This is a genomic window from Seonamhaeicola sp. (assembly GCF_028281565.1).
Classification (GTDB): domain Bacteria; phylum Bacteroidota; class Bacteroidia; order Flavobacteriales; family Flavobacteriaceae; genus Seonamhaeicola.
Map to the genome: position 1 here is coordinate 1 of NZ_JANQJQ010000003.1, position 57,671 is coordinate 57,671.

The window sequence follows — 57,671 nt, forward strand, 5'->3', positions numbered from 1 at the left end:
AGAACGTCATATGAATGAGAAAAGGTCACGTACGGTCAATTCAAGTTACATAAACAGGCTCAACAAAATAAGCGTTTTGCGCCTTATCAGGGATGAGGGCCGTATTAGCCGTGCGGAAATCGCGAAACGGACGGGGTTGAGCGCACCGACGGTCACACGGATTTCGGATGACCTGATGGTCAAGGAGAAACTGGTCACTATGGAAGGGAAAGGGACATCAAGTGGTGGCAGGAGGCCAAAAATGTTAAGGTTCAACTCAAGGGAGAATTTTGTTATAGGAATAGAATTAGGTGATGGGTACATACGCGGTGCACTGTCAGACCTGGACGGAAAGTTCATTGTAGAGCTTCAGGTCCCTATAGCATCCAAAGGCGGTAGGGGAGTGATGGCACAGATCGGGGACATTGTGGATACCCTGATATCGCGCGGGGTAGATAAGGGAGCAAAGGTGCTCGGGATCGGGCTGGCAGTAGCAGGTTCCGTAAATAGACGAACTGGTATCATAGAACGGGCCCCGGTTTTTAATTGGAAAAACGTAGATGTCGTAAGCGGGCTGAAGGCATATACACCATTACCGGTTTTTTATGATAATGTGCCCCGTCTGATAGCTTTGGGCGAATTGTGGTACGGGCTAGGGAGCAGGTACCGGGACTTTATATGCGTAGATATAAATAATGGCATGGAAGCAGGAATCATCATAGAAGGAAAGCCTTTTTTCGGAGCCAACGGATATGCAGGAAATCTGGGACGGCCCATTGTGGAAGATGAAAGCAATTCTATCGGAACGATGAAAGCCTGCTTGGGGGATGGTGACATCAGGCGTCTGGCGATAAGCTTGGATACCTTGATCAAGCTGTTCAGCCCGGAATGTATCGTGCTATCGGGAAGGCCCTTGAGTGCAAAAGGATTCCTCAGGGATAGACTGGAAAACGAGGTGAGAAAGTACTCTGTGGCAAACCTTTCGGCTAGGGTCAGGTTTATGGAACCATCCTCCGGGGAAAATGCCGTGTTGATGGGGGCATTTTCATTGATTCTCGATAGGGTCCTTGACCTAGAGATTGGAGTTGCTTAGAACATCCTAAATCAGGCAAAAGAGTAAGGTGAGATGTAAAAGCATGCGTTGCCAAAGATATAGAAATGTCTAAGTCCGAAATAGAAACCTTGGCTAAGCAATTTGTGGTAGATTATAAAGGAATCCCCAGAATGGCCATAGACATTGAAATAATAGAGCTGGTATGGGATTCATACTAAGTTAATTTAAAAACGAAAAAGAGGATAAAATAAAACAGTCTTATGAGAATTAAATTTTTAGGTATCCTGCTTTTAACATTCTTGTTGAATATTAGTTGCAGAGATGAACGTGTTAAACGAGTTGGAATGGTCATTAAAATTAAACCGGAAATGATAAATGAGTATAAAAAACTTCATGCCGATACCAATCCAGGGGTAAGAGATTTACTTACTAAATATAACATTGAGAATTTTTCCATCTTTCTACAGCAAATTGATTCTGTGGAGTTTTATGAATTTGGATACTACGAATACACTGGTTCAGATTTTAAAAGAGACATGGAGCAAATGGCCAAAGAAGAAAGAACCATTGAATGGTTAAAGATCTGTGATCCCATGCAGATACCTTTGAAGGGATCCAATGGTTGGACAGAAATGGAAAGAATATACTTTAATGAGTAAAAGAATGACGTTTTCGAGACTTTTTGTAAATAATAAAATCGGTTTTTGAATATGGATATTGACAAAAATTCAAGTTTAGTATTATAGTGATTGTTGTTTTTCATTAATAAAAAAATAAGATTAAAAGCATAGTTGTTTAGTTTTAGTTGGATTGGGCTATTTGGCAAGGAATTATTTTTTGAGAGTTAGCGATTTCTAGCCGGTAGCCCTTTTTTATTTCCAAATAACAAAGAATATACTCAATTGGATTTCATAAGCATAGAGATGGTATTATTAATTTTAATCAAAGAAAATGGTTAAGAAATTTTTGCCAATATTATTTTGTTGCTTATTTATAAAGATGAATTCACAAGAGGCTTATCAATTTGGTCTATTACCGAATGTGAATTTAAGCAATGAATTGGGCAAGCACTGGCCATTTAAGTTCTAAAATAGAATCTAGGCAGGTTTTAAAAGGGACAGTTTCGAACGAACCTGATAATTCTGGTTATGATTATATTCTTACCGATTTTTCTGCTTTGGTATCCATGAAAAATAATGGAAAGAATTCCTTTGGGTTTGGATACCTCTTGCGCTTAGAAGAAAATAAAGCTATTCATAGGCTTATTCAACAAATAAAATTTAAGGTTTTAATGGTTATGCAAATAGGTATTCAATATATGTTCAACTTAGGGAGACAATGGATCTAGAAGAGCACAGGTTTAGCCTTGATTGGATAAGTTACCAAGGTTATGCCTCTTCAAAAGCGGAAACCATAAATTGTATGGAGCAAAGAACAAGTAAACTATTAAGTTTTGAACCTCAAGCACATTCAATTCCCGTAGGATATGTTAGGCCTTTTGATAAAAACACCATAGGAAACCAACAATACTTTGATTTCCCTAACGGAAGGAAAAAATTGTTTATGCCGATTGGGCGGCCAGCGGTAGACTCTACAAAGCCATAGAGGAAAAACAGCTAAACGACATAGCTCCCTTTGTGGTGAATACCTATACCGAAATTTTAAGTCTTTAGATAAATTTGAACTTTTTGGGTTAATATTATAATCTTTTTTCTCTCTTAAAAATCGACCTATAAAAGTTCACTTTTTACTGATGTCAAACAGTATAAAGTTTAGAGAGCTTATCCGATTCCTTTAAAAATACTAAAAAATTAAACATGTAATATTTTTTTTACTATATTTATAACAATTCTCTCATTACAAGACAGTTTTGATTATAAATCCAATGTCTTCTTAAGTATTTATTTAATAGCAAAAGTGAATGGATAGGTTAATCTATTTGATTTGCATTGATTAACATTTTTCTAGTTGTTTATATTATTTTATATGGTCAGTACCCGAACTATAAAATGATAAGGAACATGGTGTCAGGTTGACAATCCAAATAGTTAAAGTTAAGACAGGAAACAGGGCGAAAATATGATGTCTTCCTAGAATTTTATTATTAAGAAAACACTAAACAATTATATTATGGCAAGTTTTACGAGAAAAAATGTTTGGAGTAACAATAATGGCGGACAATTCCAAGATACATCAGGAAATTATACCGATCTTTTTTGGTATGCTAAAGCTATTCAGGTTATGCAATCACGCCCAATTAGTAATCCTGTAAGCTGGTGGTTTTATGGTGCAATTCATGGCGAATTTTTAATAAACCGAATTAATAACCCTAATTATCTATATCTGAATTGGCCCAATATTTCTTATATTACCTCGGATGCTAAATTAGGCACATTACCATCTAGAACCCTAACGAATTTGTTTTGGAATCAATGTCAGCATGGAACCTGGTTTTTTCCTCCTTGGCATAGAGGGTATTTAGTGGCGATTGAAATTATTCTACGTAACATCATTACAAACCAGTTAGACGGTCCTAAAGATTGGGCGCTGCCTTATTGGAATTATCTAAATCAATCAAGTCAGTACTCCCAAAATAATATTCCTCCAGCCTTTACAGTAACTAATTTGCCTGATGGTTCAGCCAACCCTTTATTAGTGCCACAAAGATACGGAACACAAGTTGAAGTGGGACCAAGTATGGATGGTACAGATGCCAATGATGAGTGCCAATGGGATAAAATTTATGAGTCAAGTTCCAAAGGCGGGTTATATGACTTTTACTATGGTGGTGGAGAAACAGGTTTTAGTCATGGAGGTTCAGAAACTGGAGATTTAGAAATGAACCCGCATAATTTTGTACATGGTATGGTGGGTAGCCAAAATACTGCAGGTCAGATGGGACTAATGGGGGTTCCGGGAACCGCGGCACTAGATCCTATATTTTTCCTGCATCATGCCAATATTGATCGTATGTGGGACGCTTGGATTATAACAGGTGGAAATAGTAATCCAATAGATCCTAATTGGCTTAAGGGACCTTCTGCAGGTGGTAACTCACGTTTTGCTATGCCTGTAGATGCAAATGCTAAAACATGGTATTTTACGCCAGATGATGTTCAAAGTACCACTAATTTGCAATATTTGGGGAATCCATATACTTACACATATGATGATCTTGCCTTGACCTCCTATGATATGACCCCACCAAAGAACCTATTTGCTTTAAGAATGCGTAAATTTGGTGTAGATGATATAGAAATTGAAAAAATTGATAAAATGTCTTTTAAGAAGAATGCAGAATTGGTAGGAGCAAGTGAGGGAGCCTTAAGCTTGAAAGGTGGAGGAACAGAAGTAGTGGCTCATCTTGATAGAACGTCATGGAAAAATGTTGAAAGAAGCCTTTTTAAAGTTTCTTCATCCAACATTCCTGATGAAATTTATCTACAGTTAGAAGGAGTAAGAGGGGGAAATGATACGAACTTTATTTCTGTTTATATAAATGAAGTATTAATAAAATCAGTTTCTTTATTTGGTCTGTTGCAAGCATCAACAAAGGACAGCCTACATGGCGGTGCAGGACTTTCATTTAAGTTCAATATAACGGACATTATTGATGATCTACATTTTGAAGGTAATGAGGATGTGGACGCTCTTAACATTCTTATTAAAACAAAATTTCCATTACTTAATGACGATGACTTAACTATTGATCGCGTAGGTATTTATCGCTTAGGACAATAATGTTCAATTTGGTGTATGAAGCTTTCAAGAAATAAACGGTTTTCGATCGATCTTGTAATCATAAGTACTAGCCTTGTTGTTTGGATGTTACTTTTAGTCAACCCTGGAAATATAATGACCATGGAGCATTGTCATATCTCAACCTCAGGGCTTTCCTCGGTATCCCTGCAAATGCTACTTGAAATGAATCCTCTATCATCGCAGTTAATGGGTTGGGGACTTATGGTTATCGCAATGATGTTGCCAAAATTAATCTTTCCGATTCAGTTTATTTACCTGCAAAGTTTGAAACGTTACCGTTTCGCTAATGCCCTGTTATTTGTTTTTGGCTATATTATAATTTGGATGCTGGCAGGGGTGTTGATGATTGCAATAATTATTTGGGTAAATTTATGGATGCCAATGTCTTATCTGCCCGCTATGATATTAGGTTTTATGGCCATACTATGGCAGTATTCCCCAATGAAACAACGTTTTTTAAATCTTGGGCATAACCATCAAACCCTATCTGCTTTTGGATGGAACACAATGATAGATGCCTTGTTCTTTGGTGTAAATCATGGCCTGGCATGTATTGGCTCAGGTTGGGCGTTAATGTTATTTCCAATGTTGCTTCCACAAGGGCATAATGCCGCCATGATAATTGTGACTTATATCATGATTGCTGAACACTTTGAGCACCCACGAGTGCCAAGATGGGAATTCAACCTTCGATTAAGGTTTACAAGAATGATTATTGCCCAAACAAAAATAAAACTTACTGCTTATATCAATTTTAAAAGAAATTAATTAAACCTTTCTTAAACTGAATTTTGGAGTTTCGTTTTGGAAGATTAATATTTTAATTCGTCAGATCATTGTCACTTTGAATATGTCTTTCAAAGAAATCTTGTAAAATATTATGGTAAAATTATGGGATTTTACACTCTGTTATAAGTTTAATAAGTTCATACAGATTTAAAAAAACAATTTCATTGATTATTCATTTAAAAAAACAAGATGTCACGGTTTAGTTTTTTGAATGGGTTTCTTATATTTTGAATTACGCTATCAGACCATCTTGAAAATCCGGTGTTCCCAAAGACCATATAAAACTATCGAAGCACTTGCATGGGCACCTTGGTCATGTTATCTGACACATAATAACTAAGGTTTTGATGGTTTATGAAAAAAGGTATATGAATGTACATCCAACTTAGAGGGACCATGGTTTTAGTAGAGCATAGTCATTAAAACCCCCTAAACAATTTTGAGTATTTTGAATCAGTTTTTTAGCAATAGGTTAACAGATGTTAAAAGCCTCTGCAATACAGATTAAGTTCCTTACTTTAGTATAGTTTTAGCCTTGGTTGGATCGATTGTCAAGGTAGCGCCTCTTCAAAAACAGAAACCATAAATAGTATGGAACAAAGTACAAGAAAACTATTGCGTTCTAAACCTCAAGAACATTCAAGTCTTGAGGAATATTTCAGGCCTTTTAGGGAAAACACCATAGGAAATCAACAATATTTTGATTCCCCTTACGGAAGGAAAAAGATCGTTTATGCCGATTGGACGGCCAGCGGAAGACTCTACAGACCCATAGAGGAAAAACTGCTAAAAGACATAGGTCCCTTTGTAGCCAATACACATACCGAAACGTCCATTACAGGTTCTGCCATGACCTTGGCCTACCACAATGCCAGGAATATCATTAAAAAGCACGTCAATGCCTCTGAAGACGATGTGCTGATTACCGTTGGCACCGGTATGACCGGGGCCATCAATAAATTTCAGCGTATTCTGGGTATCAAGCTCAATGAAAATCTTAAGGAGCATACCCAAGTTCCAGAGGAAAAACGTCCCATTATTTTTGTCTCCCATATGGAACACCACTCCAACCAAACCTCTTGGTTGGAAACCATTGCTAGGGTAGAGGTCATCCCTTCCAATGAAGCTGGCCTGCCTTGTACGGAAAACCTAAAGCGGCTTATTGAGAAATATAAGGACTGCCCAATTAAGATTGCAGCCATTACGGGCTGTTCCAACGTCACCGGTATTCGAACTAATTATCATGAAGTGGCAGGCATTATGCACCAGCACAATGGGCTGTGCTTTGTAGATTTTGCCTGTTCGGCGCCTTATGTAAATATCAATATGCATCCGGTTAATGAAGATGAATACCTGGATGCCATCACCTTTTCACCACACAAATTCCTTGGTGGACCGGGGGCCTCGGGCGTTTTGATTTTCAATAAAAAACTGTACAACAATTTGGTGCCGGATAACCCCGGTGGTGGTACCGTATCTTATACCAATCCTTGGGGTGACCATGATTATATAGATGATATTGAAACCCGTGAAGATGGTGGTACCCCAGGCTTTTTACAGGCCATTAGGATTGCTCTTGCCATTAAACTAAAAGAGCAAATGGGCGTTCAAAACATACTGGATCGGGAACATGAATTAAACACCATTATTTTTGATAGGCTTTCCCAAATTGAAAACCTGCAAATTCTGGCACCGCGGCATCGAGATAGGTTAGGGGTGTTTTCGTTTTATATCGATGATGTACATTATAATTTGGTGGTAAAACTGTTAAACGACCGTTTTGGTATACAGACCCGGGGTGGTTGCTCTTGCGCCGGTACTTATGGTCATTACTTGTTGAATGTTGATGAGCCTACCTCCAAGGTCATTGAACAAAACATTTTAGAGGGCTGCCTGATCGATAGGCCGGGCTGGATCCGTATGTCCATTCATCCTACCATGACCAATGATGAGATTCAATTTATTTGTGAAGCCATTGAACAAGTGGCCATGAACTTTAAGGCGTGGGGACTGGATTATAGCTATGAAACCGTTAAGAATGAATATAGGCACCTTAGTGGTGTTCAGGCTGAAGGAATAATTACAGGGGATTGGTTTGAAATTTAGTTGTTAGTTCCATGCTAGGCTTCCTAAGTATTAAGAAAGTTGTGGAAAAGTACATTGAATTAGTTATAACCCCGCAATGAACTATAACCTTAGTTATTTTTGCTTTCAATTAATTTTGCTTCAGGTTCTCCTTTTAAACTTGATTTAACTAATTCTGAAATGAATATTGTAAATGGTTCTATATTATCATTTACACTAGCTTCTTCCAAAGCCGTCATATAATCTTTCCGCCTTTCTACAGGGATTACAGTCCAAGGATAATTTCCCGAAGCTAACATGGTGTTCATTAGGAACCTTGCCATTCTTCCATTTCCATCAGAATAGGGATGAATAAAGACAAAAAAGAAGTGACCCAGTACAACCCTTGTTCCTGGATGATTTTCATTTATGAGCAATTCGAATAATGCTGGCATGGCATCTCTAACGGCTTCTTTGCTCATTGGTACATGCCTTGAATTAGAGATAAAAATAGGTCTATTTCTATACCCTGCTAAATCCGATGGTTTACATAATCCAGCTGCAACACTTGGGGAAAACAATTTTTGGTACCAAGTAGAATGATCTTTATCAACAACTTGACCTGAGTTGGTACCATTTAGTATTGTTTCAATAGAGGATTTTACTTCTCTTGAAGCGTCAAAATATCCTTTTGCCGCCATTGCGCTTTCAAGTTCTTTATGGTCGTCATTTTCTAAAACATTCCATGCGCCACTGCTTACAAGATCGATTAATTCTTCCGAGACCTTATATCTTTCAATGGATAAAGAATGGTACGCATCAGTTTTATAAATTTCATCAACAGAATTTAAATAGTCAATAACGTCTATAGGTTGGTCCGGTCCATCAGGAAAATGTTTAACTACCACTTTCTTATATTCTTCCCATTTTAGTTTGATTCTGTTGACATGTGGTGATTGCATTAAAGTTGAAAGATTTAATTTTAATTGTTCTTCAAAAGGGTCAACTTCCCTAACATCATGTTCTACAGCTCTCATGGTGCTAATTATCTCATCGGCAATTTTATCTTTACCCATATTTCGGAATGCGCCAGCTATTCTTCCGGCGGGTCTAGTATGTCCACCATCTAGCAGTGGGCCAAGTATTTGTGATGAGTCTTTAATCATTAGTAATGCTGCTCTCACATCATTTGGATTAGTTTTGAACATTACAGGTTGTATATTTATAAGTGACGACTCTAGGTTGTATACTCTGATATTATTTTTGATTTCGAGATTTTCTTCTGGGGGGAGTTTTCCCTTTAGTTCAAGTAGCACTGTTTCATAGAGAAGAGGGATTACTTTATTTGGTCCTTTTGGGGATTTTGTTATTAGTTGTTGTGGAATAGTCGTTTTTCCCACATGTAACAACAATGATTGCTCAGCGGAAACACAATAGTTTCCACTGTATTTATCTGCTAAATATCTAGAACAAAAATTCCAGTACGATGTATACCAAGACGTTGATTCACCTGGTTTATCGCTTGGATTTGTGAAAATGTACCATCCTTTGGAAACTTCCTTTAAAAAGCCATTTTTAGTTAATCTTTCCCGATGGGTCCTGTTGATTTCAGAAGATTTTATAGCAACAACATTTTCATTCTGCTGCAGTTTTTTTAATTCTTTTAAGGAAGCTGCTAGTTTTTCTCCTGGTGTTGCCATTTTTTTGCGTATTACTTTTTTACATTAACGGTCTTCATATGGTTTATCCCCTGTCATTTATTATCGAACAATTGTTAGTCTACGGTGATGGACATTTGTTAGCTTATAGAGATGTGCATTTGTTAGCTTGGTATGTTGTACATTTGTTAGCCTAAGATGTAAATATACTGAAAATAATAGTTTTAAACAAAGATTAATTCACGTTGTTTCAACCTATCTCACCTCAATAATTGTATGTTTTTTCAATTTGTTTTTCAGATTTTTATGTTTTCGTACGCTACATATATTTTTGCGTTATTTCCAAGGTCAACTACTTTATCGCAATTGGCTCTGAGCTTCTTTGTATAACCAGCTTGCATAAATTGAGATGTTATCTAATTAAAATAATAAATATTAACTTTGAAGAACTGGGCTATTGCTTTTCATAGGATAAGTGGTTGTGGATAGTTTATTAACCTTTTGAACAATCTTTAATTAATTTTATGTTTCGATACAAAAACTGTCCTAAAGGAATTCAAGGCGATATACAATTAGAAACTATTCTAACTCCGTTATTATTTCCCCGGACAAAACCTGGTAAAGGAGAACTTTGGGTGGGTTCTCCAATTGATACACAACCGAAGTTGAAGATTCTTGATGTTGGTTGCGGTTGGGGAAGACTATTAGCAGGCTTAATGTCCTTTCCACCTCACTTGACGAAAAATATAGAGTACTTTGGCGTTGAATCTTCTGTTTCTGAAAAGGAATTTTCTTTGAAAAGAATTGCGGACCTCGAAAGGGTTTTTCCTGGAAACAAAAAATTTTCAGATGTCATATCGAAAATAGATTTTGGTATATGGGATGATTTCAAGGACCTAAAGAGTGAGTTTGATTATGTTTATTTAGTTAATGTGCTTCACCATCTACCGCCGACAATGATTCCAACGATATTTAAGAATATTAATAGATTGGTCAAAGGTGGTGGATACTTGATTATACATGATTTTTATTTTCATAATCCTAGTGATAAATACGATTTGTCAAAGTATTGTCCAAATTCTATTTTTTTTGGACCTAATCACCTCTCATCTTTTTTTACAATGGCTTCTTCACAAACAGGGATATATAGGACGATGCGGAGAAAAACCGAAAAAGGAATCTACGACTTGTTTACTTTTATTTTGCATTTTGAAAACGAATTGGCAGAGCCATTGTCTGTAAATGATGATTTTTTTAGTCATGAATATATGCCTGTAGGTATAGATGCGAGTTTGGATGATATAATTAGTCGATGCAGTTCTTTATTAAAAAATGAATGGTTTTTGAATTATGTAGGTTATCTAAAAGAAAGTAAGGTTCAATTGAACAAAAATTGGCATTTATTGTATAAAACGGAGCAATCAAGGTCAGTTTCAAAATGGATTAATTCAATTTATTAAATGAGGTTCGTTAATCATAAAATTAAGCACAACTGTTATTTAAACACCTTTGTATTTATACCTACGATATTTAGTATACTAAAAATATAGAACATTCCAAATATGCCAACAGGGTTTTTAAAAGAATTAGGGTGTCGGAATTAACTTAGGTTTTAGGCTATTATTCAAAAAGACAAAACCTTAAATGTTCAGGTAAAATTGGTTAATCGAATCCATTGTTTACTTTATAATAAAACCTATAAATAGGTTTTATGAATATATAATTCTTAGTGTTCAGGGTATAGAATACACTGTTCTCTGCAAATTTACTTGTAACCAGATAGTGTATGGGGATTTTGGATATGCTGTTTGAATTACATAGTTTCGAATCTTCACCATTCTGGTGAGAAGTAATTGTTTGAATGAATTTTGTTACATCTTAATTGTTATATTTACAAGGTATACGAAAAAACACAATAGAATAATCCTGTATATCTCAAGGCTAAAATGGAGGATGCCGAATCTACTAACATATCGTTCAATACGCCAGAAAGCACATTAAGCCCAATTAAAGTTATTGGAGTGGGAGGAGGTGGAGGTAAAGCCGTTGCCCTAATGTATCAATATGGTATTGCAAAGGGGGTTGGTTATTATGTGGTCAATACAGATGTTGAGGCCTTGCAAAATAGTCCTGTGCCCAATAAACTTCAAATTGGCAAAGATAAAACACAGGGATTGGGAGCCGGAGCCGACCCAAATGTTGGAGAGCAGGCCGCAAGGGAAAGTAAGCAGGCCCTAAACAATATTTTAGGTACCCAAACAAAGGTGGTCATTATAATTGCTGCTATGGGTGGGGGAACAGGTACCGGAGCAGCTCCATATGTAGCACACTTGGCTAGGGAAAAGAAAATTTTAACCATTGGTATTATTACTATCCCTTTTCAATTTGAGGGAAGGAGACGGTTGGAACAATTCGAAAAGGGAAAAATGAAACTTTATCAAATTCTTGATTCTCTTTTGATAATTAATAATAACAGACTTCGAGAGGTTTTTGGAAACTTAGGGTTTGCAGCCGGTTTTTCAAGGTCAAATGAAATATTGTCCATTGCTTTTCACGATATAATTGGTGCACTTTGCCAATATGATGCAGCAAATCTGGAGCTGAGTAGGGCAAAGAAGTTTTTTGGAAACAAAGGAAGGGCCATCATGGGAATGGCATCGGCCTCGGGGGAGAATAGTGGCAAGAAGGCGATATCTGATGCGCTCAAATCTCCTTTTTTGGATGAGAATTCCATTTACGGGGCGAAAAATGTATTCTTACATATTATTTATGGCACGCAAGAACCAGGTTTAGATGAAATTGTTGAGATAAACAATGCAGTTACTAAAGCCTCCAGTGAGCAAACAGAAATCGTTATGTCCCTTACTCAGGATGAGCAGCTGGAGGATGGTATAGCGATCACCCTAATAGCTAACGGATTTTTTGATGATGATTTGGAATTGAAAACTGAGACTGCAAAAAAACATTTGGAATCACGTGCGGATATTGGGCAAAATCTTGTTAGGGAGCTTGTAAATAATAAAAAACAGAACCAATTCTTCAAAAAGGAGGTGCTGTTAATTACACTTATGATTTTTTTTATTTTGGGTTATTTGTTTGTCCTGAATGGATATAACAATATCATTGCTTTTAGTAGTTTTATGGTTACCATGGGGCTGCTATCCCTAAAATTGTATTATGTTTTTTTACAAAGACAAAAGGAGTATGATAAGCTGATAAAGGAGGTAGGTGCGGGCTTTAAAAAGATTCAGCACGGTTCTGAAAAACGTGAAAATAATGAGAGCCTGGAAAGTGCGATTCAATTATCATTTGATCTACCACAAACCAGAAAATTTGAAGAAAGTGATTCCAGTGAGTTCGATTACGATATTTTTCGGAACATTGAAGGTATTTCTGTAAATGATTACACTGAATTGGTCACGTTTACGGAATTTAGTGGGGACATTGATGCAAAATATGTATTTGATTATTCAATTAAGGCTGGAACCGCAAAAGTGGCTGAGGAAGAAATGGGGCCAGTAAATTTACCAATTTCAGAGCTTCTCAAAGAACGCGCCGAAGAGCGTAGGCTAAAGATGAAGTATTTTAATTATATGTTCAGCAAGTCAACGTCGGACGATGTAGAAAAAATATCGCCATTTGAAAGGCAGCCTAGAAAAATTGAAGAGACCCACGATGAACAGGAAGAGGATGATATACTGTTAAAGGGCGATAAAAGTAAAAAGGAAAAAAAATAATCCCTATATCATAATTAAACCATTAAAAGAAAGAATTGAATATTGTAGGTAGATTTATAGCTTGGTTAAAAAGAGTTTCGTTTTATAGAACCAAAGTAGTTTTGTTTACAGCATTAATGACAGGAATAATGCTGGATACCTATATCGAGGTAGATTTAGAAAGTTGGTCTTTTAAATATGGAAATAATGCCACCTCTGTTATTGTTCTTTTAGCGCTTATATTAACCTGTATCATCTTTGTTAGCTTCGATTTTTGGCTAGAAAGGGTCAAAGTTAAGGAGCGTAATAAAAAAGAGATGTGGGAAGCCCTTAAAAGTGCAGAAATCCCCAAATCTGCCAAAAAAGAAATTGTAAGAACATTGCTTTCTGAAAAATAGTTGTTTTGTCTATTAGGTCTTTCAAAATACTCACTCCAAAATAGGCCGCCGCATAGAAGTTTTTCCATCAGATTCCTTCTCGGTTTTATGACTATACTTTTCTGGAAAATTTATTAAGGCAAAGTTAGAGGATATTGTGATAAGAATGGACTATAAACCTTCTGGTTGGTTGAGGGCCTTTTCTTCAAATGTGTATTTCCCAAGCCTTAAGATGCAAAAGAATACTAATGAAATAGATTCGAATTTATAATCAGAAAATTGTAAAAATGAATGGGCAATATTATTCCGTAGATTTTTTCCTTTTGATGTAAAAGTGTATTTAAAAAGTTCAATGTCTTTTTGAGTAAAATATTTCTTCGTGGTGGGATTATCCAATAATTCTTCTAGCAGCTGTTCTTGAATTTCACCCCTTTTCGATGTAGATGTATTCCCTCCAGATAAAAGAATAAAATCCCTTAAGGCTCCCTCAAATTTTATAGTCAAAGAATCCATTGCTAATATGAAATTATTGATTTTATTCGTGTTCATTAATACTGAAAGCTCAAACTGTGCGAATAGATTATGGATTCCCGGAGCAAGCATTGTTAACCAAGTTGAGTTTTGATCAATTTCATTATCAGTCATCCCGCGTTTGAATTTGGTTCCGTACCACGTGTAAGTTTCTAAATATTCAAATATTTTGTAATAATTCAATTTACCGGTTAAAATTCCATCTACGAGTACTTTTAGGAAAAGGCTTGAACATTTAACTCCATGTGATATTGCATAATTTTGAATTATTTCTTTATCAATTTTGTCCGAATCTTTTAGGTTTTTAAAATTACTATTTATATCAAAAACACTAGTGTTAAATAAATGAGCAACAGATTCCTTTATTGATTTTTTGGCATTTTCTTTATTTTCAGTTGGGTCAACAAGTATATCTTCATTCACTGAAAAAAAAGCAAGGATTCCCTCAGAGGGCATATTTAATATGACTTCAGATTTCATATTTAAATATTCGTTTAGCATTTCGGTTTCCTTATCACCTAGTTGCCATCTAAAATGTCCCAACTTTACAGTTTGTTTTAGCCTATTGTATTCTTTTAAATTCTCCTCAGCCTCATCTGTTTTTCCTGCAAGTCTTAGGTATTTGGCTTTAGTTCCTATGGTTGTGAATTTAACAAAGTCAGTATCTTCCGGATGTTCCTCTAAAATTAGATCTTCATTTTTTGCGAGTAATGCGTATAGATTGTTTAATGGAAGTTCCAGAGAATTATAAAGTCTTATTCCGGTTTCTAGTTTGTTTTTGTTAAAAAAATAAGAGGTTACATTCTTGTTTTCAGTCCAACTTGGTAAGTCCGCTGCAATTTGATTTAGATCATCCTTTGATAATATGTTATTGTCTAATATTGCATTGAGTATATTGGACTTAATCCAAATAGGTAAATCATTGATAAGCGTCAGAGCTGTTTCTTTAGCATTGTCTATTCTTTTTTTCGATTTTTTTGAAATGTATAGAATAGCTGATAGAATAATTGGGAGCTGATCAGCTTCTTCACCTTTAATATTATTTATGTTTATGATATAATTATCAATGGCTGTTTCCGCATATTTATTGTGTTTGGTTTCTTGCCATAATAAGTGTGCATATCTTGCTTTTAGCCAAATATTTTTGGTTTCCGCCAGACGAATTTTTAAATAATCTAAATCTTTATCTTCAAGGTTAATATTTGCAACTTCGCCTTTTGAATCAATCACTTGGGAATTCGTTACCAAAAGTCCCTTGTTTATATTATAGTTTAACGCCTTTCGTTCCGTTATTAACTTGTCTTCCCAATCACCTTCAATTCTTTGAGATGGTTTAATCTCTCTCATAATTCTCCAAGTACTTAAAGAACTAAGATTTTCAATTGAGTCATAAAATGTTTTTAATTCGATTGGGAATTCAGTCATAAAAGTTGCTCAAATTTGAAGATGTTTTTTAATTTGGATTGATGTACTTTTTATATACTAGTTAAGGATTCAAATTCTACATGATTAATTAGGGTTTATCCAAGAGTTTAAGGAGAACGAAGGTTGGATAAGTTGAGTGTTCTTTCCTTCTTTGTACGCTATAATAACATCTGAAATACTTGCATTGTCTAACCAAACTAATTGTGGATATGATTCTTTTTTTAATTTGGTTTCAAGTATTAATTTCATTCCGTAACTTATGACATCAAGACCGATAGTGTAACAACCATTAGCCTCGGGTTGGTGTTTAAAATTAAAACCTTTTTCCATCATTGCCTGATGTAAATTCTCCGCTTTTTGTTTGTCCTTTCCGTATAAAATTATTGCTTTCCGACCTTGTTGCTCTATAAATGCAATGTCATTAAATTCTATGTCTTTTATGTTCTTAGCAGTCATTATCGCTTAGTTTGAATTAGCTTTATAGTATAAATAAAACAATTGTATTTGTTTCTGTTATATGTAAATATAAAAGTAGATAATATGGAGGAATTATTTGCAGAACCTGATTAGATGTTTAATCCTTTTTCCTAAACCTCAATCTAGGTAAAACAATTTTGTATTCCCTATCCTCATCTTTGTTATACCAGTAGACAATATATTGTACTTTGGCCTCTTCGATGGCATATCCTTTGTTTAGCATTGGGTTATACTGTTCCTCAACAAATTTCCTAGAAAATAGCAGTAGATTACCTTGGTTGTTTTTACACAATCCAGGTGCTTCATTATCCGCAAATTTCATAATATCCTTTTCTAACATATCACCAGTTCTTATAGTCCTTAAAATCGATTTTGATCCAGGATATTTTAGGGAACTTAAATTAATGTCTTTGTGGCTTAATATCATCTCGTACACCAAAGGTTCTTTTAATTCCCTGTGGAATAAACTTCTATGAATATATTCTGTATTAATTTGATCATAAAAATTCACATTGGAATGAATGTGCAAGGTCTTTTTTGCTCTTGAACTTGCCACATATAGCAATCGCCTTGATTCATCAGAAGAATAGTCATAATCTTCCACCAGCATATACACATGGTCAAATTCCTTGCCTTTAGCCTTGTGCATGGTGGAAACAACAACGACTTCCGAGTCAGGTTTAATGACATCTTCCATATTGATTTCACGGCAATATTCCCTCCAGTCAACCAAAAGTTTTTTATCCAGGAATACATGATCAAATTTATTAATCAACCCAATACATGTTTCGTAATGCTCATTGCCTCGATATGTTTCCCTAAACCAATCAACCGTTAATTCCCAAGTTGTCTCTAATATGATTCCGGTATTTCCTGCTTCTTTTTTTAGCCGTTGATCAAAGGTTCTTATTTCATATAAATCAGAAACTCGAAACCCTTCAAACCCCGCCATTAATCTAACCTTGAACCCCAAGTCTTTAAGTAAAAAACTAACAAGAAGCGCTTGCATATTTGTTCTTGTCAAAACAGCTTTACTGCCAGACAAACCAATTGTATGCAAATAATCAACTATAGGTTGTTCCAGGTGCTTTCCATTATATTTTATTATGGAGACACTTCCTTGACCTCTTGTATTGCTAGCAACCAATCGTTGCCTTTTTAATCTATTTCTAAGGTAAATTAAGGTGTGATTATTAAAATCTACTATTTCAGAATAGCTTCTATAATTCTTTGGTAGCGTGTACAAGGTGGCAGCATAGTCATTCTTGAACTTGCTCATAAATGCATTAGAAGAGCCTCTAAAACTGTAAATGTTCTGATCATCATCTCCAACAGCTATGACTCTAGGACTTTCAGCTTTTTTAATAATTAATTCTATTAACTCCCATTCTTCTTTATTGATATCCTGAAATTCATCAAACATCAATATACTCTTGTTTTCAATGGAAGTAATATCTATTTCTTCCTCTGTAATGGCCTTTATACAAGCCCTGATTACGTTCTGCGACTTCTGTAGGTCACCTAATTGTCCAAGTAGCTGAAAACAAAAACCATGAAACGTCGTTATCTTTATAAGACCCGAATATTCAGGAACCAAGTTCCTTATACGCTGCTTGAATTCTAAGGCGGCAGCTTTAGAAAAGGTAAGCATCATAAATTGTTCAGGTTTTATATCCTCAATAAGTAGCAAGCTAGCTATTTTGTGAACCAATACCTTTGTTTTTCCACTACCAGGGCCTGCATAAACTAAAATTCTATTAGAATCATTATCTTCCATGACCTTCATTTGGTCTTGGTCTAAATTCCCAATGATTTCCTTGAACCGATTAGGTGTAATCGCCCTTTGGATATCTCTTTTTTTACGTGGAAAGTAACGGGCCAAAAACTCTTGATATTCTAAGGTGAAATAATCGTTCACGTAGGATAAAGCAGATTCATAATTTTGCACACATTTCTTGGCATATTCGCCTACTATATGAATCTGTTCTGTTCGATGAAGATAAAAATCATTCATCTTGCGATAGTGGTCGGTGGTGAAAACACGTTTGGTTTTGTCGACATCCGAAATATTCAATTTATTATAAGACACCATGAAGCCTCCTTCTAATTTAATGGCTTTTATGTCGTTTAGGTATAACAAACATCGTTCATACTTCTTAGTGTTTTCCTCCACTAAGTTCCCCATAAACTGGTTGGATGCTTTCAGCTCAAGTAATGAAAATGAAACCGGAACTTCATCCTTTCTCCCTTTATGATCTTTGTTGTTAGATGCGAGTTGTTCAAGATATCTAAAAGTTGACAATGTTAAATCATGGCGCCATTTTATATCGTCATTAAGAGTATCACGGTTTATAATTTCAATATCATATATATCTCGTTCTTTATCTTTTCTACTTTTCTTTATAAACCTTCTTTTATCCCAATAAGTTAAAAGGAGTCTGATGTGCTCAACACCTGATTCAACTACGCCATTATCCAGTAATCTCTGATTGAGCTCTCTTAATGGGATGGTGGTTTTTCTTGATTTTAGTAATTCCAACAGTCCTTTTTCAACCTTCAAAAAGGCCTCCATAATTTTTTTCGACCCATTTTTGGACTGTACTAAACTTAAAAATGCTGTAAGATCCTTTGCATCACCCAAAATGGACAGGTCTCTTAGCATTCTAATGACATCTTGAATTCTTTTAGCACTAAGTTGTGTAATGTCCGCTAAGTAATCAACCCTTGTTTCATCATCCGTAATTATTCGCTTCAATACAATGGCACAATCCTTTTTGTCCTCATCGCTTATCTTGTTGCTTTTTCGAAGTATTTCCTGTCCGCTGCCAAAATTCTTAACCAATAAACTATCAGCAAAAACCCTTGGCGTATTCAAAGACCTCACTAAAAAGCCCTGGTCTTCAAGTGCAGAAATAGCTGTTTTGACTTTAGTTTCCAAATCCAACATCTCGGCATCCCATCCTGATTTTTTGGCAATCTCCAGTGCTGACTGGCTAATCCTATCCCTATATTTGGATTGACTCTTTATCGCCCTCCAAACATCTTTTATTTCCTTATGATTTAGTTTTGTCTGCTGGAGTAAGCTGAAATGCTTATTTAAATCTTGTTCGGTAAATAGTATGTAGCACTTGGCATTAATTATTTCATTCCTACCAGCTCTTCCTGCTTCTTGGATATAATTTTCCAACGAATCTGAAATATTATAATGAATAACGGTCTTTACATTGTCCTTATCAACCCCCATTCCAAAAGCGGATGTTGCAACTATGATTTCCTTCTGCTCATTCATAAAGGCATCCATATGGACCTTCTTATTGTCTTTATCCAACTTCCCATGAAAAAATGTCGAATCAAATCCAGCCTCATTAATCAAGGTACTTACCTTTTCAACCTCTTTGGTCCTTGAAGCATATATGATAACCGGCTTTTCACAGTTTTGAAGGATTGGGAACAGATGATTCATTTTTCTTGTTGGATCCTCTACATTAATGACCTCATAAGAAAGGTTGGTTCTTCCTTTGTTGGTTACAAACTCCTCTAGCTCTAAACCCAAATGGTTCCCAAAGTATTGCTTTATATCCTTTATTACTTGGAGTTTTGCAGTAGCCGTAAAGCAGGACACAGGTATTGGATTGGTGCCTTTCTCATTTTCTACCTTTTTAATAAAATCTGCTATAAACAGATAATCTACCCTAAAGTCTTGTCCCCAACTCGAAAAACAGTGGGCTTCGTCAATAACAACGCGCCCAATGGAACGCGTTAGTATTAACCGGAATATGGAAGGGGATCTTAATGATTCGGGTGATACATACAAAATGTCAGCCCTGCCATCACTAACCATTTCAAATGCTTCCTGCCGTTCTAGAGGAGATAATAATCCATTGATGGCTACGGCTTTCGTTATTCCAAAGCGCTCCCTTAAATTGTCAACTTGATCCTTCATCAAAGAAATCAAGGGAGATATCACAATGGTTAGGTGTCTTGTTGATTGCCCTTTCATAAGAGCAGGCAATTGAAAAGTTAGTGACTTTCCACCACCAGTAGGGAAAACCGCAACAAAAGATGTTCTTTTTAATCCAGCCCTTACGGCTTCTTCTTGCAAGCTAATGGTTCTAAGGTTTTCAAATTTTCTAAAATCTGTATAACCGAAATATTCATGAAGTGCTTTTTTAGGGTTTAATTTGGTTGAACAATAGTGGCAATTGGTGTTAGCACAGGATTCAAAACGAATTTCATTTAAAATTTTTTCAGCCTCAGGATATTCATGTCGTACCCAAGGAGGTAATAAGGCATCTTCATCTCCAAGTTTTAATAAAGTAAATACATATGCTAATCCTACTGGATTATGGGTCTTATAATAAGCTAAATCAACATCCGAGCAGATAGCGCCATTCAATAATTCTCCAACACCTATGTTAATGGCTTTTGAAGAATCAAATGCTGCCAATTCAAAAAATACATTAAAGCTTGATTCATGTTTAAGTAATCCATAGTAAACGCTCTTTTCCTCAAGACTTAAGCTGCTGAACCTGTTTAGCTCTTGAACCAGGTAAGCTTCAGTTAATTTACAATCTGATAAAGGGTTGTTTACTTCGGAGGCATTTACAATGCGGTATCCTTTAGTAAGCTTATGGTTTGGTCTTTTAACAAAAAGCAACGGAGACCACAACAAAGTATCTATGAATTTTTTATCGGCAAAAATGTAATCTCCTAGTTTCTCCCTTAATATGGGTATATCATGATTTAAGATATTGTGCCCACAGATATATTCAGCTTCCTTGATCCATTGTTCTAATTTGTGGGTGCTTTTTTCATGCAGTTCCTGCCCCTTGAAAGTTGCGCCGTAATCAACTTTCTTTTTCTTTGGATGGGATTCTATATCTAAGAATAGGATGTTTTGCATGTGTACTCTTAATTCAGAGAATTAAAATTTCTTCATTTTTATGCTTTTCTACTTGAAAGACTTATCCGAAAACCTTCATAAAACTAATTCTATCAGCGTCAGAATTGAATTCAAACATTTTCATATGACGATGAGTCCTTTCCGTATTTTCAGTAAATATTCTTCGAGTATTTTCAGATGTGTCAAGCTCTATGGTTAACGCCTTAATATCTAGGTCATAGCATTCAGAATAGGATTTGTGTTTGGCAGAAGGGAAACTGTTTTTGAATTCTTTATTATATTTTGGCTGAAAGTATTTAATTAGGGCAGCCTCTGTAAAGTTAATCCTTTGCTTCTCGGTTAATGAAATACCATTGTTGTTAAAAAAATGTTTTTCTTTTTCGATTTCAATTTGAGAGTCTTCTTTTTTAGTTTTGATTAAATCATTCGGAGCTGAAAACAGCATACTTTGTTGACTGAAATTTGTAAGTAGTATCCAAATATCTGAGTCCGGATATTGAGTTAGTGAATGGGTATATATTTTTTGAACAGTTTCATGAGTGGATAACCTGTCCAATGCAGTTCTTTTACCATTTATTCCATAAGCCTGTCCAATGTATAATACCTCGTAATCTAAAAAAGGGACATCGATATTATCTTTAAGTTGGATACTGTCAATCAATGTGCTGGGCCGGGCGCCTAGTAGTACACCATTTTTATCTGAAAGGGTAAATAAATTATAAGGATATTCTGTCCGGAACTCCAATTCGGATTGAGCTTGCTGAAATTCAAATCCTACGTTGACCATGCCAACTTCATCCTTGTTATGAATTATAAAATTTAGGTTCGCTTTATTTCCATCAATTTTGATTGGATTAGGGTCGACAGTAACTTTGGGCCTTCTTAAAACAAAATAAATGTTACAGGGATTGTCTTCAGTAAACACCTCGTTGGCTTGTGCGTAGCTATCTAAATCAGACCCGAGAACAAATTGATATTGATTTAGATACATTAACAAAAACGTCTCAACACCAAAACGGTAGTTATTACCTCCTAAAATATCTTTCATCTTTAAATATTTTTTTTAGTATTTCAAATCAATAAAATAATGCTACTTACTTTTCCAAATAGTTTTTGTTTTTCAAATACTCCATCATTTCTTTAAGTATTTCAAAGGCCTTTTGGCTTAATTCATCAACTTTTGGATATGTTTTTTTGTTTTTCATATTTTAGGGAATTAAACTACTTTAATTATATAAGTCCTTGCCCTTTTCTTTTATCCCAGTCTCTAAGAATGAACTCACTAAAATCGTCGTCATTAGCATGCTCCAAAACAATAATCTGCGGTCTAAATCCAGAATTTTTTTCAATCAAGTCGATTTCTTCATTCATTACTCTAAATAAGTTCTTAACTTGTTCGATGTTTTCATCATATTCTTCTGCCTCTTCATCTTCCAGTTCTTGCTTATTCGCTGTCTTCGGGAAATATACTTGACTAGGTTGATCGAGGATTAGAAAAGTTGGAATTACCGATTTTTCGTTTGCACAATTTAAATGTAAAAATGAAAGAAAAATGGATAAATGGCAGGCCAACCAATTGGCACCACTGCCCATTTCGTCTAATCTAATTTTTCCCTTATTTTCATGATAAAAGGAAAAATCAGATAAATTAAAATTAAAATCTATTGGTTTTAATTCTTTTTCAAAATCTAGTTTATTTGCAATACGATCCATATTACCTTTTAAATGTACCTCGGAGTTTCGATAAAAAGTTTCAATGTCATATTTAGCCAGTGATTCCTTGTTGATTTTTAATTCGGATAACAATTCATTTAAGTCTGAATTTTCAACTTTTAGACTATTGTTTTTAAGGAAATTTTCGATTGTATTTTGAATTACTCCTCTATGGAAAATAAGTTTCTCCCTGTTATTTAAGCCTTCTTTAATCGCTTTGTTTTGAGCAGTTAATCGACTTATATATTTTGATAATTTATTTATTTCTTTATTTATTTCTTTCTTTTTTTTCCTAAACCTCGATACGATTTCAGTGTTGTCTTTGGAATAGGTTCCTAATTTTTTTAGTTCCTCTAAAAGCTTTTGTCTTGAGGAATGGAGGGTGCTTATATTATTGTTTATTTCAGCAACATTATTATTACACAAAGGACAATTAATGTCTTTATGATTTTCAATTTCATCATTTTGTTTGGAATGAATTTTTACTAACTCTTTAACGTAATCTAGACTTTCACCATCATTATCATATATGCTGTTAATTGCTTTTTCTATTTCTGCTCTTTCAGAATACTTTTCATTTAATTGCTTTTGAAATTCATTCAGATCTTTAAAAAGTTTCGATTGATTATCAATTATAATAGGTGGGAGAGGAAGGTTAATTGATATTTTTTTTAATTCTGGTAGGCTTAAATCGTCTTCTAATGTTTTGCCTAACATTGAATAATATAGTTGAATTAGATCTCTTAAATTCTTTATTTCATCCTCTTTTCTGCCTCTTAAAGTTTGAATGATTTTTTTTTCCGCTTTTATTTTGGTTTCAAGTTCTTTGACTTTTCTTGTCAACTCATAATAATTTTCATCCACAGAGCCGAATAAGACTGGAAAAGCTTCTATGATTCTTTTTCGCTTATTAAAGTCGTCGAATCGGTAAAATAGAGCATGTTTGTTTGCAATTAAATTTTGATGCTGAAACAAAAAGGAAACAGCATCTCTTATGGATAGTTTACCTAATTTCTTCTCATTCTCCGTATCTAATTTTTCTATAGATAATCCAATATGTCTCTCAAAGTCAGTCTGTACATCCCCTTTAATTGGTTTTGCGCTAATTTCATTAAAATATTCATATTGAAGATCTTTCAAATTATCATCATATTCAAACTCTAAACTAAAATAGGCTTCATTTATATTGCCTCCTTCCGGTGATGGTCTACCTACAATGAGATAATGATCTTCTAATTGATATATTACTACAAATAGGGAGGCGTAATTGGTAATCTTTCCTTTGGGAATACTAGATCTTGAAGAAAATAAGCAATAATCGACTATTTCAATCAATGCACTTTTACCAGTTTTCGAATCACCGGTAATGATATTTAAACCATCATTAAATTCAATATGTCTTTTTTCACCGGACTCTTTGAAAATAGCAATTTGCTTAATTATAAGTTTCATAATTCAGTTATTCTTAATTTTAAAAAAACATCTAAATATCTTTCTTTGGAGATTACCATTCCAAGGTTGTATGATGCCTTACTGATTTCCATTAAATCAGGATTCTCTTGTTTTGTATAATGAATTGGAGACGATACGGATATAAAGTTATTTATAGATATATTCTGTTTGTTTCCAAGATATATCAAAGCCTTATTTGTAATTCCTTTGTAATCGCTTAGCTTTTCGTTTAATAGGCTTAGAAATAATTGGTAGTCATTAATTTTTATTAATGAGTTTAATTTTGATTTTTTGTTTAATCTTGACAGCTTTCCACATAACATCTCATTATATATAAACGGAAGAGCAATATAAATTAGTTCGGTTTTAATTCCTTTTGGGTTTATTGATTGCGCACCAGAAATAAAGAATAATAATATTCTACTGGTATATAAAGGATTGAAAATTAAGTTTTCTAGTTCTTTAGCTTTCATCGTTTTCTTTTAGCATCCATTTAAAATTGTGATCTTCCTCGGCATTAAAATGCAATCTTCCTTTAGGGTAATATTCTCGCACACCCTTAACCCCTTCTATGTCTGTTTTAGCGGATACGTGTAATAAACATTCATCATAATACTTTTTAGACATTTCTTTGATTATTTCTTTATTTGGATTTTCTAACTTGTCAATGTGTTTAGCCTTAAACCAGAGCATGCTTTCTGAAATTTCCTCATCATAAAGATCTAATTCACCAGACAAATTGGATCTACCGATAATCATTTTTATCCTACTTTTTTGTGCTCTTAAGTAATCGTTGACAGCAAAACTTACCATATTCATGTAATCAATTTCTTTTAACTTTTCAGTAAAGCTAAACTCGTTCTCGTCACCTATAACCTCTGTTTTAGATATGATTGGAAAAATAAAATCTTCTATTTGATATTTTTTTAACTCGCTTTGTAATGTGCTTCTAAAATCATCAACATTAATTTTCCATATATAATTATTGCTGCCGGATTTTATTAGCGTGGTATCAATGTATCCCATTAACCTTTGAACCAATGGTTCTCTATTTTTTTCTTCAAGTGAATTAATAATAACTACATGGTTCAATAGTTTTTCGTTGTATAAATCATGTATACTAAGTTGTTTGTCTTCTATTACAAATCTTTCAAGAAGCCTGCTTAATTCGGAGGAATTACACTTTTTGACTTTGTCAAAATGCTTTTTAATAGTATTGTTTGGAGCTATTTTTAGGATACTGTCAGCCTTTTGTTTGGAACTTAAATTTTCCCAATTACTAAAAATGGAGCCTTCTTTGATTTTTGCAGTTGTATGCAGTATTAGTTTTGAATAGGAGCTAAAGGCTTCGTAGTCTTCCGCGATATTGCCTAAAGTTTTCCAAAAATCAATATGTGTCTCATGCAATGTTTTGTTTGGATCTATGGAGTGTTTAATTTCCGACGAAGTTGTTTCGTCTGATACATCTCCATTACACTCTAAATATATAATTGTATGGTCTTTTGCCTCAAGGCATTTTAGTAGAGCAATCAAATTCTGATACTCAAAACCCATAATATTAGGTGTAGCTCCTATATTAGACATTTATGCAATTTAAAAACCAAACACTATTTCAATTTCTTAGTTATGTAGTTTTAATTAATCATACAGATTAGCTATAGTCTACAGTTAATAGTGAGATAAATTCTAAAAGTAATAAATTTTGATAAGAAAATATGCACGAAAATCATTTGGATTAAATAATTCATAGTAATTCCAAATAATTATGGAGCTAATGTCAGAAAGGTAATAGAAGGCTTGATACAAGGTTTAAACATTATTGTTTATAAACTGAATATTAAAGCAACTTAAGTAATTGTCTGACAGGCTATGTTTTATATATAACATTCTAGTTTAGGATGTTCTTGGTCAGATTTGAATATTAATGTCTAAATAATTAAAAAACACAGCAAAATACAACCTTATAGGAAAGAGAAGAGGTGATTACATATCTTCAATCTCAAAATCAAATAGCTCTTTTAGAGAAACGCCTAATACATTCGCAAGAGCTATAAGAGTTTCAAACTTAGGATTAGTTTCGCCTCTTTCTATTGCACCCAGGGTCTTTTTTGTAATACAATCGCTTTTGTCGCTTAATTCTTGCTGAGATATTCCTCTTTCTGGATAATCTGCACTTCTAACCCTTTCTCTTAATTTGACTATATGTTTGCCAAACTTCTTTTTTGCTTCGTCATTATCTATTTTATCCATGACAATAAATGTCTCGGTTTACAAATAATATTTTGGTAACCTGTAGGTTACTATTTTAATTATTTTTATATCTTTGTTTCAGTTTACATACTTTTGCGATTCTTCATAATAAAATATTGAAGCTTTCGCTTTGAATCTCGCCATTGAAAACTGGTAATTTTTGCAACGAGATGATAAGTAGATAGGCTCACGACCTAGGCGTGGGCTCACTTATTGTTGCAAGGTATACCAGTACCCCAATGGCAGTAAGCTGAGTTTCACGCTTTTTTGTATACTGCATTTTAGGGGTGAACTTGACTATTTCTTAGCGGTACTTTTTAGAAGTCTTGCAAGTATTGATAAGGCCATTTACAAACCAAAGGTTCTATTAATTGGAGACTAAACGTCCATACTTAAAAGTAACACCTACCAATTACCCTAATCATGGGGTTGGTATCAGCTACCAATCTGGTAAAACCAATTACGAGCTCCTATTTGTAAAAAAGCCCAAATGCCCCATATAGGCAATTTGTTATGGGATAGACGATACACTTTTTTTTCTCGGATCACGACAACCCTTGTATCCCATAACCTCACGATTCACTTTTTTAATGGTATCCGAGCCAAAGTATAATTAATAGCTCAAGTAGCGGTGCTTTTTACAGCCTGAGGTATGCCTTGTTATGAAGGAAACTGTCATACAAGAAGGTATATAAGGTAAAAGCGCCCATGTTTAACCTTTAAACCAAACCGCCTATGGATAGACACTAAAAAATAAAGCCTCCTAGTAAACTTTTGCAGGGTTCTTAGGAGGTCTTTATGGATTAAACAATAAATGTTCAACTTCTAATTCAAAATTATGAAAAATAATTATACAACTAAGGGTAGGAGCCTGTTATTCTGTATGGTTTTTTCCTGCCTGTTGCCCCTGTTTACTAATGCTATTCAACAGCTTCAAATCCATGGGGTTATAACCGATACCTCGGGCAACCCCTTAGCCGGGGTGCACGTGATGGTAGAAACTACCAACAAGGGCGTGGTCTCCAACTTTGATGGTTCCTATAGTATTAAGGCCTCCACGGGTGATACTTTGGTGTTTTCGGCCCTGGGCTTTGTAAGGCAGACCGTAACCATCAAAAATGGTACAGCGGTCAATGTCCAGCTTGAAGAGGATATCACCCAACTGGATACCGTAACCCTTAATGCCGGGTATTATACCGTTAAGGACAAGGAACGCACGGGCAGTATTGCCAAGATAGCGGCCAAGACCATTGAACAACAGCCGGTAAATAACCCCATGGCGGCAATGCAGGGGCATTTGACGGGTGTCAACATTGTACAGACCACTGGGGTGCCCGGTGGTGGCTATCAAATAGACATCAGGGGCAAGAACTTTATAAACGGTGGTACCGATCCCCTGTTTATTGTAGATGGCGTGCCTTATGGGGGCCAGTCCCTAGAGTCCACTTTGGTGTCCTCTGGTATCAATAGGGGGAACGTAAGCCCATTAAATGCCATTGATCCCTTAGATATAGCACGTATCGAGGTACTCAAGGACGCCGATGCCACCGCCATCTATGGTTCCCGTGGGGCCAATGGGGTGGTACTAATTACTACCAAAAAAGGTAGGGCAGGTAAAACAAAAGTGTCGGCTAGCCTAAGTACTACACTGGGACAGGTGCCTCGATTTATGGAACTCATGAATACTGAACAATATCTGGAAGTAGCCCGTGAAGGTGTGGTTAATGATGGCTTTGGCCCCTTTCTGGACAATCCGGCATTCGATTTTATTTGGCCCAGTTTAAAGACATGGGACCAAAACCGTTATACCGATTGGCAAAAGGAACTCATTGGAGGTACGGCCTACCGGAATAAAGTACAGGTATCCATTTCCGGAGGGACTGCCCAAACTCAGTTTTTGGTAAGCGGTAATTACCAAAAAGAAACTACGGTTTTTCCCGGGGACGGGAATTACCAAAGGGTTTCTGGGAGAAGCCATCTCACGCATCATTCTAAGGACGAACGTTTTTCGATTAGTTTGTCCACAAACTACAGTATAGAGGATAATAAACTGCCCCGTCAGGATTTTACCGTTTTGGCATACCGATTGCAGCCCAATGCCCCAGCATTATATGATGACAATGGCGACCTGAATTGGGAGGACAGTACTTGGGACAATCCTTTGGCATCCTTGCAACAAAAATACAGGGCACAAAGTAATACCCTAATAGCTCAAATGAACCTCTCCTATAGGTTGGCTAATAATTTGGAATTACGGTCCAATTTCGGCTATACAAATAACCAAATGGAATCCTATAGGGTGTTTCCCAGTATGGCAAGACGGCCCAATCTTAACTTGGATGCCAGTAGTTCCTCCTTTGATATCAATAGGAGCAGTAGGGATTCCTGGATTATAGAGCCTCAATTGAATTGGAATCAGCAGTACGGCCAATTGACCATTAATGTGCTGTTGGGCAGCACTTTTCAAAAGCAAAGAGAACAAAACCTGGTACAAACCGCTAGGGGCTTTTCTAGTAATAGTCTGTTGTTAAACCTTTCAGCTGCCAATACTATAGAAGTTTTTAGAGACAATAATAGCGATTATAATTATCAAGCCGTATTTGGACGCATTAATCTAAACCTCAGGGATAAGTATATCCTGAATCTTACTGGAAGACGAGATGGCTCCTCCCGTTTCGGTCCCGGAAAGCAATTTGGGAACTTTGGCGCTGTTGGATTGGCTTGGTTATTTTCTGAGGAAGGGTTGTTCCAAAACAGTACCTTTTTGAGTTTTGGGAAGTTAAGGGGCAGCTACGGGATCACCGGCAGCGATAACATTGGTGATTACCGATTTTTGAGTACCTATAGTATCACGGGCTTTGATTATAATGGTATTTCGGCATTGGAGCCCACAGGGGTTTTTAATCCCAATTTTGGATGGGAATCTAATAAAAAACTGGAGGTAGCTTTGGAGCTTGGATTCTTTAATGATGCCATAAGGCTAAATACGGCTTGGTATCAAAACCGATCTTCCAATCAGCTTATTGGTATGCCTTTGGCGGGAACAACAGGTTTTAACAGTCTGGTGGCCAATTTTGATGCCACTGTAGAGAACACGGGTCTGGAAATCGATTTCCGCACCACCAATATACAGAGCAAACATTTTAATTGGAGCAGCACCTTTAATCTTACGGTACCCAAAAATAGGTTGGTACGTTTTCCCGATCTGGAAAATTCGGCCTTTGCCAATAGGTATCGGATAGGGGAGGCCCTTACCAGTATACCGCTTTACCAAGCTTTGGGAGTAGATCCTGATAATGGGCTTTACCAATTTGAGGATTATAATAATGATGGCAACATCAGCGCCCTGGACGATAAGCAATGGTTCGAAGACTTGGCCCCTGAGTTTTATGGTGGTTTGGGTAATACCCTAAGTTATAAAAATCTGTCCTTGGATTTCTTCTTTCAGTTTAAAAAGCAAAAGGCCTTTAATTATTTAAACTCGGGGGCTATGGTCGGTTTTAGACAAAATGCGCCCATACAGCTTTTGGACCGCTGGCAAAATCCAGGGGATGGAAATCCAATCCAACGGGCTAGTGGTTTGGCACGCTATCCCGGTGTATCGGAAGCCGAAGGGTTTCAGCGTGAGAGCAATGCGGCGGTTTCGGATGCTTCCTTTATCCGCTTACGGAATGTTTCCTTGACCTATAAAGTGCCCCAAAGCCTGAGCAAAGGGTTTGATATGAGCTTATATCTGCAAGGTCAGAACCTGTTTGTTATAACGGATTATGAAGGCCCAGATCCAGAGCAGGCCTCATTTGAGATTCTTCCTCCATTAAGGCAGGTAACCTTGGGGCTTCAATTGAATTTTTAACATAAAAAAGATGATTATGAAATTACATATAAATAAAACTAGTGTATGGATGTATACCATATGCGCCATGTTGATCTTAACAACCGTAAGTTGTGATTCCTTTGTGGAAGTGGATTCGCCAAAAAACAGTTTGGTTACTAAAACGGTCTTTGAAGATGCAGCCACGGTTGAAGCTGCCATGGCGAATATCTTTGTTAAGATGCGCCAACAGGGGCTGGTATCAGGAAATTTTTCGATAAGCGCCTCTTTGGGAATCTATGCAGATGAACTGGACTATTTTGGAAATTCCCCGGATATATTAAAGTTATATAGCCATAATGTATTGGCATCGGACGGTCAGGTGTCCCTTTGGTGGAACCATGCCTTTAATTTGATATACGCTGCCAACGATATTATTGAAGGTGTGGCCGCTTCGCAGACATTGAGCGAAGAAGATAAGAACAGATTTACAGGGCAGGCGCTGTTTATTCGTACATATTTGAATAGCCTGTTGCTAACCCTTTTTGGAGAAGTACCTTATATCATAACCACGGATTATGTTGCGAACAATAGGGCCTTTAGGACTCCTGAAGCGGAGGTGTATGAAAAGCTGATTGGAGATCTTAATGAAGCTGCAAATCTGTTGGAAAATAGTAATCAGGGAAATGAAAATATCTTACCAAACTTACAGGTGGTCCATGCTTTATTGGCGAGGATTTATCTATATTCTGGAGATTGGGCCATGGCTGAGACCATGGCCTCCAATCTGATTGGTGATTATGCACTGGAGGATATCGATAAGGTGTTTTTAAAAGGTTCAAGAGAAACCATTTGGCAGTTGATGTTGGGTGACAACCCGGTGAATACTTACGATGCCCTACAACTCATAATTACGGGCATACCCACACAAGGGATGGCGTTAACAGATGATTTACTGGCTGCGTTTGAGGCTGGCGATATGCGGTATGTCCATTGGATAGCCAATATAACCAGTGGCGACGGACAGACAACCTTATACTATGCCCATAAATACAAAGCGACCCATAATACCACTAACCAATCCGAAGAATACCCTATTCTTTTTAGATTGGCCGAACAATACTTGATACGCGCTGAGGCCCGTGTGCAATTGGGTGATATTTCGGGAGCGCAAGCAGATATCAACGCCATTAGAAACCGGGCTGGACTAAGCAATACTGCAGCTAATGATAAAGCTTCAATATTGGATACCATACTTGATGAACGCCGTTTGGAATTGTTTACCGAACAGGGACACCGTTGGTTTGATTTAAAACGGATGGGAAAAGCAGATGCTGTATTGTCCCCGATTAAAGCTGGGTGGCGCAGTACGGATATTATATTACCAATCCCTGAATCGGAATTGGAGCTGAACCCCAATTTAAAACCCCAAAATGACGGCTACTGATTTTAAAATTATAGATTATGAGACGTATTATTATTTTGATTATTAGTTTAAATGTTTTGGGCTGTTCACAATCCCAAAACATAAACCCCCAAGAACAAAAGGATTGGGCCTATTTTCAGGCCAATAAGTCCAGACTATGCGAAACCACCGAACAGTGCAATGCCCTAGATAACTCAAACCTTTTGGAATATTCCAAACTTATTGATGCCGTATATACCAAGCGTTCCAAAATGGCCGAGGATTTTATGGATAAATATCCCAAGAGTGAGCATTATAATGAAATGCTCAACCATTTTTTGAGTGTTTATTTTGAGCCGAAGTTCCTTACGAAGGATATGGATGATAAACAGATAGAGTTTTTGTCCCAATTCATTGGTCCGGTCCGCTATGGTCCTAAAGTATCCAGTTTTTATAGGGCATTGCAAATTGACGGCGAAGCGGTGCAACAATGGGTTAAGAAGGGCAACCGATTGGTGAATCAAGTATTGGAATCTAATGCTACTATGGAGCGTAAGGCTGAGGTGGAGGTTCGCTTACTAAACCGGGATTTCCATATTGCCAAAAGGTGGTATGATGCCCTGCCCAAAATAGATAGAGAGAATGACTACTGGTCTCATTTTGATAGGCAGTATTGGAACTTTATCAAGCAACGGCTAGTAGGTCTATTGGAGAAGTACCCAGACTATGAGCCATTGGGAGGATATATCTTTTCCTTAGTTGATGATACCTTGAGAATTAGGTCAGCAAAATTGTCAGAAGAGTATATAAGATTTTTTCTTGAATACTCTGGTGAGCAAAATCCATTATCCAATCGAAAAGGCGTAAGAGCCGTATACGACAGGCTAAATGATTATTTGGAAGCTGTTAAGGATTTGGAGCAGGAGGATGCATCGGAGCATTTTGATGCAGAACTTATTGGCCTTGATGGAACAAAGCTTAACCTTTCACAATTAAGGGGTAAAGTGGTGTTGGTGGACTTTTGGTCCACCTGGTGTGCGCCCTGTATTAAGGAAATGCCCCATGTGGCCGCCCTGTATAAAAAATATAGGGAGCATGGCTTTGAGGTGGTAGGCATCGTGTCAGGGGGGAACAAGGTTAAGGAGTCTGTTAGGAAAATTACCCAAAGGCAAGGCGCTACCTGGCTCCAACATATGGATATGGGAAATAATTCAAAGGTAAGTTATCATGCCCTATATAAAGTACATTCCTTGCCAACAGTTTGGCTTTTGGATAAGGATGGAAAGGTTGTAGATAAAAAGGCCAGGGGAGAACGTTTGGAACCTTTAATTAAGAAATATTTGGGATTGTAATATCCCAAGTAGTTTGAGTTGGTCAAAGAAAAGGTGCCCGTTTAGGGCACCTTTTTTAATGAATTTAAGGCTGTCTTAACTCGTCGCCAGCATTTAAGGCAGGCGTGTCGTAAAGTTGGTAAACACCTTCTTTACAGAGATTGCCCGATCCATTTTTGATACAATTTGTACTGACTTCTTCAATGCCAGGCTCAAAAGGATCGTCATAATAACCAATTTGGCTAGAATTAATGGATTCGGTGGCAAAAGATATACCTATGGCCAATAAAATAGCGAATGCAGGTATAACCATTTTTAAAAATTTAGATTTCATAATATTCTGTTTTAAATTATGGCCTACTCTTTTTTACAGGTTTTCGGCCTTACCCCTGACACTACGTAGTATGTTTTGTTTTTCTCATTGATAAAATCCCGATTAGGGCAAGCACTATAAATGCCCCATTGAATATGATATGCTCTTTCCATCCCAGTGTAGCTAGGATACCTCCACATGAACAGGGTATAGAATCGCTAAAGTTTAAAACCACAATTAAGTAGGTGGTGAATATGGTCATTAGCGATAGATCTGAATACAAGGCCAGTAGCCTGTATTTTGGAAAAAGAAATAATCCGGTAATTAGCAGTTCAACGGAAGGGACGGCCCAAACTATCCAATTGGCATAAGGGGAGATATAAGGAGAACGGCCCAGTTGAGATTTAAAATGGTTAAAATCCATGAGCTTACTTGTGGCAGCATAAACAAACAGTATTATGAATAATAAACATATACTATTTGCTGTAATTTGATATCCCTTGTTAGAACGTTTCATACCTTTTGATTTGATATGATAAAGTTCCCCAGTATTATTTGTTTGTCAGGGATATGTTTTTGACCCTTAAGGATTTATGGTGTAATCGCTTAAAATTTCAGTTAGATTTCCTCATTGAGGGCCTTTTTCCGAAGTTCGCTTGGCGTATATTCAAAGTGCTTTTTAAAGGCTCTTGAAAAATGAGGGAAACTTTTAAAGCCTACCATATGGGCAATGGATTTTAGTTGAAGATCGGTGTACTGGATCATCATCTTTGATTTTTTTAGACGTTCCAATAACAGGAAGCGATACACGGTGGTGCCGTATAGTTCCTTGAAGCCATATTTCAATTTGAATTCATTGGTTCCCAATTGCAGGGCAAAATCCCTTAGTGAGGGCAATTCCTTATCTAGGTTATTTACAATGATATCGTGCCCTTTGCGTATTTTTCTAATATCATCATGGCTCAACCTGATTTTTGGAGTTTTAGATGTGTTTTTTTTTGTTTCTAACGAAGGTTCTTTTCTAGTGGATTTAGTGATCCTGTTTTTTAGCTTTTTTTCAATTTCGGCCTGATTTGTCGATTGATGGATTATCGTCACTATGACCTGGCCTTGTTCCTCCTTTTTATTTTTGCAAGTGGTTATATGGCATACTTTGGGAATAATCAAGCTACTTTTGGTTTTGAAAATCAGTTCCAATGAAGTGTCATGTAAGTTTTTTAGAACCAGGGATTCCCAACATTGCTTCCATTTTGTTTGGGATTTCTTGATGAGTAAGGTCTCAAAAGGTTTGTTAATGATGTCTGTACAGAGCATAGACAGTATGTTACAGGCCTCTTTATTGGTCATTATAACATGGCCATGCTCATCCAGAAGGAAGGTCATTTGGACTATCTGACTGAAAGTTTCATTAGTATTAGCGTAGCCTTGGTGTATTAGGATCTCTTGTATTTCCTCAGCTAACATATTCAGCATTATAATCAGCGCTTCAACATTATTATTTTGTGAAGACCGTTCTAGACGATAAAAAAAGTTACCAGATGCCATTTCCAAAAGCATTTGGTTTATTTGACGCATTCTCTTGTTTTTAGCCATGGTGTCTTATTAAGCTTAGAATTGGGTTCGGGGTATTAATGACCTCCAATAGTTAAGGGGTCATTTAAAGGAGTTTAAAAATGCCAAAGCTTCTTCCATATCAATAAAGGCCTTAGTTGGAACTGGGGGGTTACTGGTCTGGATATAGAACTCCGAAAGCATTTCTGAAACGGGTGGTTCCACAATAAAAGCTACTGCCTTTATCAAGGTGGAGCCTTCAATAGCCAGATATGCCCTAGCGGATTTGTTAACTTCTTTTACGTCGCGTATATCACATAGCACAGGTAAAAATTGGCTCTCGTGCAATGAAAGTCTGTCTTTTACAATTTGGATAGCGGCATTTAGGTCTATACTAACATCCTTAAGATATGTTATATACAGGATGCCTTCGTCCAGACTATATTCAGCATAATCATTTCTGAAGTAGGTCAACATAAAATTAGAAAACTGGTTTTCAATATAAACTTACAAAAATATCTATAGATTTGGTGTAACTATCTATTTATCAGTTGGTAAAATTGATTTTTTCTTGTCTTCAAAGGAGTAACAATTACCTGTAAGGGATTAAACGGAAGGTTGGTTTCTTTATTTCCTACAAATGATATTAAATTTTATGTCATCAAACCTACAATAAGATGGCAAAGATCAAACACAACAATTTTTTGGACACCGTTAATGAGGTGTTTACAGATGCAAAACAAGAAGGCGTTTTACATTTATACGCCGAAGGCAACCAGTTCTCGGGAAGAAAGATAGGGATTAAGGACAGGACACTGTTTCATTTTGGAACAACGGGTTATCTGGGACTGGAACAGGATTACAGATTGAAAGCTGCGGCCATTGAGGCCATTCAAAATTATGGTACCCAATTTCCATTGTCCAAATCTTATATATCGAATCCGCTTTATAGTCAATTAGAAGAGAAAGTGACCCTAATGTTCGAAACTCCAATTATAATAACCAAGAACAGTACCTTGGGACACCTTGGGGTTATACCCAGTGCGGTTAAGGATCAAGATGCTATTATTCTAGATCATCAGGTGCATTGGAGTGTACAAAGTGCAGCTAAGGTTTTAAAGAATAGGAGTGTGCCTATAGATATGATCCGACATAACAATCTCAATATGTTGGAAGATAAAATCAAATCACATTCCGATAAACGCAAAAAGATTTGGTATATGGCCGACGGAATCTATTCCATGTATGGTGATTATGCGCCTATTCAAGATTTAAAATCACTTTGCTTAAAATACCCCCAATTACATCTTTACATTGATGATGTCCACGGTATGAGCTGGATAGGCAAAAATGGTACCGGGTATGCATTGAGCGAACTAGGGGAACTTCCTGAAAATGTTTTAGTGTTCGGAACCCTAAGCAAGACCTTTGGGGCCAGTGGGGCCGTGTTGGCCTGTTCCAATAAAAAGATGTACCATGAAATAAAGACATTTGGAGGCCCCTTGACATTTTCGGCCCAATTGGAACCGGCATCCGTTGCAGCTGCGACAGCATCAGCTGAGATCCACTTATCTCCTGAGATTTATGAATTGCAAAATGATCTTAAAGAAAGAACCAAATACTTCAATGGACTGTTGGAGCAAACGGATCTTCCCTTGATCGATAAGAACAATTCTCCCGTGTTCTACATAGGAACGGGAATGCCCAAAACAGGATATAATTTTGTGAACCGTTTGATGAAAGAAGGCTATTATGTAAACTTGGGTATCTTTCCGGCCGTACCTGTAAAGAACACGGGTGTACGTATTACCATATCACGACATAATGAAAAACAGGAAATCAAAGGGTTGGTAGAGGCCATGACCTATCATCTGCCAAAGGCATTGGAGGAAACACATACAAATTTGGGACGTGTTTATCAAGCTTTTAAATTGAATACAAAATCAGTGGAAAAGGATAAAACTGAAGACAATTTAAAACTGCAATTAGAAGATTCTATTTTGAAAATCAATAAAACGCTATGGAACCAATATGTTGGAAAACATGGGGCCTTTGATTGGGAGGGGCTTAAATTTCTGGAGGAAACATTTAGTGACAATCCTTCGGAAGAACATAATTGGAAGTTTTATTACGTGGTCATTTATGATCAGGCTAACCGTCCTATTTTGGCAACTTACCTGACACTAGGTTTATGGAAGGATGATATGCTGGCCAGCGTGAATGCCTCAAAATCTATTGAAGAGGAAAGACAAAAGCATTCCTATTATTTAACGTCAAAAGTGTTAAGTATAGGGTCTCTTTTTACCGAAGGAGAGCACCTTTATATTGATGAGACCCATTCGTTAAAAAAACAAGCATTGAACACGTTAATGAAAACCTTGGAGAACATGGAAGATAGCTTAAAGGCAAAAATGGTAGTTCTTCGTGATTTTCCTGAAAAGGAACCTTTGCATCCCTATTTTCAGGGACAAGGATTTATTAGGGTAAAAATGCCCGCATCATGTACTATCGACCTTAAGGAGACAACATCTATTGAAGACCATGTTTCAAAGCTGTCATCTCGAAATAGGAGACACTTAAGAAAAGAGATTTTGGACAAGGAACCGTTTTTGAAGATTCAAGTTTTAAATAGTTGTGACTATCAGGAAATAAAGCAGGTACAAGAGTTGTACAACCAAGTTCACAAAAACAACCTGGGGTTAAATACATTTACCTTTCCCGAAAGGTTATTTAAAAATATGTCCAAACATCCCAATTGGGAGTTTATTGTGGTCAGTATAAAGGATAACCCCGAAAAGATGATAGGAGTGATGCTGTGTTACAATAATTGTAATTATAGTTATGTACCAGCTTTTATAGGAATGGATTATATGTACCTAAAAGAATTCCATACTTATAGACAACTTTTGTATCAAACTATAAAACGGGCCATTAACATGAAATACAAACATGTTGATTTAGGTATGACCGCTTCTTTTGAGAAAAGGAAATTAGGGGCAGTTGTAGAGGAAAAATGTGCCTACATTCAGACTTCAGATAATTATACCTTGGAATTAATTGGAGTGATGGAATAGGGAAGTGAAACATTTAATGGGGAAATAACGGGTGTGTGGAGACGGTATACCAAGAATTAGTATCTGAATTTGAGACCAAGTTGGAGACTTTGGAATCCTCTAACAATGATATACTGTATAAGGCGGAAACAGGAATTGCCCACACCGAGAGGTGCATGAAACAACTGCGAAAAAATGTTGTAAAAAAAGGATTTAAAACCATACAGGATGAGGTATGGTTTTTCAAGCATATAAAGCCACAAATCTTTAGTAAGTTAATCTATTATGTTAAGTTGTATAATATTGAAAGTAAAAGACCTCGGAGCAGCTCGAAGTTCCAGGTAAAATACTTAAATAACCAAATCAATAAGCTTCAACTTTATTTTAATGACAATTTAGAGTTTTATCACTACTATCGCAGGGGAGCGACCACTTTGGATGAACAATATTTTGTTAGAGGTCAATCGGATTTACGTTCACCGACCGAGTCTTTTCATTTCTTTATTGATGAAGAGTTTTCAACTTGCCAGGATTGTGCGGTGGCCGTTATAATGGCTTACGATATGCTCATAGTTTACCTGCAACAGGAAATTGAGAAATTAGAAAGCAATACAGAGAATTTTAAATCAAATCCGATGAAGCAATCATCAAAGCTTTTCTGGACCGGAAGCAAAACAGAATTAATAGAACTGATATATGCCCTGCATAGCAGTGGGGCCATAAATAGTGGTACAGCTGATATTAAGGAAATGGCAACCTTGTTCGAACAGGTCTTTAACATTGAACTGGGGAATTATTATCACACCTTTATCGAAATAAGGGCAAGAAAATGCAGCAAAACAAAATTTTTGGATAAGCTGACCGAAGTGCTAAACAGACGGTTTGAAGAATTGGATGAATAATCCATAGGTGCCCCCAAGTTGGGGAAACTATTCAAAAGATTAAATGTTACATTTCTATTTGAATTGTGTACTACTATTAAAAAAAGCTTCCTTCAGAAATTAGTAAAGAATATCAAAAAATATGATGGTAAAAATCTCCCACCTTGGGAGTAGATATTGATGATAATTGAAAATACGCTCGCAGATTTGTAATGCGAAAGTCAAATCAGGGTAAAGTCGTCCAAAAACTATTATTGGTTTGCCGACGGCTTTACTTTTTAAAACCAAAATGAATGGGAGCAACAATTATTACCACAGAGGATCTTTATGATTTTAAAATTGAACTACTAGAAGAAATCAAGCAGTTATTAAACAATCAGCACGGTCAACCTGCAAAGAAATGGCTGAAGTCGCCGGAGGTCAGGGAACTTTTAGGGGTTTCACTAGGGACCCTACAGAACCTACGGATAAACGGGACATTGCCATATACAAAAATAGGCGGTATACTGTATTATGACTATCAGGAGATCATGGAGGTTTTAGAGAAGAACAGGATCCATAATAAATTCTAAGTATTGTTTTGCAGGAAATCAATTATATCAAGCACTTAAATGCCGTGTTTGAACAGTTCTCCAAGGATTCAAGACTGAACCCTACCCATATTAGTCTTTACGTGGCCCTGTTTCAACTATGGAATTATAATTTTTTTAGGGAGGAATTCTATATCAGCCGGGAAGATGTCATGGAGTTTTCGAAAATAGGCTCTAAATCAACCTATCACCGATGTATCAAAGAACTTGGCCATTGGAGTTATCTTCTTTACATGCCCTCTCATAACCCATTTAAAGGAAGTCGGATCAAGATGTTCGATTTTGGGACAAGTACTGGACAAGCTCTGTACCTGGGCCGTACCAAAACCGAAACAAGTGATGGACAAGCAGTGGTACCTATATTAAAACATATACAAACTATAGAAAACAATAAAAACAATAACAAACAGCAAAATTTTAAAATTTTAAATATTTCCAATTCTGAAAACGGAAGCAAACAGGAAACAACCGTCCCAATAGGGGACAACCTTAAGACAACTTCGGATAAAAATTATAATGAGCCCTTATGAAATTGATAACCCCGCATATAATTACCGAAGGAGGCAAAAAATATAAGTTGGGAACATTAAAGGGGAATGAAATCTTATACGACTTTGACCAAATACTGATTTACTTGGAAGCCAAAGGGAAGTTGTTGTTTGGAGATTATTTTAAGATTCATAAATCTGATAGAGCCATAATATATAAACTTTGCAATTATCAAATACGGGATTGGGCTACCTGTAAAAAACTGGGTATTGATCTAAGAAAGGGCATTTTATTGTCCGGGCCGGTTGGTTGTGGAAAGACCAGCTTGATGAAACTTCTCCGCTATATAACGCCCCATTATGCCCATTACGATGTCATCCCTACGCGTAACATAACTTTTGCCTTCAACCACATTGGCTATAGAATTATAAAGCAGTACGGTGATCACTGTTTTTACTGCTTTGACGATTTGGGAATTGAACCCATTGGTCGCCATTTTGGTAAGGACTGTAATGTCATGGGAGAGGTTTTACTCTCACGTCATGAACTTTTTTTGAAATATAGGTTTAAAAGCCATGGGACAACCAATCTGAATGCACATGAATTGGAGGAGCGTTATGGAAGTCGAGTTCGAAGCAGGATGAGAGAGCTATTTAATTTGGTTGCCTTTGATAATGGGAGCAGGGATAAAAGAAAGTAAATTTTTGAATACTTCTAATAAATAGTATCATATATGATACTATTTTCAAAGGTAATGGTTTTTTTTTGAATTGTCAAGTTTTTAGAAAGTATTATTCCTTATATATTTGTTGTTACCTATTTTAAATCTTTCCCGCAGAATTATGATTGAAAAAATTAAAATGTTAACCTTACGAGCTTTGGTTAGTGACGAGAAACTCATGTATGGTTTAGTTTTGAAGGGAGGCAATGCACTTCAGTTGGCTTATAACATAACGGATAGGGCTTCTTTGGATATTGATTTTTCTATTGATGGAGATTTTAGTGAAGAGGAATTTCAACGTCTCAAAGGTATTTTCCATAGCTTACTTAACACCGAATTCAATAAGCATGATTTGGTAGTCTTCGATGTAGAGTTCCTTGAAAAACCAAAACAAAATAAGATTAAACAATGGAAAGGATATGTTTTAAAATTTAAAACTATTGATTTTAATAAATATGATCCGGACGATGAAGATGTTAATAGGCGTTTGGCCCATGTTATTTATAATAATAATTCCACTAAATTTCAAGTAGAAATAAGTAGTTATGAATACACAGATCCCAAAAAAATAGTTGAAGTAGAAGGAGCGGTGTTCTTTGTTTATACGCCAGAAATGATTGTTTTTGAAAAGATACGCGCACTATGTCAGTCAATGCCTGAGTATAAAACAGTTATACCAACGGCAAGACAGAAGGGACGTGCACGCGATTTTTATGATATATGGAACCTCAGTAGTTCTTTTCAAATAGATTTTACACTTCAATCCAACAAAATAATGTTTCAAGAGATTTTTGAAGCAAAGCTCGTGCCTATTTCCTTTGTAGAACTTTTGCCAAAATATAGGGATTTTCAAAAAGAAGATTGGAATAGTGTTGTTGATACCCTCTCAGGAGTTGAGGTTGAAGAATTTGATTTTTATTTTGATTACTTGATGGAGCGCATAGCACTGATTAAAAGCCAATAGGGTAATATACTTTCCAGCTTTTATCAAGTTTTTTTGTTGTCAGCCCGTAGGTTAAATAAAAGTTGATATTGCTTACCTGGTCAAGAAAAAATTTTAGTTCACTTTTTTGGTAGCCGGATTTTTCTAGATAGAAACCTACTAACTGGTGGTATGGGTATATGTAGTCCAGCTTATTTAGATAATCATTAAGTCTCGGTAAGCTTATTTTTCCCGCAGCCCTTTGGTAAGCCTCGAGAACCTGGAAAACACCTCCTGAATAAGCCGGCCTTACAGTTATATCAATTAAGGTCCTTTCTAAATCGGTTAATGGGAAACGCCCCCTATTTATGATTCCTACTTTAATCGAATTATGCTTTTTATGGAGGAATGTATATCTTATTTTATCTTTTCTCGAAACAAAGACATCTGTGGACATGCGCTGTTTATTAGAAAAGGCACTATCTACAGCTTCTTGTTCCAAAATAATGTCGCCTTTTGTTTGAAAAACCTCATATTTGTCGATACTGACATATATCGTTTTGGGTATTTGAAGGGTCAGGTTATGAATCTGCATTGCCGTATAATTACTCAGGTACCCTCCCTTTCTTATTGTTAATGCTATGTCATAATTAACGGCGTCCTCTTTAGTCCATATTTTTTTTTCGGAATTATCATAGCCGTCAAGACCATTCACATATAAAATCCTGCTTTCTTGTAAAAAATTAATAAAATCATAAGAATTGCGGTAAGCTGCTATTTTCCAGTCCTCACGATTTTCATCAAAAATCTCTCTTAAGTCATTTAAGGTATAAGCATACTCATTTTTTAAGTGAAAGAATCTTTCAATATAATCTATGGCTCGTTTAAATGATTCAATTTTCATAATGTTTTTTATATAGTATCATATATGATACTATATTGTAAAGATAGTGATTTTTTTTCAATTTGTCAAGGGGTAAGCTTATTTGGATTTTTCAATAGTTAAATTCTAAACTTGATGTTTTCTGGCACCCGTCAACCAAATAAATTTTAGGTTATCCACAAACACCTGCAAATCCAAAATATAATTTGGTCACAATTTACATCAATGATTAGCAAGTGTCATTAGTTTTTATTTTATTAACAATTACCTGTGAATCAGTTAGATGAAGGATAATTGGGCGTATTTTTCATATATCAAAATCAAGTAATTTTTAAATCGATTTCAATATGAAAAAATCACTATTTACAACCGTATTTTCACTTCTTATTTCTAATACCATTTTTGCACAGATTGGAGGTATTGAAGATTCCGTTAACGATGTTTCAGATACTATTAGAGCCATCTTCCCAATTATATTGGGAGTCATCTTCTTAATAGGCTTCCTCTTCAATGCCGGACACTTCTTTGGTGAAAATGCGGACCTCAAAAAAGGGATAACCCGTGTATTGGTCTTTGTACTTATTGCAGGAGCAGTAGTGGGCATCTTTACATATCTCATTGGCATCGTGGTGTAACATGAAACGCTATAAGGTCTATAAAGATATCCGAAAACGAGCGGTGATTATGGGGTTGCCCATTTCACTGTTCGCTTTGATGATGACTTCGGTCATAGGGTCGTTGCTTTTCATCATCTTTTCCTTTAACCTTTTGGTAATCATTTTGGTTTTCATCTTTAATGGAGGTCTTTATACAGCACTGACACAACTGTCCAAGCACTCCGCCTTATTGCATTTCAAAAAAGTATTCCCAACCACTATCTGTAACAAACGAGAAAGTCAACTCCAATATGAAGAAAATTAATCTATCGGCATACCACCCTATTTTAAACATAGAAAAGCATATCATTTTCGCCAGTAACGGCAATGTGGTACTATGTTATAAAGCCGATTTACCTGAAATATATTCCCTGTCGGAAAAGGATTTTGAAGATATTCACGGCACTTGGTTTCAGGCCTTCAAATCCCTACCAACAAGCACCGTAATCCATAAACAGGACATCTACAAAAAGAACCTCTATGAGGCGGATAATCTTCCGAATGAAAGCTTTTTGGAAAAGGCAACCTATCGTCATTTTAAGGGACGGGAATGCATAACCCATCAATCTTACTTGTATTTCACGCTGCCATTGGGTAAGGCTTTGAACACTTCAAAATTCACCAATCCATTTCGCAAGACAGAAAAGGGTATTCATAAACAATTGGACCATAATGTCCAGGAGTTTATTACTTCGGTAAATGATGCGGTTTCATTTATCAATAACAGCCGCAGGGTGTCCCTGAGACAATTAAATGAGAACGAAATTTTAGAGCTTACGAGTGTCTACTTCAATGGTTTTAATGAAGGTTTAGATACGGATATTCAATTGAAAAAGTCAACGATTGAAATTGGGGAAAACCATTTTGACGTGCTGGCAGTAAATAGCGAACTCTGTTTTGGTGATATGGTCCAAAGCAGTAAGACCAATGACAAATTCACATCCGATGATTTTGAATTCCATCAGGGCTTTATTGATGGATTGGGATTGAACCTAAATGAAAATCATATTATCAACCAAATCATTTACCTCGATGACAAACACAAATGGCGAAAATTACTGGACAAAAAAATTGAAGAACTTAACAAAAGTTCAAACTTCGGAACGCAGAACAAGGTCATTCAAAAGAAGATTGAGGCCATTGTTGCTAAGATTAATGAAGACGATAGTTCAAGAATTATACGTGGGCATCTCAACATTGTTTTCTGGTGTCCGGAAATCCGACAGCTAAAAAATATTGCCTCGAAGATTAAGGCCGAATATAAGGAGCTGGACATCGTGCCATATTACCCAAAAGGAGAAGAACGTAAGCACTATTTTCTAAATTCTTATTGTTGTTTTAGCTCCAATTTCTCCAATGAAGATTTGTACGTCACCGATTTAAAACATGCTTTGTGCTTATACATCAACAATACAAATTACTTGTCAGACGCCACTGGCGTCATTTTCAATGACAGGCAATACAATATTCCAGTTTTAAAGGATGTTTGGGACGAGCAAAAGAAACGTATCAAGGCCAGGAACTTTGCCATTTTTGCCCCTACTGGTGAAGGCAAATCCTTTTTAGCGAACAACATATTTCGTCAGTATTTTGAGCAACAAGTACGACTGGTCATTATCGATTTGGGAGGCTCGTATTCCAAGTTTGCCAAGCTCTATCCCGACAACCATATTATTTTACGATATGAGCAGGGAAAGAATTTGGGCATCAATCCCTTCTACATTTCCAATGAAGCCGATTTGACACCCGAACGACTGGAAGACCTGGCCTTATTCTTGTTGGAACTATTGGCGGAAGGAAACCAGGTATCAAAAGCAAAAGAGGTAGCCATAAAGAAGGTGCTGCTTCATTACTACAAGCACATCCGTTTAAATCATTCACTGAATTCTTTATTTCAGTTTATAGACAATAAAAAAGATAGCCTCATAGAGGCTCTTAATATAAGGGAAGAGCATTTTAGCGTTTACAACTTCCTGCATATTCTTTCGGAATATGTGGATGATGGGTTGTACAGCTTCCTATTCAATGTGAGTGAAGACCAGACTTATAAAATTGAGGATAAGCGAATGATTGTCTTTGAACTGGATGAAGTCAAGGACAACAAGGAGATTCTGTCTGTAATGCTGAAGCTCATCAAATCAGCTATTCAACGAACCATTTGGCGAAATCGTTCCGAAAGGGGCATCATATTATTTGATGAGTTTGCCAAGCAACTCAAATTCGGGAATGTCCTTGAAAGTGTAGAGTTCTATTATCAGGCCATCCGTAAACAGAATGGCGCCATCGGCATCATCCTGCAATCCATTAATCAACTGCCAAACAACTCCACATCAGCAAGTATCCTTGAAAACACACAGGTCATTTATAGCCTTAGGAATGAAAAAGGTTATAAGGAGCTAAAGGAAAGACTAAACTTGTCGAGCCACGATCTTAATCAATTAAAGTCGATTCGCAACAATCTTACCGGTGATAGGAAGTACACAGAAATGTTTATCAAGATTGGGAAGGAGAGCAACATATTTCGTCTGGAGGTTCCCAAAGAAGTATATGCCGCTTATTTGACTGACGGCAAGGAAAGTGAGGCCATAATGGCCATTTATGAAAAAACAAATGATATGGAAGTTGCCATTAATACATTCGTAAAACAACAGCCATAGGCTGATTTAATATTAACTTTTAAAACAATAACAAATGAATCACAAAATCAAAACACTAGTATTCTTATTAGCCTTAGCACTTTCATCATCCGGCCACATTGTGGCCCAGGGGATGCCTGTGTATGACAACACCAACTTTATCAGTTTTACAAAGTCGCTGATAGAATCCGCAAAACAGACGTCTCAATTATTAAAGACAGTTGAATTTTTAAAAACCCAAAAAGAAAATATTGAACAGGTCAATAATGTCATAAGGCAACTTAAAGCGGTTCGTGACATTGGCCGTAACAACCAACGGCTGTTTAACGTAGTACAGGAAGACCTGCGGGAGATACTTAATTCACCTTATATCAAGGCCGACGAAGTCAACCGTATTTCACAATCTTTCAATGACATTATCGAAAATTCATTGGACGGGCTCGATTATATAGAAGAGATCCTTTCAAGCAATAATCTAAAAATGACCGACGCCGAACGAGCCGAAGTTCTCAAAGATATGGAGATAAAATCCAAAGAAATGGTCGCTGAAATAGAATCAAAAACAAAACGGTATCGGGAGATCATTGCCTTTCGTGAAATGCAGTACAAAATCAACAACCGAGAAACTAATTATTAATGGCCGGTATGTTTTTAGGAATTGGTTTAGAGTATGTGGATTCAGTTTTTCAAACCGTAAAGGATAGTGATTTCTCACAATATACCATTACGGGAATGAAAACCCTGGCCATCTTATTCTTTCTGATCAATATCTTAAAAAAATACAATGAGGGGGTTGCCAAAAGCGATGGTTATACCTGGGGGCTGACACCAACCGAATTAGCGAAAAATTTTGCAGTTGTCATCCTGGTCATTTTTTCAACAGAGGTATTGGATGTCTTTGACACGATTCTGGTCGCCATTGAAACCCAATATAGGGACACGGCTCCGGCACTCCTTCCGTTACAAATGCAGGACATCGATTTGGAACAGGAAGTGGGGGCCTTGGAAGCCGCCAAAAAAGCCATGGCCATGCTTTACGAAGCCCTCGTAACTCCTTTGTACGGGTTAAAGATGGTGGCCTTTATCATTGGGATATTTCTTTGGTTGTTGGATCTGTTTATTTACCCGCTATTTCTGGCAGAGCGTTACTTTTTGTTAGGTATTATGCAGGCCTTTTTTCCGCTGGTCATTAGCCTGGCCGTATTTGAAAAATTTCGTTCGTTGGCCTATAACTTCTTTAAGTTGTATGCCGGGGTATATATGCTGGTGCCGGCCTTTTTTCTGGTCAATGTGTTTGTCAATAATCTTTATGTAGAAGTAAATACCAATTTCTGGAGCAATCTATTCGGGACCGATTGGGGCAGTTCCTTTTTTGCCCCGTTGTTACAGCTTGGTTCCATAGGGTTGATTGTTATTCTAAAATTCAAGCTCTATCGGCGTGCCACCTCATTTGTCTTTAAACTCTTTACCTCTTAGGTCAGCAAGAACAATTATTAATCCTGTCTGCGGCAAGGCAGGCATCTAAAATTTTAATTATGAACAAAATCAAAAATAAAGTCCAGCTCATCGGTAATGTAGGTGAAGATCCTATGATTACGGTTCTGGATAAGGAAAGAAAAAAAGCCCGTTTGTCATTAGCTACCAATGAGTACTTTAAAAATGCCGAAGGGGGAAAGGTAAAACGCACCTATTGGCATACTTTGGTGACCTGGGGTAAGGTAGCAGACATCGTCGAGAAGCATGTGGTCAAGGGCAAGGAAATTGCCATTGAAGGGAAATTAGTGTCCCGCTCTTACGAAGATAAGGATGGTAACAAAAGATATGTCACTGAAGTGATAGTGTCCGAAATTTTGCTTCTGGGAAGTATTGAAAAAAAACAGGACACAGATGATGACGCCCTATAAGAATATCTACAGCACCCTAAAGTTAAACCGTTTTATTGTACTTACTGTTGTTATAGGGGCTGTTATTACATGTGTTGTGTCTGTCTTGATGGTCATGAAATTACACAAGGAAACTGTCAATAATGCCTTTGTGGTCAATACTGATGGTCAGGTAATTCCATTAAAATTGGTGTCACAACAAGAAAATCTGGGTGTGGAAGTATTGGCGCATTTGAACCTTTTTCACACCTATTTCTATGACATTGATGCCAGTGACTATGAGAAGAATTTGGAAAAGGCCTTATGGTTGGGCAACAGTTCTGTAGATGCGCTTTACAGGCAAAAGAAAGCAGATGGTTTCTATAATCGCCTGATCCAATATTCATTGGTCCAAAAAGTCCTGAGTATAGAATCCAAAATAGAGATTCAAAAAAAACCGTATCGTTTTGAGACCACCACCATTTTTGAAATCAACCGAGGGTCCATAGTTGATACTTATGAATTGACCACCTCGGGAAATATTATCCATGTGGATAGAAACTTCCCCAGGAACACCCATGGGTTACTGATCACTAATTTTTTTGAAAACAAACTAAAAAAACTTGAAAACTATGAAGATAGAGAAGAATAAAGTCGTATTTGCCATGTTGTTGGTTTGTATAGTCCTGTTTATAGGGGGATACTCTATGTTGGTCATTGGAGAGGATGAAGAACCGCTTATTGAAAACAATCAGATCCCTATCCCCAAATTAGAAGAAGGACAAGAGGAATACAACTCTAAATTGGAAGCTTTAGACGACCTAAAAGAAGAACGGGAAACAACCGTGCCATCAGTTTATCCCGACCATATGATAGACGATAAGGGTTACTTCAATCCCCACTATATGGAATACGAAAAGCAGCGTATCATTGACAGTATATATAACGAAGGGCGTATCAGTTATTCTGATAAAAGTTTTAGAAAACCTGAAGTTAAAATGGAGCCTAAGCAAATTCAAATAGATTCTGTGCCTAAAAGTGAAAAGAAAGAAGTAAGTGTAGATTCTAAAGAATTAGGGCTGGAGCACCAACTCTTTTTTGCATCGAATCCGTTGGAAAATGAAAATCTCACAACCCAGAAAACTGACGCTTTCATTTATGTGCGGGTGGATGGTACTCAAACCGTGAGTAACAACCATCGCTTGGAAATGCGCCTTGTCAAAGATGCCATTATCAATGGTCATTCTTTGCTGAGAAATACACCTATTTATGGTTTTGTGAGTTTTAAGCCTAATCGAACCATTATAGAAATTGAAAACATCAATCACAGACCTGTTAAGTTAAATGCTTTTGATCTTCAGGACGGAAGTGAAGGTATTTACATTGAAAACAGTTTTAGAGGTGAGGCCAGACAAGAAGTATTAGGTGATGTTGTAGATGATATCAATATTGTAGGTGTTCCGCAAGTAAGTGGCATCAAAAGGATATTCCAACGAAACAACCAAACTATAAAAGTTACCATAACAGATAATTACCAACTCATCTTAAAACCTATACTATGAAAACAATAATCTTTATTACAATCACTCTATTTACAAACTTTGTAGCTGCCCAAAAAACCTTAGATACTATCTATGCTAATGAAAAAAAGAACGTGGCTTTGTTTTTTCCTGAGCCCATTCGCCAGGGAATAACCGGAACTCCCAATTTTGTTTTTACCTACAATAGAGAAAAAGAACAATATTTTGGACTGTTACAAGCTACTCCCGGAGCAGAGAGTAATCTACTGACAGTGACCAAAACAGGAAAGGTCTATTCTTATATTTTGAAGTATAAAGAACAGCTGCCAAAGCTGAACTATTTCTTAACGGCTAAAGAAAGTATCGGAAATGAGCGACCTCCGGTTTTCAAACAGAAGCCAATAGTTAAACTATCTGAGAGAATAGACTATTTCAAAAAATTCAGTCAACATTTGTTAAAATCAAAGTACATTTCCCTTGCTACTAAAAGAAAAAGAGGTGTCAAATTACAGTTACAAAAAATGGTTTACAACGCTTCTGAAGTTTATTTGGTATTAGAAATCAAGAACAGGTCTGAAATCGATTTTGAAGTAGATTGCCTCAATATCTATCGAGTAAACGGTAACAAAAAACGTAAAGCTTCCTATCAAAAACTCTTTATTCAACCAAGATATAAGTATAACATGCCTAACCGGGTAGGGGTAGGAAAGTCACAAAGGCTTGTTTATATATTGCCCAAGTTTGTATTAGGAGATAATGAAAAGTTGATGATTGAGATAGAGGAATCGAATGGAAATAGAAGGTTGGTTTTAAGGTAAGACTGACGGAAAATTGATTAAGCTTAGAGCGTCCTTATAAGGGCGCTTTTTTATTAGTCCGTTCTCCGTTCCAAGAAACATCAGAAGTCATTAATAAATCCCTGAGAAATTATGTTATTGTTATAAAGAGGTCAGTGAATGGCATCCCTGTTTGATTTTATAGAATCATGAAATAAACTTTTGTATTTACTTCCAATACAATGTGGGTATGTCGGTTATGGCATTGGATTTTGGTAATTAAAAAATTTGGTAGTTCACTTATATGCCCATTATTCATTCATTTTTAGTTTAGAATTTCTTGGATGATTGCATTTAATGCCAGGAAAATTAAAAATAAAAGTCAAAAAGTGTCAGTGAAGCAACTGGTTGCACTGTTATTTAAACAAAGTGTATTAATTAATTCTAAAAACCTGCTAAACAAAAAATGAAAAATAAATCCGATAAAAAAAATGCATCATTAGTTTTTGGGTTTGATGATATCATAAATGGTCAACCAATTATTGAAGATGTAGATGAAAAACAAATAACAAATGATTCGATATTTAAAAACAAGGCTGTAAAGTATGGCGATGATGAAAATGAATCAAAAATTGGAGACAAAGTTAACAGTCAAAATAATAGTATTTCAGACCTTCTTTCTGACAGTATAATAATTAAGGAAGACTACAGTAAAAAATGGAATTTAGTTTTGAAAAAGGGCGTAAAAGGCATAATTAAAAAATAGACATATGAAAATTTATGAAATTCTAGGGCTAGATGAAAGGGCTTGGCACATGTCAAGTGTTAGCATAAAAAAAAGTTATAAAAATATTGGCTATGCACTAATTTTCGTTTCAGTAATTAGCATAGCCACTGGTATAGAGATTACTTCACAATTTACTCACGCAGTTTCAATTTTGCTTTTTGGTGGTATTACATATGGTGGTATGGTTTTCTGTGTTGACTATTTTTTGGTTAGTGGAGAATCTACAAAATTTGGTTTTATTGTTAGGGCTATTTTCGGTTCTTCAAATGTAGTGTTAGGTGTCATAAGCTTCCTATTACTTATCAATACAAACGATATTAATAATTATAACCAATCAATTAATACTGACGAATTCAATTCATTAACCGATTCTTATCTTGAGGAAAAAGCAAAACGTTATAGTATAGCCAATGAGAAAGAAGCAATAATTGCTTCATATCATAAAGCAAACTGTGTTAAAGAAGCAAATATTGTATATGCTGGACCAAAGTATGATAAAATACATAACGCCTTTTGCGTCAAAGAAGAAGTTAAGCTAGCTGCCTTAAAAGAAGAATTGGACAAAGAAGAACTGGTTTTTAAAAAAATCTTTGAAGAAGAAAAAGCAATTTTAAATAATGTATCGCGTTTAGGGCTCTTTGAAAAAGTGGATATCCTATTAAAAAAAATAATCTTACCCAACCCTTATAAAATAGGATTTGCATTTATACTTTTTGTGTTTTTACTTGGAATGGAATTTACGGCTATGTTTTCAAAGCTTAATATTAAGAAAGACAATAGTTATAGTGCAATATGTGAAAAAATTGTTGAGGACGACATAAAAAAGGCGCATAAAAAATTAAGTGATGAGAATGAGATTAGTGAGATAGAATCAAATAATCACCAGAAACTAATCAAAACTGAAATGGAGATAGATTATAAGGTGATGGAGTTTTTAACTGTTGAACGCATGAAAACGGAATTCTTAAAAGCTAAAGCCGTTAGCCCTGAGCTCTGGACAGAAGATCTTACGGATAAATGTCATCAATATTTTGAAGAAAAAAGTTATAATCTAAGTGAGCACTTAAAGCAGGTGTTTAATATTGAGGTGGACCATAATACTATGGATGAGAAGTATAAATCCCCTATTCAAAATAAAGCTAACATATTCAATGTTTTTTATTTAACGGTCCCCATGAAGCTATTAGCAGAAAACTTGTTATTTGATGCAAAAAAGGACTTGCCAACATTTATCGTGTTGTTATTTGATTGGTCCATTAAAAACCTGTCTTACGACAAGGCTCACGACATATCGCACTATAAAAATGCTCGGGATGTTTTTAACACTAGGAGGGGTGTATGTGGTGAACTAACCATATTTTTCAATGCCATGTGTAAGTACGCCGCGATTAAGGCAGATTATGTTCATATTGATATTGATTTAAATGGCCAAAAAGTAAATCACGCATGTTCTGGAATTAACCTTAATGGTGATTACCAATTAATTGATGTTTCATACAGATTATTGAAAGGAGCTCACAGGCAATGGAATCCAATTTCTAATGAGCAGCTCATGCAAAATTTAGGACAATGGAACAGTTAACTAAATACAAAGAATTACTAAATAAATTCGATAATGAAATTGTTGATTGCTTAAATAATTTTGGCAATACGGTGGATATAATCAACAAGTTTATACCTCCGATGATTGAGGCTGAGAAAAATTTGAAGCAATCAATAATAGAAAGTAAAAGGAGTATTCGGAGCAAGTCTGATATAAATGAACTATCCAAATTCCATAGGCTAATTCAAAACTTATTGAATGATCTACTCCGAACGTCACCTTATAAGGAAAATTATAAAATTGTTGAAAAGTTGTGCTTTAATAACAATTTGAAATTAATGTTAAAGGTTAGCACATGTATAACAGGTATATTTTTATAGTTGTAGCACTATTATCAATTATTTATGGTGGTTATGGCTTATATGTTATTGGTCTAGATCATCCTTCCCCAACAATAATTCAAGCAGAGGGGCTTTTGCTGGATTCAAGTAAAACATACCACTTCAGTAATTATAAATCATTAGACGCCATTACTGATTCTAATCCTGATGATATAATTTTAAATTATACGGATTCCAACTTATATCCAAATACTTTGGGTAAACTGTACTATCTAAATGGTCGCTGGTCGTTTGCAGCCCATAAATCAGTAAGAAACCCTTTAGTCAATGACTCCAACCCCTTTTTACCATTTATTAGGCAAATAAATAAGACAGATGGAGAATTTACATTCTATCGAGGTGAATCCGATGTTTCGGAAGAAAATTTATTTCAGGGGATTGTGGTTAATTTTCCAGCAGGCAAGAAAGCACATAGAAAGACAATAAAGCTTAAGCGATCTAATGGGAAAATTGTCGTATTATGGAAAGATGATGGATTGGGAGTAAAATATATGTTGTCAAGAGGGAGAGATACCTTAGGTGTTAACTTTAATATGTCTCCAAATCAATATGGTAAGTATAATTATAACTATGACTTTGATAACACAACATCCCATAATGGTAAATACAAATTAATAATAGAGTCGTCACAATGGAGAAATAGTTATAAAGTATATAATGACAATAATGTTAAGGTGCTGCAAGGAAGCCGTGTTTTTGAGCTGGGAAATATACTATTTACAATAGATCAACGATTTTCTAATTGGAAAAAGATACTATTTATTTCCCACTACATACTATTAATTCTTAGTATACTTTTTTATTTTTTTGCACTTTTTAGAAACCAAAGGGAAGTTACTATTTCAAAAGAAATTTTTGGAGTTAATATTGAAATTCTTAGAGAGATTGTGAACCCAATTCATGAATCTTTAATTTGGTTACGCTTTCTTATAACCTTATTGGCACTTTTAGGGATTCCTATTTTGATCACAGCATTTAACTACAATACTAATGGGGGTTTTTATTCTATCATAGTTGTAGTAGTGATTCACATCCTGCCACTTACTTTGGTTTTAATGCCTATTTCTAAAAGTGTCATAAAAACTATTTTAGCTAAAAAACGAATTAAGGCTACTGACTTAAAAATTAAGCCTCTTGTTAAATTGTTAAAGAACTCAAAAATTATAGTTGTTTTCCTTTTTGCTGCCCTAGTAGTATTTAAATATGGAAGCTATAATGAAAGAGTGTTAGGTATGCCTTCTTTGCATCTTCAAAAAATTGCCATAGTGATTTCGTTTTTTCTTTTTAATTCATCAGCCTTTGATATGCTATATAGCCGTATAGATAAGGTTTTATTTAAATTAAGGAGGAAGGTGTACATACCTATGACTCAAAATTTATTTGTCATTTTTTACTCTTTGTTATTAACCATAGCCTCTTCGGATTTTGGAAGTTGCTTGTTCGTATTCATTTCAATATTACTGATTGAATTAATACTTAATGAATCTAAAATAAAAAAGGCATTCACTACATTATTTGTGGGGTTGGTAAGTATTTTTTTACTCATAAATGTCTTTGGGTTAAGTCAGCGCAAATTTTATCGGATTTATTATACTTATTTTCCTCCTGATAATAAATTTTATAATGGTTTCCATCAAGGAGATAAGGAATCCATAGCATATATATATACTAATTTAAAGAACTTAATAGAAAACCTTACAGGGTTTTGGAACGATTTAAAAATACCAAGACTTGCGCAATCTGTGGCCGATACAGATTATGCCTTTCATTGGAGTTTAATGTTGGGTGGTTTGTTTTTTATTGGCTTATTTTTACTAATACTGTTCTTTATATTATCTCATTTGTTTTTTGTTTTAAAAGTGACGACCACCAAGGTCAGGATTACGGAGACTGAAACTTATGATATTGCTAATACCAGTCAATATGGACGTGTTGTTTCTTTTTTAACTGCGATTACCTTAGTGCAATTTGTTTATCAAATTTTCACGAACCTCATGCTTCCTGGCGCCATCTTAACTGGGCAACCTCTAACATTTATAAGTGTTGGTGTTTATGATGCCATTTTCTTGGCTATTCTGTTTTTGCTACTGGACTCTATTTTTTATAACAAAAGTATTGGTCAAGAGTTTAGGGTGAAAGAAGCAAAGCGTAGTACACCCACATTAAGGCAGTTTAAATATAAATCAATTGCACTATCACAGGTCTTTTTCCTTTTCATAATGCTCATGATTGTTATTAAGTCCATTATGATTGTTAGGTTTCAAAAAGATGTAATTATTATGGAAAGACGATTCCAAAAAACTAATGATTTTGATAATAATGCAATCCCTTCTCAAAGTGATTATGGATCTCGACTGCGATACAATCAAGCAATAATTGAAAAGGCAAGTGAAATTTGTGTTAATGGTCTTTTGGATATTGAGAATCAACAGAAATCTATTGTCCGTAATCTGCAATCTTTGTATTATGCTAAAAGGCGAATCAAAGAATATTATCCCAAAGTTTTTAAATTGGAAGCTGAAAACTTAAAAAAACGTTTGAGTTATTCTAGGTTTTTTGAATTTGGATCAACTTTAATTAGTGATCAAAATGGTCCTTTTGGAGAAGTCTTACTTAAAAAAATCTTTTCAAATGGAGCCGCTCAACTATATGCTGATAATATTTATTATAGCAATATTGATTGGGCCTCCAGTGCTGTAAATGTCGATCTTAATGCTGAGCTTAATAGGGTTTTGGAGGGGCACATTGAACAGAGGCTTAGTCGTTATAATATCGAAGGTAGCATTATAATTTTAGACAATTTGAATAAACGTGAAATAGTTAATGCGAACTATCCGTTTTTCGAGGAAACACCAATGGCTTTTAAATCTTATTTTGTGGGAAGCGTTAAAAAACCGTTATTGTTATATGCGCTTTTAGAATGCAATCAAGGAAATGGGGCCTTTACTTGTCTAAATTCGAGAGGCGAGGTGTCTGGCATCAATTATTGGATGCGATGGAGTGATAACAACATGTCCGCTGGGGTTTTGAAATATTTAACCGAAAATGAGCAATATGAGTTTTCACAGGTACTGCTCAATGATTTTAATTTGCCGTTTTATTCACCGAGCACATCCAAATATAGCGATATGAGTTTTGATGAGTTAATGCGGATAAATAATTTGTCGACGTACCGGTCAATTGCAATTGGAGGAGTAGAGCCATATCAGCCTATACAGGTAGCGAAGTGGTTTAGCCATATAGCTGTGGATGCTTTTTCAAGTAATGAACCCTTAAAAGAGGCATTAAATTCTCCTTTAACAGGCACTGCTACTTCGACTAAAAGAGCTTTAGAGAATCAAGGCCTGAACCCGATAGACTTCATTGCTAAAACAGGGACATTTGAAAAGGATGGTGTGAATATTTCTTCTAGTTTTCTTATTTCTAATAATAGGTATACAACTTTAATTGTGCTTAATGGTGAACAACCTTCAAATTTAAGCCACAGGACTGCTAAGTATCTATTTAATGATAGTGTGCTACCATTGTTAATAGAGTACGGTGTTTTGTAATTATATAGAATTTTACTATCTTTAAAATGTTCAATATCATGAATAGAATTAATTGTTTTTTATACAACATTGAGTATTATTCTCATAAATATGAGGATGGATTGTTGTCAACATTAAAAAGCACATCTTATTTTTCTTTCAGAAAAAAACTTGCACCCTTAACAGAGACTATAACTACGCCCTTATTTGAAATAGGGTGTTTTTTTTTTCATCGCTATACTGCTCTGAATAAAATAGCACTATGGTTTTACAAAAAAACGTAACGAAATAATGGATAAAAAAATAAAACGAAATAAACTAATTGAAACAACGATTGTGGCTACAGTAGTTGCAGCAGGTCTAGAAAATAGACAAGGGCATAAATTAACTAGAGATAATGACGATAATGAGGTTTTTGATTGGATAGAAAAAGAAAAAGAAAAGGATAAAATTAAAATTGAAAATAGAACGGATAAGGAACTTAAAGATTCAATACTAAAAGGGGAGCATTTGTTAATGCGTTTATTAAAAAATTTACACGAACTATATCTTCAATATATTAACGGAAAAGTTAATATAAATAAGACGCTTAAAAATGAAATTATAAAGTATTGTATGCTTAATAATAAATTTGAGCAATCGATACGTAAAAGTTTCCGTAAAAAACTAAATATGGAATTACCTTCGAATTATACTTTGGACGACCTGTTTCCCTTACGGAATTTAACTACTACGGAAAGTCGTGGATTTCATAATTCATTAAAATTTAAAATTCAGGCGGATATTGCAGAGCTGGCCGAGTTTAAATTTTAACTATTTTAGAAACCTTCTTTGTCCAAGGAGCCATAATATTATTTGTTCGGTTTTGTGGTTTTCTTTATCGATTAATCCTACGTGACATTTTCTGAATGCCTGGGCACAATGTTTTCTCCGATAACTAACCATGTTCTGGATTTTCTTGATACGTTCCTTGTCTTCGTTATCACAAATAGTTTCAATCTCACAGCCACTGAAGCATCGAATAAGAATAAGTTTATCTGCTAAATCGAGATTTGCACTCAATATATAGTTTTTTGCAAATTCATCAACGTGAGGTTTTAGAAGCTTGGAATAAGTAATGTGTCTATTGTCTTCAGGTTGGGTGTCTTGTATTTTTTGGCGGAGACTAAACTCGCCAATTAGTTTTTGTTGCCTTTTGTTATGTTTTATCAAGTCATAATAAGCATTTTTAACCATCTTGTATACATACCCCTGAAAATCCCCTTCTGACTTAATTTTTTTAATATCTCTGCTTATAAAAGTCTTCGCTTGTTTATTGTGAAGTTTTTCTAATATATCCTGCTTAATATCATTTTTTTCGTCATAACTCAATTTATACTTCTTAAGGTAATAAGCAACTTCATGATCTAGTTTAGTCCAAATCAACTCGTTTTTCTTATCAAAGAACTCGTCCCATGTAGTCTTGTTAGATGCCATTTCCCCAAATTACATAGTAAAGATAGAATATTTTTTCTGCTTTTTAACTTTTGTTTAAGGTAAAATGTCTTAATTTTAACTATTTTGTAGTTAAAAAATTAAAAATGAAAAATAATCTTGTTCAGGTTTTTAAAAAAAACAACATAAAATATCAAGATTTTACTCAAGCTACGGGCATTTCTAGGTCTAGATTGCACACTTATTTTAATAAGAGTTTAAAAGATTTTAAAAGGCATGAGGTGGCAATGCTATGTAGTCTTCTGCCCATAACACCAGATTTTTTTGGATTAGACGATTCAATATATACTTTTAAGTATAAGGATAAAAGTGACTCGGCAATTTCATATAGTCATTTGAAAAAGAACGATTTAATAAAGAACTATC

At 35.6% G+C, this 57,671-nt stretch carries 48 protein-coding genes (1 of these 48 running past the window's edge); 33 read left to right on the forward strand and 15 right to left on the reverse strand.

Going from position 1 to position 57,671, the window contains the following annotated elements; translation table 11 throughout:
* From Q0983_RS00155 to Q0983_RS00185, 7 genes are all read left to right on the forward strand, one after another.
* On the forward strand, positions 1–1,072 hold a 1,072-nt coding region (locus Q0983_RS00155), incomplete at its 5' end, for an ROK family transcriptional regulator (protein ID WP_299546890.1).
* Positions 1,073–1,293: 221 nt separating this feature from the next.
* Positions 1,294–1,692, forward strand: coding sequence for an L-rhamnose mutarotase (locus Q0983_RS00160; protein ID WP_299546893.1), 399 nt, complete (start codon positions 1,294–1,296; stop codon positions 1,690–1,692).
* A gap of 395 nt (positions 1,693–2,087) precedes the next feature.
* Complete coding sequence (locus Q0983_RS00165) at positions 2,088–2,381, forward strand: hypothetical protein (protein WP_299546896.1); 294 nt, start codon at positions 2,088–2,090, stop codon at positions 2,379–2,381.
* The gene (locus Q0983_RS00170; protein WP_299546899.1) at positions 2,372–2,638 is read left to right on the forward strand and encodes a hypothetical protein; all 267 of its coding nucleotides are present in this window, start codon (positions 2,372–2,374) and stop codon (positions 2,636–2,638) included. Before Q0983_RS00165 ends, Q0983_RS00170 begins: the two co-directional genes overlap by 10 nt.
* A 525-nt stretch (positions 2,639–3,163) precedes the next feature.
* Complete coding sequence (locus tag Q0983_RS00175; RefSeq protein ID WP_299546902.1) at positions 3,164–4,774, forward strand: tyrosinase family protein; 1,611 nt, start codon at positions 3,164–3,166, stop codon at positions 4,772–4,774.
* A 15-nt stretch (positions 4,775–4,789) separates the two neighbouring features.
* Complete coding sequence (locus Q0983_RS00180) at positions 4,790–5,563, forward strand: DUF2182 domain-containing protein (RefSeq protein WP_299546905.1); 774 nt, start codon at positions 4,790–4,792, stop codon at positions 5,561–5,563.
* 612 nt (positions 5,564–6,175) lie between these two features.
* On the forward strand, positions 6,176–7,690 hold the full coding sequence (locus Q0983_RS00185; protein ID WP_299546908.1) for an aminotransferase class V-fold PLP-dependent enzyme: 1,515 nt from the start codon (positions 6,176–6,178) through the stop codon (positions 7,688–7,690).
* A gap of 89 nt (positions 7,691–7,779) precedes the next feature.
* Here Q0983_RS00185 and Q0983_RS00190 read toward each other — a convergent pair whose 3' ends face one another.
* Complete coding sequence (locus tag Q0983_RS00190) at positions 7,780–9,348, reverse strand: Fic family protein (protein ID WP_299546911.1); 1,569 nt, start codon at positions 9,346–9,348, stop codon at positions 7,780–7,782.
* Between the two features lie 482 nt (positions 9,349–9,830).
* Here Q0983_RS00190 and Q0983_RS00195 point away from each other — a divergent pair, with 482 nt between their 5' ends.
* From Q0983_RS00195 to Q0983_RS00205, 3 genes are all read left to right on the forward strand, one after another.
* Positions 9,831–10,766 carry a class I SAM-dependent methyltransferase gene (locus Q0983_RS00195; RefSeq protein WP_299546914.1) on the forward strand — a complete coding sequence of 312 codons (936 nt, stop codon included), beginning with the start codon at positions 9,831–9,833 and terminating at the stop codon, positions 10,764–10,766.
* Between the two features lie 486 nt (positions 10,767–11,252).
* The gene (locus Q0983_RS00200) at positions 11,253–13,043 is read left to right on the forward strand and encodes a cell division protein FtsZ (protein WP_299546917.1); all 1,791 of its coding nucleotides are present in this window, start codon (positions 11,253–11,255) and stop codon (positions 13,041–13,043) included.
* Positions 13,044–13,078: 35 nt separating this feature from the next.
* Positions 13,079–13,420, forward strand: a complete 342-nt coding sequence (locus Q0983_RS00205) for a hypothetical protein (protein WP_299546920.1) — start codon at positions 13,079–13,081, stop codon at positions 13,418–13,420.
* A gap of 150 nt (positions 13,421–13,570) precedes the next feature.
* On the opposite strand, the gene Q0983_RS00210 is transcribed toward Q0983_RS00205, so the two are convergent.
* The 8 genes from Q0983_RS00210 to Q0983_RS00245 all read right to left on the reverse strand — a co-directional run bounded on the left by Q0983_RS00210 (position 13,571) and on the right by Q0983_RS00245 (position 26,150).
* A complete protein-coding gene (locus tag Q0983_RS00210) occupies positions 13,571–15,355 on the reverse strand; it encodes a DUF4209 domain-containing protein (protein ID WP_299546923.1) in 1,785 nt (594 codons plus the stop codon).
* An 84-nt stretch (positions 15,356–15,439) separates the two neighbouring features.
* Positions 15,440–15,811, reverse strand: a complete 372-nt coding sequence (locus Q0983_RS00215; protein WP_299546926.1) for a hypothetical protein — start codon at positions 15,809–15,811, stop codon at positions 15,440–15,442.
* A gap of 118 nt (positions 15,812–15,929) precedes the next feature.
* Positions 15,930–20,735: a RecQ family ATP-dependent DNA helicase gene (locus tag Q0983_RS00220; RefSeq protein WP_299546928.1), complete on the reverse strand. Its 4,806-nt coding sequence runs from the start codon at positions 20,733–20,735 to the stop codon at positions 15,930–15,932.
* A gap of 61 nt (positions 20,736–20,796) precedes the next feature.
* Complete coding sequence (locus Q0983_RS00225) at positions 20,797–21,783, reverse strand: hypothetical protein (RefSeq protein WP_299546931.1); 987 nt, start codon at positions 21,781–21,783, stop codon at positions 20,797–20,799.
* Between the two features lie 182 nt (positions 21,784–21,965).
* A complete protein-coding gene (locus Q0983_RS00230) occupies positions 21,966–23,900 on the reverse strand; it encodes a DUF3732 domain-containing protein (protein WP_299546934.1) in 1,935 nt (644 codons plus the stop codon).
* Positions 23,897–24,373: a three component ABC system middle component gene (locus tag Q0983_RS00235; RefSeq protein WP_299546936.1), complete on the reverse strand. Its 477-nt coding sequence runs from the start codon at positions 24,371–24,373 to the stop codon at positions 23,897–23,899. Before Q0983_RS00235 ends, Q0983_RS00230 begins: the two co-directional genes overlap by 4 nt.
* Entirely contained in the window at positions 24,363–25,484 is a 1,122-nt protein-coding gene (locus Q0983_RS00240; RefSeq protein WP_299546939.1) for a hypothetical protein, read from the reverse strand. The genes Q0983_RS00235 and Q0983_RS00240 overlap by 11 nt, the downstream gene beginning before the upstream one ends.
* A 399-nt stretch (positions 25,485–25,883) precedes the next feature.
* Positions 25,884–26,150 (reverse strand): helix-turn-helix transcriptional regulator, encoded by a 267-nt coding sequence (locus Q0983_RS00245; protein ID WP_299546942.1) that lies wholly within the window; start codon positions 26,148–26,150, stop codon positions 25,884–25,886.
* Between the two features lie 838 nt (positions 26,151–26,988).
* Here Q0983_RS00245 and Q0983_RS00250 point away from each other — a divergent pair.
* From Q0983_RS00250 to Q0983_RS00260, 3 genes are read left to right on the forward strand one after another with little or no spacing between them, the layout of a single operon-like run.
* Positions 26,989–30,003, forward strand: coding sequence for a SusC/RagA family TonB-linked outer membrane protein (locus Q0983_RS00250; protein WP_299546945.1), 3,015 nt, complete (start codon positions 26,989–26,991; stop codon positions 30,001–30,003).
* Between the two features lie 16 nt (positions 30,004–30,019).
* Positions 30,020–31,408: a RagB/SusD family nutrient uptake outer membrane protein gene (locus tag Q0983_RS00255; protein ID WP_299546948.1), complete on the forward strand. Its 1,389-nt coding sequence runs from the start codon at positions 30,020–30,022 to the stop codon at positions 31,406–31,408.
* Positions 31,409–31,425: 17 nt separating this feature from the next.
* Entirely contained in the window at positions 31,426–32,718 is a 1,293-nt protein-coding gene (locus Q0983_RS00260) for a TlpA disulfide reductase family protein (RefSeq protein ID WP_299546951.1), read from the forward strand.
* A gap of 64 nt (positions 32,719–32,782) precedes the next feature.
* Here Q0983_RS00260 and Q0983_RS00265 read toward each other — a convergent pair whose 3' ends face one another.
* From Q0983_RS00265 to Q0983_RS00280, 4 genes are all read right to left on the reverse strand, one after another.
* Positions 32,783–33,031 carry a DUF6520 family protein gene (locus Q0983_RS00265; RefSeq protein WP_299546954.1) on the reverse strand — a complete coding sequence of 83 codons (249 nt, stop codon included), beginning with the start codon at positions 33,029–33,031 and terminating at the stop codon, positions 32,783–32,785.
* A 61-nt stretch (positions 33,032–33,092) separates the two neighbouring features.
* On the reverse strand, positions 33,093–33,527 hold the full coding sequence (locus Q0983_RS00270) for a MauE/DoxX family redox-associated membrane protein (RefSeq protein WP_299546957.1): 435 nt from the start codon (positions 33,525–33,527) through the stop codon (positions 33,093–33,095).
* A 101-nt stretch (positions 33,528–33,628) separates the two neighbouring features.
* Positions 33,629–34,585 (reverse strand): helix-turn-helix domain-containing protein, encoded by a 957-nt coding sequence (locus Q0983_RS00275; RefSeq protein ID WP_299546960.1) that lies wholly within the window; start codon positions 34,583–34,585, stop codon positions 33,629–33,631.
* A gap of 78 nt (positions 34,586–34,663) precedes the next feature.
* The gene (locus Q0983_RS00280; protein WP_299546962.1) at positions 34,664–35,038 is read right to left on the reverse strand and encodes a hypothetical protein; all 375 of its coding nucleotides are present in this window, start codon (positions 35,036–35,038) and stop codon (positions 34,664–34,666) included.
* A gap of 200 nt (positions 35,039–35,238) precedes the next feature.
* Between Q0983_RS00280 and Q0983_RS00285 the strand changes: the two genes are divergently transcribed.
* The 6 genes from Q0983_RS00285 to Q0983_RS00310 all read left to right on the forward strand — a co-directional run bounded on the left by Q0983_RS00285 (position 35,239) and on the right by Q0983_RS00310 (position 41,259).
* On the forward strand, positions 35,239–37,635 hold the full coding sequence (locus Q0983_RS00285; RefSeq protein ID WP_299546965.1) for an aminotransferase class I/II-fold pyridoxal phosphate-dependent enzyme: 2,397 nt from the start codon (positions 35,239–35,241) through the stop codon (positions 37,633–37,635).
* Positions 37,636–37,790: 155 nt separating this feature from the next.
* Positions 37,791–38,516 (forward strand): RteC domain-containing protein, encoded by a 726-nt coding sequence (locus Q0983_RS00290; protein ID WP_299546968.1) that lies wholly within the window; start codon positions 37,791–37,793, stop codon positions 38,514–38,516.
* Positions 38,517–38,788: 272 nt separating this feature from the next.
* A complete protein-coding gene (locus Q0983_RS00295) occupies positions 38,789–39,067 on the forward strand; it encodes a helix-turn-helix domain-containing protein (protein WP_299546971.1) in 279 nt (92 codons plus the stop codon).
* Between the two features lie 8 nt (positions 39,068–39,075).
* Positions 39,076–39,615, forward strand: coding sequence for a hypothetical protein (locus Q0983_RS00300; RefSeq protein WP_299546974.1), 540 nt, complete (start codon positions 39,076–39,078; stop codon positions 39,613–39,615).
* Complete coding sequence (locus Q0983_RS00305; protein WP_299546977.1) at positions 39,612–40,274, forward strand: ATPase; 663 nt, start codon at positions 39,612–39,614, stop codon at positions 40,272–40,274. The genes Q0983_RS00300 and Q0983_RS00305 overlap by 4 nt, the downstream gene beginning before the upstream one ends.
* Before the next feature lie 160 nt (positions 40,275–40,434).
* Positions 40,435–41,259 (forward strand): nucleotidyl transferase AbiEii/AbiGii toxin family protein, encoded by an 825-nt coding sequence (locus tag Q0983_RS00310; protein ID WP_299546980.1) that lies wholly within the window; start codon positions 40,435–40,437, stop codon positions 41,257–41,259.
* On the opposite strand, the gene Q0983_RS00315 is transcribed toward Q0983_RS00310, so the two are convergent.
* Positions 41,246–42,121 (reverse strand): hypothetical protein, encoded by an 876-nt coding sequence (locus Q0983_RS00315; RefSeq protein WP_299546983.1) that lies wholly within the window; start codon positions 42,119–42,121, stop codon positions 41,246–41,248. The two genes, Q0983_RS00310 and Q0983_RS00315, sit on opposite strands and share 14 nt — an antisense overlap.
* Before the next feature lie 326 nt (positions 42,122–42,447).
* Between Q0983_RS00315 and Q0983_RS00320 the strand changes: the two genes are divergently transcribed.
* From Q0983_RS00320 to Q0983_RS00380, 13 genes are all read left to right on the forward strand, one after another.
* Positions 42,448–42,735 (forward strand): hypothetical protein, encoded by a 288-nt coding sequence (locus Q0983_RS00320; RefSeq protein ID WP_299546986.1) that lies wholly within the window; start codon positions 42,448–42,450, stop codon positions 42,733–42,735.
* A 1-nt stretch (position 42,736) separates the two neighbouring features.
* Positions 42,737–43,021 (forward strand): hypothetical protein, encoded by a 285-nt coding sequence (locus tag Q0983_RS00325; protein WP_299546989.1) that lies wholly within the window; start codon positions 42,737–42,739, stop codon positions 43,019–43,021.
* The gene (locus tag Q0983_RS00330) at positions 43,008–45,413 is read left to right on the forward strand and encodes a TraG family conjugative transposon ATPase (RefSeq protein WP_299546992.1); all 2,406 of its coding nucleotides are present in this window, start codon (positions 43,008–43,010) and stop codon (positions 45,411–45,413) included. The genes Q0983_RS00325 and Q0983_RS00330 overlap by 14 nt, the downstream gene beginning before the upstream one ends.
* Positions 45,414–45,447: 34 nt before the next feature.
* On the forward strand, positions 45,448–46,029 hold the full coding sequence (locus tag Q0983_RS00335; RefSeq protein WP_299546996.1) for a conjugal transfer protein: 582 nt from the start codon (positions 45,448–45,450) through the stop codon (positions 46,027–46,029).
* Between the two features lie 8 nt (positions 46,030–46,037).
* Positions 46,038–46,868: a hypothetical protein gene (locus tag Q0983_RS00340; RefSeq protein ID WP_299546999.1), complete on the forward strand. Its 831-nt coding sequence runs from the start codon at positions 46,038–46,040 to the stop codon at positions 46,866–46,868.
* A gap of 59 nt (positions 46,869–46,927) precedes the next feature.
* Positions 46,928–47,296 carry a single-stranded DNA-binding protein gene (ssb, locus tag Q0983_RS00345; protein ID WP_299547002.1) on the forward strand — a complete coding sequence of 123 codons (369 nt, stop codon included), beginning with the start codon at positions 46,928–46,930 and terminating at the stop codon, positions 47,294–47,296.
* Complete coding sequence (locus Q0983_RS00350; RefSeq protein ID WP_299547005.1) at positions 47,280–47,906, forward strand: conjugal transfer protein TraK; 627 nt, start codon at positions 47,280–47,282, stop codon at positions 47,904–47,906. The genes ssb and Q0983_RS00350 overlap by 17 nt, the downstream gene beginning before the upstream one ends.
* Positions 47,887–48,816 (forward strand): conjugative transposon protein TraM, encoded by a 930-nt coding sequence (traM, locus tag Q0983_RS00355; RefSeq protein WP_299547008.1) that lies wholly within the window; start codon positions 47,887–47,889, stop codon positions 48,814–48,816. The genes Q0983_RS00350 and traM overlap by 20 nt, the downstream gene beginning before the upstream one ends.
* Positions 48,813–49,592, forward strand: a complete 780-nt coding sequence (locus Q0983_RS00360; protein ID WP_299547011.1) for a DUF4138 domain-containing protein — start codon at positions 48,813–48,815, stop codon at positions 49,590–49,592. Before traM ends, Q0983_RS00360 begins: the two co-directional genes overlap by 4 nt.
* Before the next feature lie 424 nt (positions 49,593–50,016).
* Positions 50,017–50,316: a hypothetical protein gene (locus Q0983_RS00365; RefSeq protein ID WP_299547014.1), complete on the forward strand. Its 300-nt coding sequence runs from the start codon at positions 50,017–50,019 to the stop codon at positions 50,314–50,316.
* A gap of 4 nt (positions 50,317–50,320) precedes the next feature.
* Positions 50,321–51,919, forward strand: coding sequence for a transglutaminase-like domain-containing protein (locus tag Q0983_RS00370; RefSeq protein ID WP_299547017.1), 1,599 nt, complete (start codon positions 50,321–50,323; stop codon positions 51,917–51,919).
* A 316-nt stretch (positions 51,920–52,235) separates the two neighbouring features.
* Positions 52,236–55,832, forward strand: coding sequence for a hypothetical protein (locus tag Q0983_RS00375; protein WP_299547020.1), 3,597 nt, complete (start codon positions 52,236–52,238; stop codon positions 55,830–55,832).
* 270 nt (positions 55,833–56,102) lie between these two features.
* Positions 56,103–56,624, forward strand: a complete 522-nt coding sequence (locus tag Q0983_RS00380) for a hypothetical protein (RefSeq protein ID WP_299547023.1) — start codon at positions 56,103–56,105, stop codon at positions 56,622–56,624.
* Here the strand turns inward: Q0983_RS00380 and Q0983_RS00385 are convergent, their stop codons facing one another.
* Entirely contained in the window at positions 56,625–57,287 is a 663-nt protein-coding gene (locus Q0983_RS00385) for a hypothetical protein (protein WP_299547026.1), read from the reverse strand.
* 104 nt (positions 57,288–57,391) lie between these two features.
* Between Q0983_RS00385 and Q0983_RS00390 the strand changes: the two genes are divergently transcribed.
* Positions 57,392–57,671, forward strand: partial view of a helix-turn-helix domain-containing protein gene (locus tag Q0983_RS00390; RefSeq protein WP_299547029.1) — the 5' portion only. Its footprint extends 857 nt past the window's final position; only the first 280 of its 1,137 coding nucleotides appear in the window; its start codon is at positions 57,392–57,394; its stop codon lies off the right edge, out of view.

Coding starts and splice junctions, on each gene's coding strand:
- Q0983_RS00285 (WP_299546965.1), top strand. CDS start 35,239: ATGGCAAAGATCAAACACAACAATTTTTTGGACACCGTTAATGAGGTG.
- Q0983_RS00330 (WP_299546992.1), top strand. CDS start 43,008: ATGAAGAAAATTAATCTATCGGCATACCACCCTATTTTAAACATAGAA.
- Q0983_RS00210 (WP_299546923.1), bottom strand. CDS start 15,355: ATGACTGAATTCCCAATCGAATTAAAAACATTTTATGACTCAATTGAA.
- Q0983_RS00365 (WP_299547014.1), top strand. CDS start 50,017: ATGAAAAATAAATCCGATAAAAAAAATGCATCATTAGTTTTTGGGTTT.
- Q0983_RS00195 (WP_299546914.1), top strand. CDS start 9,831: ATGTTTCGATACAAAAACTGTCCTAAAGGAATTCAAGGCGATATACAA.
- Q0983_RS00360 (WP_299547011.1), top strand. CDS start 48,813: ATGAAAACAATAATCTTTATTACAATCACTCTATTTACAAACTTTGTA.
- Q0983_RS00305 (WP_299546977.1), top strand. CDS start 39,612: ATGAAATTGATAACCCCGCATATAATTACCGAAGGAGGCAAAAAATAT.
- Q0983_RS00350 (WP_299547005.1), top strand. CDS start 47,280: ATGATGACGCCCTATAAGAATATCTACAGCACCCTAAAGTTAAACCGT.
- Q0983_RS00245 (WP_299546942.1), bottom strand. CDS start 26,150: ATGGATAAAATAGATAATGACGAAGCAAAAAAGAAGTTTGGCAAACAT.
- Q0983_RS00370 (WP_299547017.1), top strand. CDS start 50,321: ATGAAAATTTATGAAATTCTAGGGCTAGATGAAAGGGCTTGGCACATG.
- ssb (WP_299547002.1), top strand. CDS start 46,928: ATGAACAAAATCAAAAATAAAGTCCAGCTCATCGGTAATGTAGGTGAA.
- Q0983_RS00260 (WP_299546951.1), top strand. CDS start 31,426: ATGAGACGTATTATTATTTTGATTATTAGTTTAAATGTTTTGGGCTGT.
- Q0983_RS00170 (WP_299546899.1), top strand. CDS start 2,372: ATGGATCTAGAAGAGCACAGGTTTAGCCTTGATTGGATAAGTTACCAA.
- Q0983_RS00200 (WP_299546917.1), top strand. CDS start 11,253: ATGGAGGATGCCGAATCTACTAACATATCGTTCAATACGCCAGAAAGC.
- Q0983_RS00215 (WP_299546926.1), bottom strand. CDS start 15,811: ATGACTGCTAAGAACATAAAAGACATAGAATTTAATGACATTGCATTT.
- Q0983_RS00325 (WP_299546989.1), top strand. CDS start 42,737: ATGAAACGCTATAAGGTCTATAAAGATATCCGAAAACGAGCGGTGATT.
- Q0983_RS00175 (WP_299546902.1), top strand. CDS start 3,164: ATGGCAAGTTTTACGAGAAAAAATGTTTGGAGTAACAATAATGGCGGA.
- Q0983_RS00320 (WP_299546986.1), top strand. CDS start 42,448: ATGAAAAAATCACTATTTACAACCGTATTTTCACTTCTTATTTCTAAT.
- Q0983_RS00255 (WP_299546948.1), top strand. CDS start 30,020: ATGAAATTACATATAAATAAAACTAGTGTATGGATGTATACCATATGC.
- Q0983_RS00180 (WP_299546905.1), top strand. CDS start 4,790: ATGAAGCTTTCAAGAAATAAACGGTTTTCGATCGATCTTGTAATCATA.
- Q0983_RS00225 (WP_299546931.1), bottom strand. CDS start 21,783: ATGAAAGATATTTTAGGAGGTAATAACTACCGTTTTGGTGTTGAGACG.
- Q0983_RS00230 (WP_299546934.1), bottom strand. CDS start 23,900: ATGAAACTTATAATTAAGCAAATTGCTATTTTCAAAGAGTCCGGTGAA.
- Q0983_RS00275 (WP_299546960.1), bottom strand. CDS start 34,585: ATGCGTCAAATAAACCAAATGCTTTTGGAAATGGCATCTGGTAACTTT.
- Q0983_RS00265 (WP_299546954.1), bottom strand. CDS start 33,031: ATGAAATCTAAATTTTTAAAAATGGTTATACCTGCATTCGCTATTTTA.
- Q0983_RS00185 (WP_299546908.1), top strand. CDS start 6,176: ATGGAACAAAGTACAAGAAAACTATTGCGTTCTAAACCTCAAGAACAT.
- Q0983_RS00165 (WP_299546896.1), top strand. CDS start 2,088: ATGAATTGGGCAAGCACTGGCCATTTAAGTTCTAAAATAGAATCTAGG.
- Q0983_RS00340 (WP_299546999.1), top strand. CDS start 46,038: ATGTTTTTAGGAATTGGTTTAGAGTATGTGGATTCAGTTTTTCAAACC.
- Q0983_RS00315 (WP_299546983.1), bottom strand. CDS start 42,121: ATGAAAATTGAATCATTTAAACGAGCCATAGATTATATTGAAAGATTC.
- Q0983_RS00385 (WP_299547026.1), bottom strand. CDS start 57,287: ATGGCATCTAACAAGACTACATGGGACGAGTTCTTTGATAAGAAAAAC.
- Q0983_RS00335 (WP_299546996.1), top strand. CDS start 45,448: ATGAATCACAAAATCAAAACACTAGTATTCTTATTAGCCTTAGCACTT.
- Q0983_RS00190 (WP_299546911.1), bottom strand. CDS start 9,348: ATGGCAACACCAGGAGAAAAACTAGCAGCTTCCTTAAAAGAATTAAAA.
- Q0983_RS00160 (WP_299546893.1), top strand. CDS start 1,294: ATGAGAATTAAATTTTTAGGTATCCTGCTTTTAACATTCTTGTTGAAT.
- Q0983_RS00250 (WP_299546945.1), top strand. CDS start 26,989: ATGAAAAATAATTATACAACTAAGGGTAGGAGCCTGTTATTCTGTATG.
- traM (WP_299547008.1), top strand. CDS start 47,887: ATGAAGATAGAGAAGAATAAAGTCGTATTTGCCATGTTGTTGGTTTGT.
- Q0983_RS00310 (WP_299546980.1), top strand. CDS start 40,435: ATGTTAACCTTACGAGCTTTGGTTAGTGACGAGAAACTCATGTATGGT.
- Q0983_RS00380 (WP_299547023.1), top strand. CDS start 56,103: ATGGATAAAAAAATAAAACGAAATAAACTAATTGAAACAACGATTGTG.
- Q0983_RS00295 (WP_299546971.1), top strand. CDS start 38,789: ATGGGAGCAACAATTATTACCACAGAGGATCTTTATGATTTTAAAATT.
- Q0983_RS00290 (WP_299546968.1), top strand. CDS start 37,791: ATGAAACAACTGCGAAAAAATGTTGTAAAAAAAGGATTTAAAACCATA.
- Q0983_RS00270 (WP_299546957.1), bottom strand. CDS start 33,527: ATGAAACGTTCTAACAAGGGATATCAAATTACAGCAAATAGTATATGT.
- Q0983_RS00220 (WP_299546928.1), bottom strand. CDS start 20,735: ATGCAAAACATCCTATTCTTAGATATAGAATCCCATCCAAAGAAAAAG.
- Q0983_RS00235 (WP_299546936.1), bottom strand. CDS start 24,373: ATGAAAGCTAAAGAACTAGAAAACTTAATTTTCAATCCTTTATATACC.
- Q0983_RS00375 (WP_299547020.1), top strand. CDS start 52,236: ATGTATAACAGGTATATTTTTATAGTTGTAGCACTATTATCAATTATT.
- Q0983_RS00280 (WP_299546962.1), bottom strand. CDS start 35,038: ATGTTGACCTACTTCAGAAATGATTATGCTGAATATAGTCTGGACGAA.
- Q0983_RS00240 (WP_299546939.1), bottom strand. CDS start 25,484: ATGTCTAATATAGGAGCTACACCTAATATTATGGGTTTTGAGTATCAG.